Source organism: Hymenobacter latericoloratus, from assembly GCF_014199535.1.
GTDB classification, from domain to species: Bacteria; Bacteroidota; Bacteroidia; order Cytophagales; family Hymenobacteraceae; genus Hymenobacter; species Hymenobacter latericoloratus.
Map to the genome: position 1 here is coordinate 227,840 of NZ_JACHNV010000001.1, position 54,700 is coordinate 282,539.

Sequence of the window (54,700 nt, forward strand, 5' to 3'; positions counted from 1 at the left end):
CTGCTCGGGCTTCACGCGCATGCGCTGCTGCAGAATGTCGCGCTTGATGACGGCCTCCGCTACCACGCGCTTGCCCCGGGTGCGCATTACGTTTACCTGGGAGGCTTTTTTGTCGGTGGCGAAGTTGGATTCGAGGTAGAAGTGCCGGATGGGGGCGCCCGGGTAGTGTTCCAGAATCCAGGAGCAGGCGGCGAAGGTAGCCCGGCCCACCATGTTCTGGCCCGCCGCGTCGCCGGTGCTGTAGTTGAAGCGCAGGTAGGCAAACTTGCCCGCCAGGTAGGTATCGATGTACTGGAGCTTGGCGATGCGCGAGGTACTTTCCGCCTCCGGCCGAATCTGGTCTATTGCTTCTTCAACCCAGCGGCCAAAGTCGCGGGCCCCGCGGGCATCATCAAACACAAACACCGGGGCCCGCTGCATGGCGTCGCCGATGACGGTGCACTTGACGCCTCCGCACAGGTTCAGGAGTTGAATGCCCCGGTTGTAGCTAGCCACCAGCGTGCCTTCGGTGGTAGCCAGCGGAATCAGAAACTGGCCCTGGGCATGCTCGCCGTTTACGTGCAGGGGGCCGGCCAGCCCCACCGGAATCTGGGCTACCCCCGTAAAATGCTCGCAGTTGCCTTGCAGCGTGTGGGCATCAAAGGAATAGTGCTTCAGGTGCTCGAACTGCTCGCCCGTAAACTCCTCGGCAAACTGCTGCCGGGCCCGGATGGCGGCCTCGGAGTAGTCGTCGGTTTCGGAGCGCGGAATGCGGGTGCGGCTTTCGGGGCGGGCGGCAATGGCGTCTTCCACTTCCACCGTCAGCTCCCCGAACGGCTCCGCCGCGAAGCGCACCCGAATGGTGTGCAGGCCTTCCGGCAGGGGCTTGGCGGCCAGGTGAAAGGTAGCCGACTGGCCCACCGGCAGGGTAAAGCCCGCTCGCTCGGCGTTGAATACGGAGGCCGGGCGGACGTCGCCGTTGCCCAGGTCCAGGGCAATCTGCTCGGTGCCGATGCGCACGTCGTCCAGCTCCACGTACTCTATTCGTGTGATGCGCACGGTATCCAGGCGGTTCTTGATGCTGAAGGCTACCCCTTCGGGCGTATTGCGCAGGCTGCCGCGGGTGTAGAGCAGCTTGAGCATCATGGCGCTGGGCGTGAAAATCATGGGCGGAAGGGTTAGTGAGCGGAAGGGGGGTAGGGTGTGTACGGACCGACAAAGAAAACAGTACGCTTCCGGACCCCAGCAGACTTATTTCAGGGAGAAAAAATCGGCGAAAAGTATTCGTGTGCCCCCTACCGCGTTGGGTACAGCCGGCGCTACCTGGGCAGTGGCGGGTAGGCTGACGTGGTTCAAAGCCGCAAGAGAAGCTACAAGTATCAGTCTGTTCATCTTAGTTTGCGCTTGTGCGACGGAGCTTGAGTTTCTGTTCCCTCGAACGTAATTGGAACTGTATAGCCTACCGCTACCGGGCGGTTGTTTTGCCTGCCCGGCGTGAATTTGCCGTCGAGAAGCTGCACTACGCGCACCGCCTCTGCATCCAGGGCCGGGTGTAAGCTCTTCACTACTGTAACGTCACGAATGGCACCGACATCTGTAATCTGAAAGCGAATGAATATGCGCCCGTTTAATGTCTTTGGGGCAGTGTCAGGCCAGTGTATATTCTCGCCGATGAACCGCAGCAGTGCTTCCTGACCGCCCTTAAAAACCGGCATCTGCTCCGCTACCATTCCAAATGGCTGCTGCACATATGGTTTAGAGCGGGCCGTATCATACACCACCTGCGCCACCGCCTCCCGCCCCGATAGCCCTACCCCGCACACCAGCACCAAGGCCACCAAAAACCGCCGGAGCTTGGGGCGCAGCGGAGGGGTAGGGGTCAGCTGCCCGGCCCGGAACCGCCCGCAGACGCGGCCATCCGGAGAAGCCCGGAAAGCGGCATCCACATCGGCCTGGGAAGAGGTGGTGAAGTCGATAACCGTGCGGTTGCACTGGGCGCAGTGGTGGCCCTGGGCCACAGGCGTCATCTGCTGCCAATCCTCGTGGCAGGCGTTCAGGCGGACGTTGAGGATGGGGAGCGGCAGCATAGGTATAGGAATAACGGGTAAGGCGCCTGCCGGAATATACGCCACTCGCCCGGCAACTCACCGGTTCACCATCTCACCGTTCCTCCCAGAACTCCTGGCCGTTGGCGTTGAGGTAACCGGGCTGGCCGTCGGGGGCCAGTACGCGGGCCACGTCGCCGAAGAAGGGCTCGGCCTGAGGGTAGCGGATTTCCGTGAGCGTGTTGCCGTCCTCGTCGAGGTAGCCGAAGCGCTGGCCCAGCTGCACCACCGGAAACTGCAGGTTGCCCGTGAGCCGGATGGCATCGTAGCGCAGGGGCTGCACCAGCTTGCCGCTGCTGTTTACTACCCCCCACTTGGCGCCCAACCGCACGAACAACAGTCCATTGTAGTTCTCCCGGATTTCGTCGTAGATGGGCGGCACTACGCCGGAGCCTACCGTGAAGCGGAAGCCTACCTTCCCTTCCTTGCGCACCAGGTCGCCGTGCTCCAGGGGCTCCTCTTCCGGCTCGGCCGCGGGCGCGTCGGGCAGGCGCTGGCCGGTGGGGCTAATGTCGAAGGTTTCGCCCTGAAGCTCTACGGTGGCGCGGCCCAGCCGGAACGTACTGGCCCGCGTGAACTGCACGGGCGTAACGGGGTTGCCCCCACTGTCAATATAGCCGTAAAGCTGTCCCTGGCGCACCCAGGCAATTTCCTCCACAAACGGGCCGGCCTCGTCGTAGCGCAGGGGTAGCACTAAGCGGCGGGCCTGGTCGGCGTAGCCCCACTTGCCGCCCTGGCGGAAAGGCACAAGGCGCGAGGCTGCCGTTTGGGCCCATAGGGGCGCACTGGCAGCCAGCACCAGCAAAAGCAGCAGCAACAGAGGGCGTTTCATGCGGGTCGGGGTCGGGAGGGCACCGGCTATTGCAGCTAAGGTACGCACCCGGTGCAAACCAAATACGCGCTGGGCGGTTGGTTCACTCGTTCTTCACCCCAAGAATTCCATTTTCACCGTTCTGCTTCACAGGATTTTTGGTACGGAACGCGCTTTTTCTGTGGTGAAAACGGCAGCATCGTATCTTTGCGTCCCCTCACTAGGCTGTTCGCTTGACCGCCTTTGCTTATGTCATCACAACAAACCTATCCGCGTTTTACCTTAGGAGAAAGCCTGACTGCCGAACAGTTGACCTTCTTTCAGGAACACGGATTCCTGCACTTCCGCGCCTTCATCTCCCCCGAAACCGTGCAAAGCCTGCTGCAGGCCTCCCAGGAGGTGCAGCGGCAGTGGCTGGCCGATGACGTGAAGAAGGTGAACGGCGTCCCGATCAAGTACGGCAAAGACGTGGATGGCTCGCCCATTGTGCAGCGCTTTGCCTTTGCCTCGCACCACAGCCCCGTCCTGCACGAGTTTCTGCAGGACCCGCGCTTTACGGCTCTGTTTCCGCTGCTGGAAGCGCCCGGCGGCCGCGTGGGCGAAAACGAGAAGGATGGCCTGGTCATCAACCACTACGTGAACGTAGCAGGCTCGGAGTTCTCGCAGATGGGCTGGCACACCGACTCGCTGCGCGACGTATTCTACGGCAAAAAAATTGGGCCCATGCTGAACGTGGGCGTCCACCTGGATGGTACGCCCGCCACCAACGGCGGGCTGCGCCTGATTCCGGGCACCCACCGCCAGGGCCTGCGCGACATTCTCTTCCGTAAGAAATACTACAAAGACGTGGGCCCCGACCCCAGCGAAGTAGCCGTGGAAACCGAGTCCGGCGACCTGACCGTGCACGACGGCCGCATGTGGCACCGCGTGGCGCAGTCGCCGCTGGTGGGCGAGGCCTCGCGCCGCCGGGTAATGTACGTACCCATCATTGCCGGTAAGTATGAGCCCAAGCACGAAAACAGCCCCACGCCTTTCTATCTACGGTTTCTCCACTTGGTGAAATAGGGTGAAGAGGTGATGAAGTGATGAGGTAATGAGGTGAGGTGTGACAGGTGACAAGTAAAGGGTAAGGGGTAAAAGATACGGTAGCTCCTCACCTATATCGGTTTACCTTCTCACCATTCGCTTCATCACCATTTACCCTTTACCTCATCACTTTTCACTTCATCACCTCACCCCCCTTCACCCCATCACCTCAAAATCTTGAAAACTGCCCTGATTACCGGCGCTTCCCGTGGTATTGGCCGGGCCATGGCCCTGGACCTGGCCCGCCGCGGCTACGACGTACTGCTGGTGGCTCGCTCCGCCAGTCAGCTGGAACAGGTGGCTACGGAAATTCGGGCGCTGGGGCGGCAGGCGCAGCACCTCGCCCTGGATTTGGCCGGGCCGGGCGCGGCCCGGCAGGTGGCAGCCTGGGTGGCGGCGCAAACCACGGAGCTGGCCGTGCTGGTGAATAATGCCGGTTACGGTCTGTGGGGGCGCTTTGAGGAATTGCCGCTGACGGAGCAGCAGAACATGCTGCAGCTGAACATGCACCTGCCCGTGGAGCTGACCCACGCCCTGCTGCCTACCCTGCGCTGCCAGCCCAAAGCCTACATCCTGAACGTGGCCAGCACGGCCGCCTACCAGGCCGTGCCCACGCTCACGCTTTACGCCGCCAGCAAGGCCTTCCTCATCAGCTTCTCGCGGGGCCTGCGCTACGAGCTGCGCGGCACCAGCGTATCCGTCACCTGCCTCAGCCCCGGCGCCACCACCACCGACTTTGCCGACCGCGCCGGCATGAACTCCGAGCTGCAGGCCGTGGCCAACAAAGTATCCATGACGCCCGCCCAGGTGGCGGAGTTTGGCATTGCCGCTATGCTCTCCGGTGAGGCCGAAGCAATACCGGGGGCGTTAAACAAAGTATCGGCGGCGCTTACCGCCCTGGTGCCCAAGGGAATTACCGAGCGCATTGCGGCCGGCATCTACGAGAAGCACCTGAAGTAAATTCGCTTCGGAGTTTTAGTTGAGTGAGGGGTAGGAAGCGGAGGCTTTTACTTCCTACCCCTTTTAATTGTTCGGAGGGGTAGGGATGAACCGCCCGGCCAGCCAGAAACTCAGCCCCGCGAACAGGGGTGCCGCCAGCACATCGTAGCTGTAGTGGGCGCGCTGCATCATCACCAGCAGGCCAATAGCCAGGGTGGCAGCCAGCAGCACGCGGCGCCGCCAACCTGCGGGCACAGCCAAAGCCAGCAGCAGCAGCGTGGCGGTGTGGCCCGAGAAAAACAGGTCTTTGGTAATAGGCGCGGGAGCCGCATAGAACAGCTGCTCCACCAGCGGGTCGCGGAGAATAATGAGGCCGATGGGCGGCTCCAGGGGCAGAAGGGCTAATGTGGTGCAGCGCAGCAGGTGCAGCAGCAGATAAGCCGTCAGGGCCCGCAGCAGGGGGTAGGGCCGGGGTAGCAGCGTGACTACCCCCAGCCCGATGCCCAGGTAGATAACCGCAAAGGTCAGCCCCGATACGTCGCGGGCCGGCAGCAGCGCCAGCAGCGGGTCAGGAAGGAGGCGGCCGTGGCGGGCCTGCACCCAGGCAAAAAAGCGCGGCAGCACGGCGGCTAACGTCAGGAGCAGGGCCAGCACTACCCCCAGCCGCGCCCGGAAAGCCGGTTGCCGCCAGGCCTCGCGCCAGGTAATGACAGGTGTGGACATTCAGTAAAAGGAAATGTAGCGCGAAGCTCCCGCTTCGTGTAGCGCAGCACGTCGTTGGTGGCAGCGGCGCGCCTCGTTCGTTGCGCCCGCAAAGATAGGTGCCCGGCGCGGCGCGTTTTTCGGTGCTGGGCTTTCGGTTGACGGGAGTTTGCGCGTACCTTTTCCGCTCATTGCCCCGCATCCTCCTGACTTGCCTGTTTAATGAAGATTTTCAACGCCGCCCTCCTCGCCTCCTGCCTGCTAGCTGCCGCGCCCGCGCTGGCTCAGAACACTGCCCTCCACGACCGAATTGCCAAGCTTGCTGCCCAGCAGGAAAGCAAGGTTATTGCCTGGCGGCGCGACATTCATGAGCACCCCGAGCTGGGTAACCAGGAAACCCGCACCGCCGCCCTCATTGCCGAGCAGCTGAAAAAGATGGGGATTGAGGTGCAAACGGGGGTAGCACGCACCGGCGTGGTAGGCCTGCTGAAGGGCGGCAAGCCCGGCCCCGTGGTGGCCCTGCGCGCCGACATGGACGCCCTGCCCGTCACGGAAAGCAACAGCCTGCCCTTCGCCTCCAAAGCCCGCACCACCTACAACGGGCAGGAAGTAGGCGTGATGCATGCCTGCGGCCACGACACCCACGTAGCCATGCTGCTGGGCGCCGCCGAAGTGCTCAGCCAGATGAAGAAAGACCTGAGCGGCACCGTGAAATTCGTGTTTCAGCCGGCCGAAGAAGGCTCCTCGCCGGGTGTAGTGGGCGGGGCCCGGCTTATGGTGCAGGAAGGCGTGCTCACCAACCCCAAGGTCGATGCCATTTTCGGGGTGCACATTCAGGCCCAGACCGAGGTCGGCAAGCTCTCCTACCGGCCCGGCGGCGAAATGGCCTCGTCGGATGTGTTTACCATTAAAGTGAAGGGCAAATCGGCCCACGGCGCCTACCCCTGGCTGGCCGTTGACCCCGTGGTTACCTCCGCCCAGATTATCATGGGCCTGCAAACCATCGTCAGCCGCCAGCTCCAGCTCACCGAAGACGCGGCCGTGCTGACCGTGGGCATGGTGCACGGCGGGGTGCGCAACAACATCATTCCGGAGCAGGTGGAGCTGACGGGTACCATCCGCAGCCTCAGCAAGGAAATGCAGCAGCAGATTTGGGCCGCCGTGCGCCGCACCGCCACCAACATTGCCGAAAGCGCCGGAGCTACGGCCGAGGTCGAAATCGTGAACTACGCCCCCGTTACTTACAACGACCCGCGCCTCACCCAGCAGATGGTGCCCAGCCTGAATAGCGCCGCCGGGGCCGCCAACGTGAGCGTGCAAAAAGCCGTGACCGGGGCCGAGGACTTTGCCTACTACCAGGAAAAAATACCCGGCCTGTTCGTGTTCGTGGGTGGCATGCCCAAAGGGAAAAACCCCGCCGAAACAGCTCCCCACCACACCGCCGGCTTTTTCGTGGATGAAAGCGGCCTGACCCTGGGCGTGAAAACCCTGGCCACTCTGGCCCTCGATTACCTGGCCGCGGGCGGCAAGAAGTAAACGGTTATTCTACCTACCATCTCATTCCGAGGCAGGAGGAATCTGGGTCAAGTTGTTGGCCGGTAAATCCAGATTCTTCCTGCGTCGGAATGACACTGGGCGTGGGCAGCGGAAAAGCGGTTTTGCCCTCTCCGGCTACTGAGCGCAACCTGCACGGCCCTTTGCCGTCTAGTAGCCCATTTGGGCTGCCTACTGGCGCCCGCCTCCGCGAAATCCGAAAAATCTGCTTAATCCGTGATGAATATTGCCCTGGTTACCTGTGAAAGCCTCGCTCAGTACGCCGCTCCCAATGTGGAGGACGAGGATAGCCTGCTCACCCGCTATCTGCGCGAGCAGGGCCACACCGTGGAGCCCCGCGTCTGGACCAACCCGGCCGTGGACTGGCTGCGCTACGATGTGGTGGTGGTGAAGTCGCCCTGGGATTATTTCGACCGGGTGGGGGAGTTCTATGAGTGGCTTGACCGCCTGGAAAGCCTGGGGGTGAAGCTGCTGAACCCGGCCGCTACCGTGCGCTGGAACGCCGACAAAAAGTATCTGCTCGATATGGAGCAGGCCGGTGTGCGCATTGTGCCTACTCACTGGCTGAGCCGCGGCCAGGCCGTCGAAACCGAGGCGTTGTTTGAAGCCCTCGGCCACGATACGCTGGTGGTAAAGCCGGCCGTGAGCGGCGGGGCCAAAAACACCTTTGTGCTCACCCGGCAGGAGTCCTCTATCCGGCAGCCCCAGCTGCAGGAGCTGCTGCGCGACGAAGACTTTCTGGTGCAGCCCTTCCAGCCCCAGATTCAGGAGGAAGGCGAATGGTCGCTTATCTACTTCGGCGGCGAGTTCAGCCACTGCGTGCTCAAAACGCCCAAGTCCGGCGATTTTCGGGTGCAGCACTACCTCGGCGGTGGCATTGAGTCCCGCGAGGCACCCGCCCACCTGCGCCGGGCCGCCGACGCCATTGTGCGGGAGTTTGCCGCCGGCTGCCTCTACGCCCGCGTGGATGGCTTGGACCAGAACGGCGAGTTTCTGCTGATGGAGCTGGAGCTCATCGAACCCTTCCTGTACCTGGCTTCCTCCGAGGGTTCCCTGCCGCGCTACGAGCAGGCGCTGCAGCAACTTGTCTAAATCGCGGATTGACGCGGGTTAGCTGGATTGCACGGATTTTGGTGACGCATCCTGCTACCCCTAACTGGCTTGTAAGCCTGCAAAAAGAGCCTACCGTACTGGTAGGCTCTTTTTGTTTGGCTGCTAATCATTTAAGTCGCTACTGATCCGAGCCGTTGCCGCTAAGCCGCCACCAAAATCCGCGCAATCCATTCAATCCGCGTCAATCCGCGATTCAGAAGCTATTCACCGAGAAGCCCCCATCTACGCTCAGGGTCTGGCCGGTGATGTAGCTGGCAGCGGGCAGGCACAGGAACGCTACGGCGGCGGCTACCTCCTCCGGCTCCCCAACGCGGCGCATGGGCGTGCGGCTCAGTACCTCGCTGAGGTAGGCTTCGTTGCTGAGCACGCCGGCGGCCAGTGGGGTTTGGATGTACCACGGAGCCACGCAGTTCACCCGAATGCCCAGGCCGGCCCACTCCACGGCCAGATTGCGGGTGAGCTGCACCAGGGCCGCTTTCGTCATGCCGTACACGGCTCCCGTGCGCACGTGCGCCAGTCCGGCCACCGACGAAATATTGACGATGCTCCCCCCGCCGGCGGCCACCAGCCGGGGCTGCAGGCCGCGGCTCAGCTCCCAGGCCGAGTCGAGGTTGGTGGCCAGAATGTGCCGGTACTCCTGCTCGGAGTACTCCAGAGTAGGCTTCCGGATGTTGGTGCCTACGTTATTAACCAAAATATGCAGCCGGGGCCACCGCTCCGCCACCTGGGCCAGTAATTGCGCCCGGCCAGCCGCCGTACTCATATCCGCCGGCAAGGCGTGGGCGGGCAGGCTCTGCTGCTGCCACTGGGCCACTTGCTGCTCCAGCTCGGGAGCGGTACGGGCTACGGCTATTACGGTGGCTCCCAGGGCCAGCAGCTCAGCGGCCACCGCCGCCCCTATGCCCTTAGAAGCACCCGTAACCAGGGCCGTCTGGCCGGTTAGGCTCCAGCGCGTGGCCGGCATTCGTGAAGTATGCATACAGCAGGTCTTGGAATGATTAAAATCTTATGCCCGATTCTGGTTTGGTGAAACTCTGTTGCGCTGACAGCAAGCGCAAAGTCAGACTGAGCTTGGCAGTGGAAGGGTTGTAGAAGCTGAACAGGATTATTGTGTAATTGATAGGATTTTGTGGAGTTGAACATAACTATTTGCAAAAGAATGGCATGGTTATTAAAAAATAGTTAATTTGCTAAGCAGCCTTTTGCTGATTTTCAAAGCAAAAGGATGTGTTGCTCTCGTTCAATCTCCTGTTTTTCCACAACCAACTTACACCGTATGATCAACAAATACGCTGCGGCAACTTTCCTGCTGCTGGGTGGGCTTTCGTCCACCGCTCTGGCTCAGGACTATTCCCGGGTGCAGAGCCGGGCACTAAACGACAACGGCACGCCCTACCTGGTGCAGTTTCGGGCGGGTATGGCCTACAAGCTAAGTGAGGCCGGCAAGGTGCTCCGCGAGCAGCTGCAACTATCCGCCGACGACCAGCTGCTGCCTGCCAAAACCAGCACCGATGACCTGAGCTTCGTGCACGAGAAGTACCAGCAGTACTACAAAGGCATTAAGGTGGAGCACGCTTCCTATACGGTGCACGCCCGCCAGGGCAGCGTCACCAGCATCAGTGGCCAGTTTGAGCGGCTGCGAGCCCTCAACATCACTCCCTCGCTTGATGCCAGTGCTGCCTTGCAGCGGGCCCTGGCCTTTGTGGGGGCCAAAAAGTACATGTGGGAAGACGCCCGCGAAGAAGCCGGCCTGAAGGCCACGGAGAACAACCCGGCCGCTACCTACAAGCCCCAGGGCGAGTTGGTGATTGTGCGCAACCTGCGCTCCAGCAACCCCCTGAAAGCGGGTAAGCCTACCCTGGCCTGGAAGTTCAATGTGTACGCACAACAGCCCCTGAGCCGCGCCTACATCTACGTTGATGCCGCCTCCGGGGAAGTGGTACTGCAGGATGCCATCATTAAGCACGCGGCCGCTACCGCTACCTTTGCTACGGCCTACAGCGGCACCCGCACCCTGGCCAACGAGTCGACGACCACGGGCCAGTACCGCCTGCGCGAGTACACCCGCGGCCTGGGCATTGAAACCTATAATGCCAGGAAGGGCAGCAGCTACACCGCCGCCGTTGATTTCACCGACGCCGATAATAGCTGGACTGAGTACAATAACGCCAATTTCGACAATGTAGCCGGCGACGCCCACTTCGGGGCCCAGGCCACCTACGACTACTGGAAGCTGGTGCACAACCGTAACTCCTTCGATAACGCGGGAGCCAAAATCAAAAGCTACGTGCACTTCGACGATACGCCCGGCGACGGCGTAGGCTTCGAAAACGCGTACTGGAACGGCTCGGTCATGACTTACGGCGACGGCGCCACCCGCTTCCGCCCCCTGACGGCCCTCGACGTGTGCGCCCACGAAGTAGGCCACGCCGTGTGCGAGAAAACGGCTAACCTGACGTATCAGAACGAATCGGGGGCGCTCAATGAAGGCTTCTCCGACATCTGGGGCGCCGCTATTGAGCAGTACACCACCGCCAAACTGGGCCTGACCAAATCAACCTGGCTCATTGGCGAGGACATTGACAAAGTGCGCCCTGCCCTGCGCTCCATGAGCGACCCGAACTCCCAGGGCCAGCCCGATACCTACAAAGGCACCTACTGGAAGGCTACTACCACCAACCCCACCTCCGCCAACGACTACGGCGGGGTGCACACCAACTCGGGCGTGCTCAACCACTGGTTCTATATTCTGACGGTGGGCAAGAGCGGCACCAACGACATCGGCAGCGCGTACTCGGTAACTGGTATCGGCATGGAGGCCGCCGCCAAAATTGCCTACCGCGCCGAAAGCGTGTACCTGACTTCCTCGGCTACCTACGCCACGGCCCGCACCGCTACCATTCAGTCGGCTACTGACCTGTACGGCGCCGGCTCGGCTCAGGTAACAGCGGTTACCAATGCCTGGTACGCCGTGGGGGTAGGCGCTGCCTCCGGTGGGGGCGGCACCACGCCTCCGCCCACTACCGTAACCTACTGCGCTTCTAAAGGCAGCAGCGTAGCCTACGAGTGGATTGACTACGTGAAGCTGGGCACCATTGCCCGCACCTCGGCCGCCGATGGCGGCTACTACAACGGCACGGCCACTTCTACCTCGCTGGCCACCGGCTCGTCGCAAAGCATCAGCTTCTCGGCCGGCTTTGCTTCCACGGCGTACACCGAGTACTGGAAAGTGTACATCGACTACAACCAGAACGGCGTATTCACCGATGCCGGCGAGCTGGTAGTGTCGGGCTCCTCAGCCAGCGCGGGTACGCTGACGGGCACGTTCACGGTGCCGGCCACCGCTAAATCGGGCGCTACCCGCCTGCGCGTTATCATGAGCGACGCCTCGGCCACTACCAGCTGCAACAGCTACAGCTACGGCGAAACCGAGGACTACACCGTCAACATCACGGGCGGCACGCTGGCCTCCACGGAGGTGGCTTCGCTCACGGGCGGCAGCACTACCCCCGCCGCCACGCTCAGCACGGCTATTGAGCGGGCCGTAACCCTGTTCCCAAACCCCGCCGCCGATGAGCTGAACGTGGTACTGGCCAGCAAGGCGCCGGTAATTTCGGCAGTGGTAACGGACCTGCGTGGGGCCCGCGTAGCCGCGGCCCGCTTCGAAAACGGCAAGCTCAACGTGAGCGGCCTGGCCAAAGGCACCTACCTGCTTTCTATCAGCGACGGGCAGAAAACCTTCCACGAGCGTTTCGTGAAAGAGTAGGGCGTGCGTGTCTTAGCATCCTCCTGAAAGGGCCCGCCAACCGGCGGGCCCTTTTTCGTGGGTTCTGCCTACCCCGGCCGGCACAAAAAAACCCGGCCGGAGCCGGGCTGCTTTTCAGAACGGAGTTGCCTGCCAAATCAGCGGCGCCACGGAGCGTACTCCAGTTTCAGCTCCACCTGCCCAAACCCGTCGTTGAGGTCGGAGCTGGAGCGGCCACTGGCGGGGCTGATGTCATCGAGCTGGTCGGTGGTCGTGAAGGAGTAGGCCCCTTCCAGGGAGGCGTTTAGCTTAGGCGTCAGGCGGAACGTCAGGCCTACCCCCACGGGGGCTATCAGAGCCAGGGCGGGGTAGTCGTTGCGCTCCGAAGGCAGAAATACAGTATTGTCGTCGGGGCGGAGGGTGCCGTTGTAGGCCTTGGGGCTGTAGAGCAAAAAGCCCACCCCGGCTTTCAGGTAAGGTTTCACGAGGGCCGCAGGCCGGCGCGGATCGGCGAAGGCGCCCTCGTCACGCAGGGGCTCAAACCGCAGCAGCACTACGCCGGAAGCTGCCCGGGTCCGGAAGGCCAAGTTCCGCTCGGGCAGCTGGTCTTTGGCCCCGAGCTGCACGAAGGAGGCCTCGCCACCCACCAACCAGTGCGGGCGCACCTTATACAGCAGACCTGCGCTAAAGCTGGGGCCTACCAATTGCTCTCCCAATCCACTGGTCAGGTCGCCGCTGTACAGCCCTACCCCCCCGCCCAGCGTAAACCGGACGGGGCCCCGGTAGTAAGGGCGGGCATTGCCGTCGTAGTGTCGGCGGCGCCGCTCGGGGCCGCCATCCTGGGCAGCGGCGGACTGGATAGTGGTGGCCACAGCGGCCAGCAGCAGGGCAGGAAACAGGGGACGAATGTTCACGCGGCAGGCAATAGGGTGGGTGAGCCCCCGGCATACGCGCGCCGGCAGGTAGTCGTTGCCTAACGCGCGGCCCGCCCGGTTTATTTGAACTTGCCCTGCGGATCGGGCAGGCGGGCCAGCAGGTCGGAAACCAGGCTAAAGTCGATGGCGCTCATATCGGTGCTCTGGGCCTTATGAATGGTGCCCCAGGCCTGCTCGTATTTCTCCTGGTAGTAGTAGCCCCGTCCCAGCTGCTGCCAGGCTACGGCGTTGGTACCATCCTGAGTGGTGGCTTTTTCCAGCAGCTCGATGCCCGTGGTCAGGTCTTTTTTCTTTTTGCCCTGCTCGTAGCGGATGAGGTAGCTGGTGCCCAGGTCGCTGAGCAGGTAGGAGTTGGTAGGAGCCAGGGCCATGCCCTGGGTGAGCAGGCTGATAGCCTCGTCGGGGGTAGGGTTGCGGCTGGCCACAATGCCCAGCCCCCGATAGGCATCCGGGTTTTTGGGGTCGAGCACCCACGCCAGATTAAAGCGGTAAGCAGCCGTATCGGGCTGGCTTTCCGACAGGTACTCGTAGCCTTTGGTGCTGAAGAAACGGCTGGCTTCGGTGCGCGAGGCAAAGCTGCCTGCTAAGCTGGTCAGATAAGGAGCCCCCAGCAGCTGCTCGGCCTGCGCCGGGGTGAGCCCCCCAAACAGTGGCTGAAGGCGCCGGGCGGCCACCGTCATTTCTGTGGGGGCGGAAGCGGCGGCTTTGCCTTTGCGCTGGGCCTGCGCGGGGGCGGCACTCCAGAGAAGCAGCGCGGTTGCTGCCAGTACAAACGTAGATTTCATAAAGGTCTAAACCGTAACGGCCCACGGAAAAGAGGCCGGGAATAAATCAAAGATAAAACACACCGGGCAACCTCCGTGCGGGTTGTGCGTTGGCGGGGGCGGGCCACCCTCCGAAATCCGGCGGCCACCCGGGCTCGTAGCTTTCCGGCCCGCATTCCTGCCCCTATGCACACCTTGTTTTTCCGGGCTCTGCCCGCGGCTCTGGCCCTTCTCCTACTGCTGGTAGGGGCTGCCGAGTACGCCGAGGCGCGCCCCAGCCGCCGCACCGCCGATATTGCCTACGTCCCGGCCACCGACTCTGCCTACCACCCAGAGCGGCACCGCCTGGATGTGTACGCACCCAAAGCCGCCGGCTCCCGGCCGTACCCCGTGGTCGTATTCATCCATGGCGGCAACTGGAACAGCGGCAGCAAAAACCTTTACTCTTTCATCGGGCGGCGCCTAGCCAAGCAGGGTGTGGTGGCAGTGGTGATAAACTACCGGCTGGCCCCGCAGGTACAGGTGCCCCAAATGGCCGACGACTGCGCCCGGGCTGTTATCTGGACGGCCACCCACATCCGGGAGTACGGCGGCGACCCGGACCGTATTTTCGTGATGGGCCACTCGGCCGGGGCGGGGCTGGCCGCCCTGCTCACCGCCGATAACCGCCTGTTTCAGCGCCGGGGTCTGGTGCCGAACCCCATCCGGGGTGCCATTCTGAATGACCCCGCCGGGCTGGACATGTACGACTATCTGCAAAAAAAGCAGTACACCGGCGACGCCCAGTATCTCACATCCTTCGGGCGCCAGCCGGCGGGCTGGCGTGAGGTATCGGCCCTGTACCACATTACCACCACCACACCGCCCTACCTGCTGTTTGTGGGCGGCGAAACGTATCCGTCCATCAGCAGCAGCAGCGCCCGGTTTCGGCAAAAGCTTATTGAGCTGGGCCACAAGCCGTTTTATCAGGTGCTGCCGGGCAAAAAGCACATCCCCATGGTGCTGCAGCTGTACTGGGCACGCAACGTAATATACCGGGAGCTGCTGCAGTTTGTGGAGGCTGGTTCGCCGGCCGTCAGACCGTAAGCCCCCTACCCGAACAGGCTAGTCTGAACCGTTGGCCGCTCAAACTCCAGCAGCCACCGCTTGCGGTCCAGGCCCCCGGCGTAGCCCGTTAGCTGCCCGCTGGCGCCGATAATACGGTGGCAGGGCCAGATAATGGTGAGTGGATTTTGCCCATTGGCTGCTCCTACCGCCCGCACGGCCGCCGGGTTGCCCAGTTGCCGGGCCAGGTCGAGGTAGGAAGCCGTGCGCCCGTACCCTACTCCGGGCAGCGTGGCCCACACGCGCCGCTGAAACTCCGTGCCGGCCGCTACCGCCACCGCCAGCTCAAACTCCCGCAGCTCCCGCCCGAAGTAGGCCCGCAGCTGCCGGTACGCATCCCGCAGGCAGTCCGGAACCTGGGCCGCCGGGGTTTCCAGGGCCGGGCGCGGGGCCTCAACAGCTGGTTTTACGAACTGCGCGGCACTCACTCCCATATCGGAACCTTGCAATTCCAGCAGGCCCAGCGGCGTCGATAAGTAAGCGGTGGCGTTGGTCATGGGGCAAAAGTAAAAACTCAAAAATACACAGTTACTTCGCGGTACCTACGCCGCAAAGACCGATATTTGCGGGACTGTTCGGAAACGAAAAGTACAGACTGGCAATGAGATGGGGGGATATCGTCGGAAAAGACATATCTTGTTGAAATAGGACAAACCCGGAAACGTCTAAAAAGCCTGGTTTTGCTGATGTCGTTCTTCGGCCGTGCTGCTTTCCCCTGATTTGTTCATTCAAAGCCTCTTATTTGTGCGATATCTACTCGTTTGTTCCGTTGCTTTGCTGGGCCTCGCCAGCGGGGCGCCCGCCAGCGCGGCGCGCCGGCCTGTTCCGCCGGTCCGGAGCGAAGCCGCCCGGCCGGTGCAGGGCCTGGGCACCGGCCTGACGGCCTTTTACTTCACCAACGGCAGCCTGGCCGGCGCCCCGGCCCTGCAGCGGCTCGATCAGGTAATTGATTTCCAGTGGGGTGCCGGCGCACCGGCCGCCGGCCTGCCGGCCGATAACTTTTCGGTGCGTTGGGAAGGGCTGCTGGCGGCCCCTGCCACGGGCCGCTACCGCTTTGTGGCCTCTACCTCCGACGAGGTACGGCTGTGGGTGAACGGCAAGAAGGTGCTGGACACCTGGGACGGCAAGAAAAACAACACCCTCGACCCAAACGTAAGCCTGGCCGCCGGCGAGAAAACCACCATTCGGCTGGAGTACAACGATGGCGGCGGCGAAGCCGGAATTCAGCTGCAGTGGGTGCCCCCGGGGCAGGCGGCGCAGGTTATTCCCATGGGCAACCTCTACCCCCTGGGCTCGCCCACTACCCCTGATCCGGCCGGGTCGCGGCCCGCACCCGTAGCTAAGGCCGTGGCTCCCAAGCCCGCCGCGCCGAAAGCGGCGGCCGCCACGCCGGCCGCCGCCAAACCGGCCGCTCCCAAAGCAGTAGCCAAAACGGCCCCCGTCAAAGCCGCCAAACCCGCTCCGGCCCCCGTTGCCGCCGCCAAGCCCAAAACCGACGAGAAAGCCGCCGCCAAAGCCGCCGCGGCCAAAGCCAAGGCCGCGGCGGCTACCCCACCCGCTCCGCTCGCCCCCGGCGTGTACACCCTGAATGTACGCGCAACCGGCGCTGCCCTGGAAGTGCCCGATGAAGGCCGCTACGCCAGCCGGATACTGACGCCCGCGGCGAAGGCCAAGGCTCCGCAGTGGAAAATCGAGCCCGCCGGCGAAGGGTTCTACCGCATTTCAGTGCAGGGCAGCAGCAAGGTGCTGGAGGTGCTGGGCAGCTCTACCTCCAACGGCGCCCCCATGAGCCTCTGGACCTACTACAGCGGCAACAACCAAATCTGGCGGATTGAGGAAGTCGGCGACGGCTACTACAAGCTGATTGCCAAGCACAGCCGCAAGGCCCTTTCCGTAAAAGACTCGACGGACGCTGCCGAGGGCGGCAGCGTGGAGCAGCGGCGCTACTCGGGCAAGGAAAGCCAGCAGTGGAAACTGACGGCCGTAGCACCCGCCGAGGCCCCGCCCGTGGCCGCGGCCCTGAGCCTGCCCGGCGTGGGCGACAACCAGATGAGCGTGTATCCGAACCCCTCCAACGGGGTGGTGCAGATGTCGTATCAGCTGCGCGAAGAGAAGCCCCTGGGCTGGGTGCTCTACAACCAGCGCGGTATTGCCGTGCGCGTATCCGACTACCGCAAGCAGGCAGCCGGCGCCCACCACCAGTCCCTCGACTTCACTGACCTGCCCGCCGGCGACTACAACCTGAACCTGACCGTAGGTATTGTGACCACCAAGCTGCCCCTCATGATCCGGCGCTCTTCAGCCGAAGCTTCCCCGGCCCAGGCGGCTAAGTAACCGGCAGCCCTGGCGGCTTCTGGTATTCCGAAAGTTGATCCGGCCCGCTGCTTACCCCGTTGCAGGAGGTAGGCGGCGGGCCGGATTGCGTATTGGCTTAGGCAAAAAGTAGCCGGAGGCTACCCCTTAAACTCCGATAAAGCTTCCCAAAGCCGCTCAAACTCGGCGGCGTAACGCCCCACTATGGCCGGGTCGGGCGTGATAAGCAGGTTTTCCAGGTTGTACTGGGCGGCCGAGCGGGTCCAGTTGTAGCTGCCCGTCAGTACCTGCTGCCCATCGGCAATGGCAAACTTGTGGTGCATGTGGTTGGTGGTGCAGTCAGTGCGCACCGGAACGCCGGCAAAGTGCAGCTCCCGCACATCGGAGCCCCGGTCCAGTACCTTGTCGTTGTCGGTGAGCAGGCGCAGGCGCACCCCCTGCTGGTGGGCCACCAGCAGGGCCGCCGAGAGCCGGTCGTCGGCTACGGTAAACACGCACACATCCAGCGTATGGCGGGCGCTCTTGATAAAGCTCCGAATGGCCGCCACGCATTCCTCGCCGGGGCTGAAATACACCTGGGCCGCCGCTGCCGGTGGGGCAAGGGCCTGCGCTCCAGCCTCCGGCAGCAGAATACTGGCCGCTTCCAGCCACTCCACCACGGCTTTATCCTTGAACGTGTTGAACCGCTCCTTGGCCAGACTAAATACCTGGTGGCGCAGCTCGGTAACATCGCCGCCCCGCGCGGCAAAGGCCGTTAGCTGGTCGCGCAGCTGATGGGCTTCCGCTGGGGAGAGGGTTACGTCGGCGAAGGCCTGGCGGAACTGCTGGAGCAGGTTTGCGGCCGGGGAGGGGGTAGGGGGCATAGGCATCAGGAAACAGAAAGCAGCTCGGCCGGCTGGGGCAGGGCTTGGGCTACGAGGCGCTGGGCCTGGAGCAGGGATTCGGCCGAAGGCTCGTGCAACACGCGCGTCAGGCCAGGGGCGGGCTGGGTCAGGTCGGCATCCCAGAGGCCGGCGCGGTGCCAGGGCGTGAGGTGGTCCCAGTCGGGCCGGTCGATAATAGGGTAGAGGCACACGCCCAGCAGGGGCACGCCGGCTTTCAGGGCCCGTTGCGCTTCGTGCGCTATCATGCGGAGCCACTGGGGCCGGTCGTGGCCGGGGTGGCTGGTTTCGGTGAGCACCACGGGGCGGCCGTAGCGGCGGTAGGCCTGCTTCAGCAGCTGGCTCAGGGGGCGGAAGCGCGGGTCGTGGTGCTCGTTGGCCCAGGGCAGGGTATGGTGCGGGTCCAGTTGCCACTGGTTATCGTAGTAAAAGTTGAAGCCCAGCAAATCCAGGTACTCCGGGCGGCCGCCCAGCTCCGGGCATAGGCGGCCGGCCAGCATATCCACGCTCTGAAACTGGTTGTTATGAAACTCGCGGGCCCGGCGCACTTCGCCGGCGCTGGCCCCGGGGCGCGGCACAATATTAACCAGCGGCTCGGTGGTCAGGATGCGGATGCCGGGGTCGGCCTCGCGCAGGGCGGCTACCCCTTCAATATAGGCCCGCATCAGGCCGCGCTTCACTTCCCAGCCCTGGCCCACGCAGTAGGGCGAGGTGCCGCGCACATCGCCGCCCAGCCAGCTCATGAAGCTGACTTCGTTAATGGGTGTCACGATGAGCACGTCATTGGGGCGCTGACTGCGGTAAAACTCCACGAAAGCCCGGCAGAGGTGGGCGAAACGGCGCGCAAACATGGGGTGCAGGGGCGTCAGGTCGTCGGGGTAGCCGAAGTGGCACAAATCCCAGATTTGCTGCATGTTGTGGCGCTGTCCGGCCTCCAGCAGCACCTGCACGGTGCTCCAGTCGTAGTGGTAGGGCGTGCGCTCCACCTGGCTCCACCGGATGCCCTCGCGCACGGTGCTCATATTGAAGGATTGCACCGCCTGGTAATCGTCGTCGAGCAGTTGGAGGTGGCCCGTGAGGGTCAGAAAATCCACCCGGTTACCGAAGGCGTTCTGCTGATCGGTGCACTCAAAGCCAGCCATCCAGAACGATTGAAACGGAGAAGTAGCGAAGAAATTTTTCGTCATAGCGTAGGGAGAAGAAGGGAAATGCCGGGGCTGGCGCGGCAGCTGCCACTTAAATCTGGGGCGAGGTAGTGTTGAGCTCGGCGGGTTGGCGCTGCTTACCCGCAAGACCTTTGGCCTCAATAAAGATGCGCTTAAACTCCGGATACTGAGCCCGAATGGCGTCCTGCAGCTCATCTACGGCTTTCTCCACCTCGCCGGCCGATAAGTGGTCATGAAACTCCACGTCCAGGGCCAGCACCACATCGTGGGGGCCCATGTACATGGTGAGGGGGCGGCGCACCCGCTCCACCCCGCGCTGCTGCCGGGCCAGGGCTTCCAGGGCATCAAGGGTTTCGGGCTCTACCCCCTCGCCCACCAGCAGGCCTTTGGTTTTGTAAATCAGGAAGATGGCCACCGATACCAGCAGCAAGCCGATTAAGATGGACGCCCCGCCATCGAAGTACGGGTTGTTGAGCATGTGCCCGAAGTACACCCCGGCCAGGGCAATGACGAGGCCCACCAGGGCGGCCAGGTCTTCCATCATAATGGCGAAAACCGAAGGGTCTTTGCTGCGGCGGAGGGTAGCCCAGAAGCCCGCCTCGCCGCGGGTTTTGTTGAACTCCCGGAAAGCCAGAAAAAAGGAAGTGCCCTCGAACAGCATTGACAGGCCCAGCACCCAGTAGTTCCAGGTAGCGTCGGTGATGGGGGCTGGGTTTCGCAGGTGCTCTACCCCCTCGTAGAACGACATGCCGCCGCCCACCGAAAACACCAGGATGGCCACAATCAGCGACCAGAAATACAGCTCTTTGCTGCGCCCGAAGGGGTAGCGGGCATCGGCGGGCTTTTCGGCCTGGTGCACGCCAAACAAAATCAGCAGCCCGTTGCCGCTGTCCACCAGGGAGTGAATGCCCTCCGAGAGCATGGCCGAGCTACCCGTGAAGAAAGCTGCCACAAACTTGCTGATGGCAATGGCGACGTTGGCCCCGATAGCGCCGTAGATGGCAATTTTAGAAGAACTTCCGGCCATACAGTTCAACGGTTAAACCCTGGTGGTACGCACCGGGGTATATCCGGGTTGGAATGGCCGGCTGAACAATCTGCCCTGAATGGGCTTTTACGCCTCTATGACTGCTACCCCTACCGCTCCCCTCAAGCGCCGCCTGGGCCTGGTGCAAGCCACGGCCCTCAACATGATTGACATGGTGGGCATCGGACCCTTCGTGACGCTGCCGCTGGTGATGGGGTTTATGGGGCCGAACTTTCTGCTGGCCTGGGTGGTAGGGGCGGCCCTGAGCCTAGTCGATGGCCTGATCTGGAGCGAGCTGGGCGCCGCCTACCCCGAGGCCGGCGGCTCGTACCGCTTCCTGAAGCTGGCCTACGGGGAGCAGAAGTGGGGCCGGCTGATGTCGTTTCTGTACGTGTGGCAAACGCTGGTGCAGGCCCCGCTGGTGGTGGCTTCCGGGGCCATTGGTTTCGCGCAGTATTTCGGTTACCTCGTGCCCCTTACGGAGTGGTGGCAGCCCAAGCTGGTATCGGGCGCGGTGGTGTTGCTGCTGCTGGCCCTGCTCTACCGCAAAATCGAGGACATTGGGCGGCTGGGCGTGCTGCTGTGGCTAGGCGTACTGGGCCTGATGGGTTGGCTGATTGTGGGCGGTGTGACCCACGCCACGCACCCCGTGGCCTGGCTGCCGGCCGGGGGGGTAGGGGCCTTGCCCGGCGTGCTGCTGTCGGCCGCTATGGGGCAAGCCACCGTCAAGACCATTTATAGCTACCTGGGCTATTACAACGTGTGCCACCTGGGCGGCGAGGTGCAGGCGCCCCACAAAATCATTCCGCGCAGCATTTTCCTGAGCATTCTGGGCATCATGGCTCTGTATCTGCTGCTGAACTGGAGCGTGGGCTCCGTCATCCCCTGGGCCGAAGCCAGCCACTCCGAGTTCATCGTCAGCACCTTCGTGGAGCGGATTTACGGGGCGGCAGCGGCTAAGGCAGCCACGGCGCTGGTGCTGTGGGTGGCCTTTGCTTCCCTGTTTGCCGTGCTGCTGGGCTACTCGCGCATCCCGTACGCCGCCGCCGCCGACGGCGAGTTTCTGCCCGTGTTTGCCCGCACCCACCCCACCAAGCACTTCCCGCACGTATCGTTGCTGCTGCTGGGGGGGGTAGGGTTTGTGTTCAGCTTGCTGTTTAAGCTGGGCGAAGTCATCAGCGCCATTCTGGCCATGCGCATTCTGGTGCAGTTCGTGGGGCAGGCCGTGGGGCTGGTGCTGCTGCGCCGCCGCCGCGGCACCCAGGGGCTGCCGTTCCGGATGCCGCTCTACCCCCTGCCCGTGGTAGTAGCCGTGGCCGTGTGGCTCTGGGTGTTCTTCAGCATTCAGGATGGGGTCAGGCTCAGCTTCTCCGAAACCGTCACGCTGTTCCTGCCCTTCCAGGTAGGGGCTTTGCTAATGATGGCGGTAGGGGTAGGCGTGTTTCTACTCTGGAGCCGCCGGCTAAAGCGCTGGCCGTTTGAGAAGTAAAATTACCCCAGCCATTTCTCGTAGCAGAAAAACCGTAGCCCCGGCCGGAACGCCAGCGTAATTTCGCCGGCGTAGCGGTAGCCCAGTTTCGGGAATAGCCGCTGGGTAGCCTGGTTTTCGGAGTTGGTATCTACGCGCAGCACCCGCAGGCCCTGCTGCCGCGCCAGCAGTTCGGCCTGTGCCAGTAGGGCCGCGGCTAGCCCGTGGCCCTGGGCAGCCGGGTCCACGGCCAGGCGGTGGGTAACCAGCGCGGGCTCCGCGAAATCCCAGTCGGCCTGGGCGTACTCGGCGTCCTGGTCGTTGTGGGTGAGGGCCGCCACGGCGGCTACCGCGCCATTCAGCTCGGCCACCCAAAGGTGACCTTTGGCAACGTCCTGCTCAAAGACTTCCGCGTTGGGGTAGTCGGCGCTCCACTGCTGGTTGCCGCTGGCCTGCATCAGGGGCACTACCCGCCGGATGAGGGCAAGAATGGCAGGAATATCGGCAAGGGTAGCGGGGCGTAGCACAGGAGACATAAAAGGCAGATGCGTTGAGGCGAGAAATTCCACAAAAAAAGCGGAATGAGCCGAGGCCCATTCCGCTTTTCTGCTCTGACCCGGCAATTAGCCCCGGCGCAGGACTTCGGCAGCTTCCTTGGCGAAGTAGGTCAGGATGGCGTCGGCGCCGGCCCGCTTGATGCTGGTTAGCACTTCCATCATGGTTTTCTCGCCATCGAGCCAGCCCTGCTGAGCGGCGGCCTTCACCATGGCGTACTCACCCGATACGTTGTAGGCTGTTACGGGCAGCTGGGTGTTGTTGCGCACTTCCCGAATCACGTCGAGGTAGCTCAGGGCGGGCTTAATCATCACCATGTCGGCGCCTTCCTGCTCATCGAGAGCCAGTTCAATCAGGGCTTCGCGGCGGTTGGCCGGGTTCATCTGGTAGGTTTTCTTGTCGCCTTTCTTGGGGGCCGAGTCCAGGGCGTCGCGGAAGGGGCCGTAGAAGGCCGAAGCGTACTTGGCCGTGTAGCTCATGATGCTCACGCCCGCAAAGCCGTTGCGGTCCAGCACCTCCCGAATCCAGGCCACGCGGCCATCCATCATATCCGAGGGGCCGATGATGTCGGCGCCGGCCCGGGCCTGGGCCAGGGCCATCTGGCCCAGCACTTCCAGGGAAGCATCGTTGAGAATCTCGCCCGAATCAGGGTCCACAATGCCGTCGTGCCCGTCGGAGGAGTAGGGGTCCATGGCTACGTCGGTCATCAATACCACCTCCGGAAACTGCCGCTTGATGTCGGCCACCGTCTTGAGGTAGAGGCCTTCCATGTTCGCCGACTCGCGCGCCAGCCGGTCTTTCAGCACCTCATTCACCTGCGGAAACGGCGCGAAGCTCTTGATGCCCAGCTCCACGCAGCGCCCGATTTCATCCATCACCCGGTCGGCCGAAAACCGGTGAATACCCGGCATCGACTTAATCTCAATCTGTTGGTTCTGGCCTTCGGTAATGAAAAGCGGGTAGATAAAATCGTGGGTAGTCAGGCGGGTTTCCTGCACCATGTCGCGGATAACCTGGGATTTACGGTTGCGGCGCGGGCGGTGCGTGGGCAGAAGTGGCATGGGCTGCTTTCAGTTGGTAAGACGGGGTAGAACAACGGCCGCAAAGGTAAGGTTGCGGCCGGGAGTATATTCTGGCTGGGTGCGGGCCGCCCGGCAGCCTTGCCCGCGGCTGGTTAGGTCCGACAATACCACTTCTTGGCTTCGACTTATCAAGCTGAGCCTTATCCTATTTAGGGTGCCAGTCGTAGACTAGGGTAACTTACCGGCACCCACCGTTTCGGCTAAGCCTCCACCTACCTTACCCCAACCACCATGGACAATAAGAAAACTGAATCCTCGCCCAATAGCGCCGAAACCGGCAAGCACGCCCCCGGCGTAAGCGGCCAGCCCTCGGGCCCGCACGAAGGCCCCGTGGCCGGTGGCGCCGATAACACCCGCGGCGAAAATGTGCCCAGCCGGGAAGGCCACAGTGGCGGCGCCAAAAAAGGCAAGTTCGACCCGGAAACCCACAGCCCCCAGGGCTCCCACGCCGCTCCCTCCGACGAGCGCGGCGCCGACAGCTCCGACAAGGAGTTCCGCAACAACCAGCCCAACGACAGCACTTCCCAGGCCGGCGGCTCTAATTCCTAAGTCCACTGGTCATCAGAAAATAACCCAAAGGCCCCGCACTGCCACTGAGCAATGCGGGGCCTTTGGGTTTCGGCACGAGCCAAGTCTTTGTTTGATGCTGACACGGAAGGTAATAGTAAAATACTGCCTTCCATAGCAGTAAAGTCGAACTGTAGAATGCGCTGTTTGCCAGTGTGAGCGGGTGCTACGGAGTGCATTACATATTAAAAAACTCCTGAAATATCTCGAGCCAGGCGTGCCGCCCACCCATGCCCAGCACCAGAAAGTAATAGCCCAGAACCACGATGGCTGCCCCCACTCCCAGCCCCAGCCAGCCACCCAGTAGCAATCCGGTTGCTACCCCCGCCGCCACTAGCAACCCGCCCAGCACCAGGTGAAACGTATCCCGCTTGAAGACCTGCCGGGGCGTGCGCCGCGCCGTGGCCTCTTGTTGCCGATGAGCTTGCAACGGGCCTCGGCGAGTGGAAGCAACCCGTCGGGGTTGCTGGCCGGAAATAACTCGTTGCGGCTTCTTACCCAGAGCTGGGTTTACCCTTACAGAAGAGGTAGGCTGGGGCACGTGCTCAGGAGCAAGTGCAGGGGTAGGAGCCGGTTGGGTAGGTGAAGCAGCCACTACAACCGGAGCCGACGACTGCGCCGGCATGAATTGAAAGGCTATTTTTTCGCTTCGGCAGCCACAAAGCAGCAGCCCACTCACCGCCCAGGTGCGGCTCCATCGGAATAGTTGCATGCCCCAAAGTACGCTAAACCGAAGGCAGCGCGGGCACGCAATGCTCGGTGCAGGTAGGAAACCGCTACAATACCACCGCCGCAGCTGCTTCCGGGAAGGAGCGGCTGCGGCGGCGCGGTGTGTGAAAATCAGGGAGCGAAAAAGCGGAGTAAAGACTAGCGCTGGCGGAACGCGGCAGCTTCGGCGGCCGTCATCTGCACGCGGGTCGCCTGCGGGCCCTGCGAGTCGTGGAGGAGCAGCACCGTGGTGGCCGTATCGGCGGCAAACGACATTACCGGCCCTGCGTTCTGGGGCTGGAAAGCCGAGCGGCTGGTTTGGCAGCTAGCCATTGCGGATACGACACCACAGATCAGAAGCAAACGAAGAGCACGCATAACAACTAGATTTAGAAGTAGTAATGGGTCAAAACTACTACCCCCAGCGTGCCCTTAAACGTCCGCTCGACCAACCTCTACCCCTGCGCTGCCAGCTTACCGGTTTCGTCGGTGGGAGGTTCCGCAGCTGGGCAAGCGTAGTCGTCTGAACGACCAGCGGGCGGCCCTTACCGAACCGCCCGCTGATGGCAAAAGCAGGAAAAGTCGGCCTAAAATTCCCGGATTACCTGTTCAATAATGTCGCAGACTTCGTGAATCTGCTCCTCGGTGATGACCAGCGGCGGCGCGAACCGGATGATGTCGCCGTGGGTGGGCTTGGCCAGCACGCCGCGCTCCATCAGGCTTACGCACACATCCCAGGCCGTGCGGCCATCGGGGCGGGGCTTGATGACCACGGCGTTGAGCAGGCCCTTGCCGCGCACCAGCTCCACTACCTCGGGGCGCTGCTGTTGCACCCGGCGCATCCGCTCCCGGAATACCTCGCCCAGAATACGGGCATTATCGGTCAGCTTCTCGTCCAGCAGCACGTCCAGGGCGGCCCGCAGCACCACCGAGGCCAGCGGGTTGCCCCCGAAGGTGGAGCCGTGCTGCCCCGGCTGAATAGTAAGCATAATCTCGTTGCGGGCCAGCACCGCCGACACGGGCATTACCCCGCCGCTCAGGGCCTTACCCAAAATCAGAATGTCGGCGTGCACTGCCTCGTAGCACACAGCCAGCAGCTCGCCGGTGCGGCCCAGGCCCGTCTGGATTTCATCGGCAATGAACAGCACATTGTGAGCCTTGCAGATGGCCGCCGCCTTCGCCAGGTAGCCTTCCGAAGGCACCATCACGCCGGCCTCGCCCTGAATGGGCTCTACCAGAAACCCGCAGACGTGCGGATCTTTCACGGCCTCTTCCAGCGCCGCTAGGTCGTCGTAGGGCACTACCTGGTAGCCCGGCACGTAAGGCCCGAAGCCGCCCGTCGAGTCGGGGTCGGTGCTGAAGGAGATGATGCCGGTGGTACGGCCGTGGAAGTTGTGCTCAGCCACCACAATGCGGGCCTGATTCGGGGCAATACCTTTCTCCTGGTAGCCCCACTTGCGGGCCAGCTTGAGGGCGGTTTCCACGGCTTCGGCCCCGGAGTTCATCAGCAGAGCTTTGTCGTAGTTGAACAACTCACAGAGCTGCTTTTCGGCCAGGCCCAGCTGGTCGTTGAAGAAAGCCCGGCTCGTGAGGGTCAGCTTCTGGGCCTGCTCCGTCAGGGCTCCAATAATGCGCGGGTGGCAGTGGCCCTGGTTAACGGCCGAGTAAGCCGAAAGAAAATCGTAGTAGTGCTTACCTTCCACATCCCAGAGGTGCACCCCCTCGCCTCGGCTAAGCACCACGGGCAGCGGGTGGTAGTTGTGGGCACCGTACTGGTCTTCCAGGGCCATCAGCTCGTGGCTGCGGGTAGGATGAGTCAGGGTATCGGAGGTAGGCTGGGTGGGAGCGTGCATAAGAAACAGATGCTTGGCGTTGGGGGTGGAATTCAACTTGTTCAAAATTACGGAAAAAGACCGCAGCCAGCGGAAAAGGGAGTAGCTCGGCTATAACCATCTGACGCAGAGCGAGTAAGCAAGCAGGTCTGCTTTGTAAGTTGCTGAACCTCAACCATATGTATTGTATGGCAGCGCTCAGGGCTGGCTCCGAAGCAGCATGTTTCCTATGGCTGCTTCTTTTTTTCGCCGTCACCCCGGCCAGACCGTTGCGCTGGCTTTTCTGCTGCTCTTCCTGATAGGTGGCGGCTGGACCTACTTTTCAACCGATAAGGGCAAAGAACTGTTGCCAACACTGGAAAATACTTCCCTGGCCGTAAACAACATTACGGCCTCCCGCCTGCAGGCCCAGATGAAAACCGATCTGCGCAACCACATGCCCGTGACCCTGAAAGTGGACAGCCTAAGCTACCAGACCCGGGTAGATGGCAAGCTGCTGGCCGAGGGTAGCAAAGACAAGCCGCTGGTGCTAAAAGGCAACGATGTAAACCACCTGCAGATTCCGATGGCAGTGGACCTGAGCGACGCAAAGAAAACCCTGAAAAACAGCCAGCAGGACTGCGTGGATGTGCAGATGGCCCTGACGCTCTACACGCGCCTACCCGTGGCCGGGGCGCAGAAAATTCCGGTGGAGCTGACCAAGCGCGTGTATATCCCGAAGCTGCCTAAAATTGAAGTGGCCGACGTGGGCATCAAGGACCTGGGCCTGAAAAACGGAGAAGCCGTGGTGAGCCTGCGGGTGACCAACTACAACCCTTTCCCCGTGACAGTACGGCGCGTTTCATACAACTTCAGCATCAGCGACGATATGCAGGTGCAGGGCGTAGAGGAAAAGGACGTGTCCTTTCGCAAGAAAGGCACGGAGCTGATGCCCATCCGCGTCCGGTTCGAGCCCAAAGGCCTACCCAAGGTAGCCTTCAAAACCCTGTTCAAAGCCAAAAAAACCGACTACAAGCTGAACGGATCTGCCGTAGTAGCCGCCGGCCAGCACAACCCGAAAGACATGACGATGCGCTTTAACAGCGCGGGTACCCTGCAGGACCTCAAGGATATTCCGAAGGAAGGAGACTAAGCCTCTGGCGGGGCGTGCTGGTTAGTCCTGCAGCGCTGCCAGCCGCTCCTCCAGGTCCAGAAACTTGCCCAGAAAATTGCCTTCTTCAGTTCCATTCGGGCGCAGCACAATCCAGTCCAGCACCGCCGCCTCGTCGAGGTGCACGGGTGCGTTGGGGGTAGGCAAGCCGTTGGGTCCCAGGCGCATAATCCGGCCGCTGATGTGGCTGCCTTGCCAGGTATCCACTGCCACCACCACCGGTTCGGGCGTCGCTGCTTCGTTAAGCACACGGGCCGTCAGATAAAAGCTGATGCCAGTCGGCAAGCCCCGCTGGTAGCGCTGGCGCGCCTGGGGTAGGGTGCGGCGGGCTTCTTTCAGCGGCAGCTCCGGCAAAGGATCCGGGGCCTGGGCTAACTGTTGCACTAACAGTGCAATACCAGGCGCTGCGGGTTGTTGCGCCCGTGCTGCCCCGGTGAGCAGGACAGCCAGCAGAAGGGGTAGGAAAGGGCGCATAAGAGGAGAACTAAAGCCCGAAAAGTACGGCAATACAGCTATATACCAGGAAGAGCCCACACAGGTTTTGGGGGGGCCTTCCCCAAGCTTTCGTATCTTGGCACCTCATCCGTTTCCGTTTTCTGTGGCTCGTATTGCTCCTCAGCCGCTTCAGCCCGGCGACTACTACTTAACCCCGGAGGGCTACATGGTTTTCACGGAACAGTACCATTTGCGCCGGGGCACGTGCTGCGGCAGCGGTTGCCGACACTGCCCCTGGCGGGCCGGGCGCGATAAAAAGAAGTCCCGTTCTGGCCCGGAAATGGGCTAACCCGCTATTTTTCAAGCCTTGGGTTTGCTTCTGTCAAAATACTTCGGATATTTGCGTCCCTTTTTCTAGCATTGAAACCTCTAAGCTCCTGATATCATGGCCCGAGTTTGTGATCTGACCGGCAAGCGTACCCGCGTAGGCAACAACGTTTCGCACGCCAACAACAAGACCAAGCGCAAGTTCTACCCGAACCTGCAGAAGAAGCGTTTCTACATCCCTGAGCAGGACGCCTGGGTTACGCTGAAAGTTGCCGCCAGCACCATCCGCACTATCAACAAGAACGGCATTATGTCGGTTCTGAAGAAGGCCAAAGAGCAGGGCTTTATCGTTTACTAGCTTTCAGCTAGGTAGCAAGCCTTTTGCCAGAGCGCGAAGCTTCCGCCACGCGCAGAGTTTCAGTTCTTTCTGTACCAGAAAGCTGAGTTCTGCGGGTAGCGGAAGCTTCGCGCTGTTTTTAAGCTCGAGCAAGTGCCGTAGCGCGCCGCGGGAGCCTGGCGAGAGTTGGCAGCGCCCTATCCCGCTGCAACGTCGAAAGCCGGAAACAGTCTTTCTTGCGCTATGCCTTACTCCCTGCCTTCGCTCAGAAAATCAAGTGGTCTGCTGCTCCTGCTGGGCGGCCTCCTGGCCGCGCCTGCCGCCCAGGCCCAGCGGTCCGCCGGCCCCGACCGTCCCACGGATTTGCTGTCGGCATCTTTTCACAAGCAGCGGCGGGAGTTAGTCCGGCAGGCCCTGCCCGCCGGTTCGGTAGCGGTATTATTTGCCGCGCCGGTGCGCAACCGCGCCAACGACGTAGATTTTATCTACCACCAAAGCCCCGACTTTTACTACCTAACCGGCTACACCGAGCCGGAAGCCGTGCTGGTGCTGTTCAAGGAGCCCCAAACCATCAAGGGGCAAAGTGGAGTTACGGAAGCCCTGTTTGTGCAGCCCCGCAACGCCCGCGCCGAGCAGTGGACCGGTCGCCGACTGGGCACCGAAGGAGCGAAACAGCAGTTACAGCTGCAGTTTGTGGCCGACAACAAGGAGTTTGCCGACGCTGGCATTCCGTGGGCGAGTTTCTCGCAGATAGCCTTCCAGACCCTACCCACCGACGCGCGCGACAACCCCGACGACCCAGCCGACCTGTACAATCTGGTAGCCGCGTTCCGGCAGCAGGCCGCCGTTCCTTCTAATTTTAACCCGGCGGTTGCGGAGGCTCAGCAGCTCATTCAGCAGCATGGCCTCACCGGGGCAGACCGCCTGCAGCCCTACCTCCTGCGGCTTAGCCAAACCCAGCCTGCCATAGCGCAGGATGCGTACGTGCAAGCTTATCTGGGAGCAAAAACCGAGGCTGAACGGCAGCAAGTCGTAGCCAATAAGCCCGTTAGCCGCCACAATACGCAGGTTTTGGAGGCGGCTCTGGCTCAGCTACGCGAAGTAAAAACGCCCGAGGAAATAGCCTTGCTGCGCCGCGCCGTGCGCATTAGTGCCGTTGGGCAGCAGGAAGTTATGAAAGCCACCCGGCCCGACATGGGCGAAATGGAGCTGCAGGGCCTGCACGAGTACGTGTATAAAAAGTACGGCGCCGAGTTTGAGGGCTACCCCAGCATTGTAGGGGCCGGCAGCAACGCCTGCATTCTGCACTACACCGAAAACGACAAAACGCAGGTAAAAAACGACTTGCTACTCATGGACTGCGGGGCCGAGTACCACGGCTATTCCGCCGACGTAACCCGTACCATCCCCCCATCGGGTAAGTTCAGTCCGGCCCAGCGCCAGATTTATGAGCTGGTGCTGGCCGCCCAGGAAGCCGGCTTTGCCGCCTGCAAACCCGGCAACGAGTTTCAGGCGCCCCACAAAGCCGCCCAGAAGGTAATCACCGATGGCCTGCTGAAGCTGGGCATCATCAAGAAGCCCGAAGAGGTGCGCACCTACTTTCCCCACGGCACCAGCCACTACCTTGGCCTCGATGTGCACGACCCCGGCACGTACGGCCCTTTGCAAGCGGGAGCTGTAATTACCGTAGAGCCCGGCATTTACATTCCGGAGGGCAGCCCCTGCGACAAAAAGTGGTGGAATATTGGCGTGCGTATCGAAGACGACATTCTGATTACCCAGCAAGGCTACGAAAACCTCTCGCGGGAGGCGCCGCGCACGGTGGCCGAAGTGGAAAGCATGATGGCGAAGCCCAGCGCCCTCGACGATTTCAAGCTGCCCGAATTGAAGTGATTTGTGGTAAAATGATGAGGTGATGAGGTAAAGGGTGACAGGAAGAAATCCAGTCATCCTGAGCGCAGCGAAGGACCTTATCACGGTAAAACGAGTCGTTATTACGATGGTTGTTCTGGCGTGATAGGGTCCTTCGCTGCGCTCAGCATGACCGTTGTCACCACAACGTCATTCCGAGCTTGTCGAGGAATGCCGTTGTGGCGATTTACCTGTCACCCTTTACCTTATCACCTCACCAAAAATCACCTCATCACCGCCACACACTATCAACTAATTAGCTGTATTCTGTTTGACATTATCGAAAACCCTTGTACCTTTGCAGTCCTTAATCCCAAAACCCCGTCGAGATGGCTAAAAAAGGCAACCGGGTGCAGGTAATCCTTGAATGCACTGAGCATAAGAACTCGGGGCAGCCGGGCACCTCGCGCTACATCACCACCAAGAACCGCAAGAATACTCCTGAGCGCATCGAGCTGAAAAAGTTCAACCCCGTGCTCAAGAAGATGACCGTTCACAAGGAAATCAAGTAACCTGAGCAATGGCTAAGAAAGTAGTAGCAACCCTGAAAACCGCCACCGGCAAGGACTGGGCTAAGGTCATTCGTGCGGTGAAATCGGAAAAGACCGGCGCTTACACCTTCAAAGAAGAGATGGTGCCCGTTGACAAAGTGCAGGAGTACATCGCCACCGGCGTTAAGTAATTCCTGGCCTTCGTGGCATCCTGAATACGTGAAGAAGTCCCGCCACCGTGGGACTTTTTTGCGTTGTAGCACGAAGCTCCAGCTTCGTGCTTCGTTGGGCACCTCAGCGTAAGCCAAGGAGCTCAACCTCAGCAACGATGCGCGAAGCTGGAGCTTCGCGCTACATCCTGACCGCATGGGACTTTTCGATTTTTTCAAGAAGGATAAGGAAAGCAAGGAGCAGCAGCAGGCGCTTGATGAGGGCTTGCAGAAAACCAAAACCAGCTTCTTCGACCAGCTCAGCAAGGCTGTAGTAGGCAAAAGCACCGTGGACGAGGCCGTGCTCGACGACCTGGAAACGCTGCTGGTGCACGCCGACGTGGGCATTGATACCACCGTGAAGGTCATTGACCGGATTGAGAAGCGCGTGGCCCGCGACAAGTACGTGAGCACCTCGGAGCTGGACCGCATCCTGCGCGAAGAAATTGCCGACCTGCTGGACCGCAACAGCGGCGCTACCGGCTCCCGCGCCATCCTCGACCGCCCCGACAATACCGGGCAGCCCTTCGTGATTATGGTAGTGGGCGTGAACGGGGTAGGCAAAACCACTACCATCGGGAAGCTGGCCCACCGCTTTCACTCGGCCGGTAAGAAGGTGGTGCTGGGCGCGGCCGATACGTTCCGGGCCGCGGCTGTCGATCAGCTTATCATCTGGGGGGAGCGGGTAGGCGTGCCGGTGATTTCGCACGGCATGAACACCGACCCCGCCTCCGTGGCCTACGACGCCGTGAAAAAAGGCGTGGACATGCAGGCCGACGTGGTGATTATTGACACGGCGGGCCGCCTGCACAACAAGGTGAATCTGATGAACGAGCTCAGCAAGATCAAGCGGGTGATGCAGAAGGTTATTCCGGATGCACCCCACGAGGTATTGCTGGTATTGGACGGTAGCACCGGCCAGAATGCCTTCCTGCAGGCCAAGGAGTTTACCAAGGCCACCGAGGTATCGGCGTTGGCCATCACCAAGCTCGACGGTACGGCGAAGGGTGGGGTGGTTATCGGTATTTCAGATCAGCTGCAGGTGCCGGTGCGCTACATCGGGGTAGGGGAGAAGATGACGGATTTGCAGCTCTTCGACCGGCACACCTTCGTAAATTCTCTGTTCAAAAAATAAGCTGGCAGGGCCCTGGCCGCCGGCTGTAAAGCCCGCCGAAGCGTATGCTTCGGCGGGCTTTTTTGTTGCTGACGTGATGAGTGCCGCCCGGTCTTCAGTAAAAATCAGCATCTTGGCTATATAAGCTGCTGCCTATGCTTGCGCCCTTACCCGATGTTGCCGGTGCACCTGCTACCCTGGCGCCCTTGCCCGCGCGCCTTGATGCGTTTCTGAGCCAGAAGCTTCGGTTTTGGTCGTTGGTGGCCATGCTGCTGCTGGTGTATGTGCACGCCTACAACCTGCACCCGCGCTACCTGCAGCCCTGGACGCCCGTGGATGAGCCCCTGGCCGCTGGCACCTAGCTGCAGTACTTTCTGGCCAACGGGCTGCTGCGGTTTCGCATTCCCATTCTGTTTGCTATTTCGGGCTACCTGTTCGCTCACCACGAGGGTAGGGAGCCCCACGGCGTGCGGGTGAAACGGCGGGTGCGCACCCTGCTGGTGCCTTACCTGCTGTGGAGCGCGCTGGGACTCATGCTGACTTGGGCTTTGGAACAGTTCCCGGCTACCCGCCAGCTGGTACTCTCGGCCGCGCTCAGCCCATTCGGCCCCGATAGTCCGCTGGTCAGCAACTACTCGCCGGGGCAGGTGATTCTATGTTGGCTTCTGATTCCACTGCCGTTTCAGCTGTGGTTTATCCGGAGCCTGTTCTTTTACAACCTGGGGTACCCGTGGCTGCGCAAAGCTCTTGACCGGGCACCGCTGGTGTACTTTGCCATCACCGGAGCCCTGTGGATGCTGGGCCTGGGGCTGCCCATGATAGAGGGAACCGGCCTGTGCTTTTTCGGGCTGGGCGTGTGGCTTCGTCGGCGCGACATGGAGGTGCAGGTGCCGCCCCGGTGGTTTAACGGGTGGCTGTTTGCGGTAGTGTGGCTGCTGATTGTCACGGTGAAAACCTGGCTGGCCTTTCACCTGGAGCGGCCTTCGTTCAGCGTGATGTCGCTGCTGCACCGGGCCTCCGAGCTGCTTGGCATGCTGGTCATGTGGTACGGCGCCGACGGGCTGGTGCGGGTGGCCATGCGGCAGCGGTGGTTTGTCTGGCTGACGAGCTTCTCCTTTATCATCTATGCCCTGCATGTGCCTTTGCTGAGCTACGCCACCGAGGCCGCTCTGTACTTCTGGCCGGAGCAGCAGCTGGTGGTGTTCGTGGGGCTGCCGCTGGCAATAGTGGCCTTTTCCGTGGGGGTAGGGGCTTTACTGCGCCGGGTGGCGCCGTCGGTGTATGAGCTGCTGACGGGGGGTAGGGGCTTGTAGCGGGTTAATATATGTAGAAAGGTTGTTGTAGATTTGGGTTACTAACTTTTCTTATGCCCTATTTATAATGATAGGGCAATATTCAATTTGGGTTAGGTATGCGATAATCTTTGTCGCTGCTATAACAGGGTGTATTCCTTACACTAACAGGACAAGCTATAATGCTTTCAATGTTGTACCTATTTCAACAACTGTTGCCGATTCAATTACTCCTATTGTGGCTTTCAGCTTAAATAGGCAACTAACGTCAAAAGTTTACCCTTTCGTAGGCTATCTGGGTGAGAAAGGAGATTTTTCCTTGGGTGTGCAGCTCTATGGCAACGCCGCGAGCCGGTACCGCGAATTAGTGTTGAAGAGTATCCGAGTAGAGTCGGGCGGCAAGGTGCATTTCCACATTACCGATTCCAGCTTTGTCAAATTGCAGGGTTCCAGAGCAACAGATAATATGCGATACTATAAATCGGATTACACTATTGCCTTAGATGATACGGTTAAGAAAGCCACTATAAAAGCAGATTACGACTTGATTACCCACGGAAACAGGCGAGAGCAGTATAGTCTCATTAGCCGCTGGTACATGGATAGAAAGAGAGGTCTGGACGGCTACTAAAACTGGCTTTGTTTTCAGAACAGGTAGCAAGAGTCATCTGGCAAATGGAACATTCGGAGTAGGAAAAGGCGTTGCCGAGTTCGTACCTTTGCGGTCCTCAATTCGCCGCGGGCCGCAAGCGGGCAACTTTCTCACTGCTAAGAAATTGTCCGGCCGCCTGCTTACTACCCCAGCATGAAAGTCAGAAGCCAACAGGCCAATAAAGTCAACGTCATTACCCTGGGCTGCTCCAAAAACCTCGTTGATTCGGAGGTGATGATGGGCCAGCTCCGGGCCAACGATTTCCAGGTAACCCACGAAGCCGACACGAGCGACGCCAACATCGTTATCATCAACACCTGCGGCTTCATTGACAACGCCAAGCAGGAAAGCATCGACACCATTCTGCGCTACGCCGACGAGAAGGAAGCTGGCCGCCTCGAAAAGCTCTACGTGACGGGCTGCCTTTCCCAGCGCTACAAGGACGACCTGGAGCAGGAAATTCCGCAGGTAGATGCCTACTTCGGCACCTTGGAGCTGCCCCAGCTGATGAAGAAGCTGGAGGCCGACTACAAACACGAGCTGGTGGGCGAGCGGCTGCTGACCACCCCCGCCCACTACGCCTACTTCAAGATTGCCGAAGGCTGCAACCGCCCCTGCTCGTTCTGCGCCATTCCGCTGATGCGCGGCAAGCACCAAGACCGCCCCATCGAGGACCTGGTGAAGGAAGCTAAGCGCCTGGCCTCCATGGGCACCAAGGAGCTGATTCTGATTGCCCAGGACCTGACCTACTACGGCCTGCAGCACTATGGCGAGCGGAAGCTGGCCGACCTGATGCGCCACCTCTCCGACGTGAACGGCATCGACTGGATTCGGCTACAGTACGCCTACCCCTCGCAGTTCCCCATGGATGCCCTGGACGTGATGAACGAGCGGGAAAACATCTGCAAGTACCTGGATATGCCTCTGCAGCATATTTCCGATAACATGCTGAAAACCATGCGCCGGGGTATCAGCAAGCGCCGTACCGTAGAGCTGGTGGACACCATCCGGCAGCGCGTGCCCGACATTGCCTTGCGCACGACCCTCATTGCCGGTCACCCCGGCGAAACCCAGCAGGATTTCGAGGAGCTGTACCGCTTCGTGGAGGACACCCGCTTCGACCGCCTGGGCATCTTCACCTATTCGCATGAGGACAATACCCACTCCTTCACCCTGGAAGACAACGTGCCCGCCGACGTAAAGCAGGACCGCGCCGACCAGATCATGGAGCTGCAGCAGGGCATTTCGATGGAGTTGAATGAGGAGCGCGTGGGCCAGACCTACAAGGTACTCTTCGACCGCAAGGAAAGCGGCTACTTCGTGGGCCGCACCCAGTACGACTCGCCCGAAGTGGACAACGAAGTGCTGGTGCCCGCCACCAAAGACACCTACGTGCGCCTCGGCGACTTCGCCCAGGTGCAGATAACCGAGGCTTCCGACTTCGACCTCTACGGCAAGCTGATTTAACGCTCCGGAAAATTGACTTTGAGAAACCCTACCCTGGCCTGCCGGGGTAGGGTTTTTAGTGGCCAGTACCGCGAAACGGATTTTCGCGGTACTACTCGCGCCCGGAAACGTATTCGGGGTCTATCGTACCTTGCGCTACCTACCAGTTGCCTTATGAAAGCCCGTATCCAGCACCAGCAAGTTGAGTATCAGATTGAGGGTGAAACCCAGCCGGCCGAAGCGCGGGTGCTGCTGGCTTCCGATCAGGACCTGACCGCCGGACAGCCCTGGAGCGCGGCAGGCTACACGGTAGCCAGCTTCCTGAGCCCCCAGGAAAATGCGGCGCTGCGCGAAGGGTTGGCGGAAAAAGTGAGGGTAGCACTGCGGGCGGCCGGCGCAGCGGTAGCCGCCGACTGGCCTGTGGAACAGTACCACCAGATAGTCGGCGACAACCAGGGCCTGCACCTGGCCGTGGTAAACCAAACCAAGGAGTACCCATTGGAAGCGTTGCCGGTGCCGGTGGCCTTGGTGGAGCAGCGCGTGAGCGAGCTGTGCGGCCGCGCCGTGCGGGTGCACAACCCCCACAACGGGCAGCGGGCGTTTCATCTGCGCCTGGCCCGCCCCGGCCGCACCGACAACAACCCCCTGCACCGCGACGTGTGGCTGGACCGCCTGCGCGATGGTATCAACATCTACTTTCCAGTGGCCGGCAGCACCCCCGATTCGTCGCTGACCCTGGTGCCGGGCAGCCACTGGTGGCCCGAGGACCGCACCGAGCGCACGGCCGGTGGCGCTACCTACAACGGCACCACTTACAGCGTGCCCGCCCTGAAGGGCAGCCTGGAGCCGCTGGAGCTGGTGCGCCCCCACCCCGGCCCCGAGCAGGTGCTGCTGTTTTCGCCCTACCTGCTGCACGGTGGCGCCCTGAATTTAAATTCTGATGCTACCCGGATTTCGCTGGAAATGCGCTTTTGGGCAGTTTAGGAGTGGATAAGGGGTAGGGAGAAGACCGGAAAAATAATCCATCCGGGAAAATGCCAGTTACTTTGTGGACGCTGGCCGGTTATAGCCGAATATTCTTCTCTCCGTATGTCCGTCACGACTCTACGCTACGCCGATACCGGCGCGTTTTCTTCCCTGCTGACCGATTATCTGGCCCGGCACAATGCCCTGACTGCCTTTTATCACCGCTTCCCTACCCTCGACGCCTTCGCCGAGCAGATAGAAGAAAAGCGCGCTTCTTATACTTCCGAAGCCCGGCAGCGGCTGGTAGCGGCCCTGCGCGAGCAATACGCCACGCTGCCCACCGTGCACCCGGCCGTGGAGGCCAACCTGGCCTTGCTGGAAAAGGATACCACCTTCACCATCACCACCGGCCACCAGCTCAACCTGCTCACCGGGCCGCTATATTTCATCTATAAGATTGTGTCGGCGGTGAAGCTGAGCCGGCAGCTTAAGGAAAAGTACCCTCAGTACGACTTCGTGCCGGTGTACTGGATGGCTACCGAAGACCACGATTTCGCGGAAATCAACCACTTCAACCTGTTCGGGAAGAAGTACGAATGGAACGCCGCTGAAACCGGCGGGCCGGTGGGCCGCCTGAAGCTCGGTGGCCTGAAGGAAACCCTGCTCGACCAGCTGCCCGCCGACGTGCCTGCCTTGTTCCGCGAGGCCTATGAGCAAGCCGACACCCTGGCTGCCGCTACCCGCCGCCTCACCCACGACCTGTTCGGGGAGCTGGGGTTAGTGAGTCTGGATGCCGATGCCCCCGCCCTCAAGCAGGCCCTGGTGCCGGTGCTTACAACAGAAATCCGGGAGCAGGCCTCCAACCGGGCGGTGCAGCAGGCCAACGCCCAGCTGGAAGCCGCCGGCTACAAGCCCCAGGTGTATTCGCGCCCGCTCAACCTGTTCTTCCTGACTGATTCCGGCAAGCGGGAGCGGCTGGAGTACGATGCCGCCCAGGACTGCGCCCAGATTACGGTGCGCAACACCGGCCGCTGCCACTCCCAGCAGGAGCTGCTGGAACTCGCCCAAGCCCACCCCGAGCAATTCAGCCCCAACGTGGTGCTGCGCCCGCTCTACCAGGAAATATTGCTGCCCAACCTCTGCTACATTGGTGGCGGAGCCGAGGTAGCCTACTGGTTTCAGCTGAAAGGCGTGTTCGAGGAAAACAACGTACCCTTCCCGATTTTGCTACCCCGCAACTCGGCTCAATACGTGGGCAAAGCCAACGCCGGCAAGCTGCGCAAGCTGGGCCTGACTACTACCGACATCTTCCGGCCCCTGCCCGAGTTGAAAAAGCAGGTAGGTGCCACGCTGGGACAGGAAGAAGTGAGCCTGCGGGAGCAGCAGCAGCAGCTGGCCGCCGCCTTCCAGGCTGTTGCCGACCTGGCCCAGCGCCTCGACCCCACCCTGGTAAAAACCGTGGCGGCCGAGCAGCAGAAGATGACGGGCATTGTGCAGGGCCTGGAAAAGCGCCTGAGCAAAGCCGCCGAAGCCAAGCACGAAACGGCTTACTCCCAACTCACGGCCCTCAAAGACAAGCTCATGCCCGGCGGCCACCTGCAGGAGCGCACCGATAACGTGCTCAGCATTCTCATCAACAACCCCCAGTTCATTCAGCAGCTCCTCGATGCCTTCGACCCGCTGGCCCTGGAGTTTACGGTGTTGGAAGAGGAGTAACTCACCTGGTCCCTGAAGGCCGTTTAACACTTATTCTTAGTCAATGTTTTCTTTCTTGTCTTCGTTGTTTTCTGATAAGAACAATGAGCGTGACTTGTCCTTTGGGTTGAACGCGCGGTATTCTATTCCGGCCTTAATTCAGCAGCAGCAATGGCAGCAAGTTGAAACTATTGCCCACGGATTAACCAGCGACGAACTGTCTCGACTGGTAGATGGAATATGCTTGACAGACCGGTACAACAAGAACATCCAACTCTTCATACGTTCCGCTGATACCGACTTTTCGCATCTGGTGGCCGGTGCGTGGTATTTATATCAGGCATGGCAGGCCCGGACTGGCAAGTGGGCGGAAGACCTATCGAAATCAGAGGTAGAGGGCTTCTTTCACTATCTACAGCTGGCACGTTTGCAACTAGGAGGTAGCTTTGAGCAGGATGCCTACCGTTGCGAGGCTCGGGCTCGGCTGGTGCGCACAGAAATGGGACTAAGTGAGCCTGATAAAGCCATAAAGGCATTTCAGCAGAGCATAGCGCTAGATGACAGCAAATTTTGGGCTTATCACCATGTGTTTAAGCTGGTGTCACCTAAATGGTTAGGCGATAAGAATGAGCTTGTTGCCTATATCGAGTCGGTGGAAAAGGAAGACATTCAGTATGCTTTATGGCTTATGTACCTAGTGGAGATGTACAGCGACATAGAGGAGGAAGAGAATGCTCCGAAACGCTGGTACACTGAGCATAGCCCATTAATTCAGAAGATATTAACTCAGCCGAAGTTGCCAGTTGATAGTTCGCTGGTCTCTGTTTATGCCAATAATAACCTCGCTTATCTATATCATCTGCTGGGAGAGAAAGAAGAGCGTAATACAATTCTGAACCAGCTTGTTGACCGGTTTCCCCCTTACCCGTGGGCATATTTCGGCATTGAGTCAGGAAGTGATGCAGAAATGAGGAAGTTTCGCCAATCGGCTGCATACCGGCAGCCATGACCAAAGCGGAACTCCGCCAACAAGCCCTGGCTCGCCGCCGAGCCTTATCGGATGAGGAAGTTGCCCGCCGGAGCGCGGCGCTGTGGGAGCAGCTGCAGCAGGCGTTTCCGTGGCGGGAGTGGCGGTGGCTGCATTTGTTTCTGCCCATTGCGCGCCAGCAGGAGCCCGATACCTGGCCCCTGATCCGGCAGTTGTGGGCCGAGCGGCCGGCGCTGCAGCTGGCCGTGCCCGTGGTGCAGCCCGACGGCCGGACCTTGCGCCACTTCCACCTCACCTCGGAAGCCCAGCTGGAGAATAACCGCTGGGGCATTCCGGAGCCCATAGGAGCCGTCGAAGCCCTACCCCCCCGGCTCGACGCCATTCTGATTCCCTTGCTGGCCTTCGATGAGCGGGGCCACCGCGTAGGCTATGGCAAGGGTTTCTACGACCAGTTTCTGCCCCAATGTCGCCCCGACGCCCTGCGGATTGGCGTGAGCCTGGAGCCGCCAGTACCCCGTATTGAGGACGCCTGGGCGGGCGACGTGCCCTTGCACGCCTGCCTCACCCCGGAGCGGGTGTGGTGGTTTGAACAGAGGTAGGCGAAGTTGCTAGCGGGCACGGGGGGCGCGGAGCCGCCAACACGTAATGCCGGCCCAAATCACCACCACGAACAGGAAGGCTGATACTGTCCAGATGAGTTTCAATAGGCCACTCACGGCCGCGCCTAAGGGAAAAACAGCTTCCTCTGTTCCGGAGAGAGTGGAATAGGCATAGCCCAATCTTACGCACCAGCACAACAACAAGGGGCTGCCGAGGCCGCAGGCCAGGGCCACCGTTGCGTTGCTCGCTGCCCACCGGCGTCCGGCATCCAGCAGCAGAACCAAAAACAGGATGAGCAGGAAGGAGATAAGCTGCCCCAAATAGCTACCAACGACGAAGTAGGTGTTGTGCAGCTGGATATCGAGGGTGGGCTTCCAGATAAAAGCCGTTCCCATGAGCAACGACCACAACGCAAGCCAGACCACCAACGCCACCGTAAAGCAACACCAGAACCGACGCATATACAGTTTAACCTTTACAGGACGAGAAAAAGCGAGGAAGCGTAGTTTGCGCGGAGAAACGGATTGCTATTGGGCCAGCAATATATAGTAACTGCACAGCGTTGCCCGGGTGCAATAATATCAAACCAGCCGCACCCTTGTGATGACCCATCTGCAGCCGCTACCCCTGAACGGACGCTCACGCCGCATCTTTCGGCGCATCACCCCGCCGGATATGACGCCCATGGCCGGGGTAGGCTTTCTCTTGGTTTCCTTTTTCATGTTGACTTCCTCACTTACCCAGCTAACTGCTATGGAGGTAGCTATGCCCTTGAGGCCAGTGTGTTGCGAGTCTTGTGATACCTACTGGGCCCATGCCGCCGTTATGACGGTGCTGCTGGGCCCACGCAACCAAGTTTATTACTACCCGGGACTGGATGCGCAGGCCAGCCGCAAAACCGATTACAGCGCCACGGGGCTGCGGCAGGCGCTTTTATCTGCCCAGCGCGAGTATGGCCCGCTGACGGTGCTGGTAAAGCCAAGCAGCCAGGCTACCTATCAAAACGTGGTAGACGCCCTGGATGAAATGAGCATCACCGCAACCAAAAGCTACCTTCTGACGACGGATCTAAATCGTTTTGATGAAAAGCTGTTGACCGGTCGGCGCTTATAAGCAGTTCTTGCTGTCAAGCAAAAGCAAGAGGGCCATATCAGGTTGCTGATATGGCCCTCTCGCTTTTATTTTTTGGTGGAGGCAGCGGGAGCCGGCTGAGCGGACTCGGGGCGGACTGCCGATGATTTTTTACGAGCAGAAGCGGGCTGGGCCCGGCGCTGAGCGGCCAGTACCTGCGCCAAGTTGGATAAACTGGGTTTCATGAAATAGAAAAGGAAAGGAATTGAACATCACGCAATAGGATAGGTAGGGTAGGCAAGAACGTGAGGCCAAGATATATACTTCACGTCATATGTAGTACACCAAGTGGGTTATTTATCGGCCGGCTCCACGCCGGTGATGCGGGCTTGGCCCCAGGGGGCAATGCTTACCTGCACCCGCAGGCTCTGGCGGCGCTCCAGTTGGCGACCTTGGCCTTCGGGCACGTAGTAGCGCTCCAGGCCATAGCGCAGGCGGAGCCCGCGCCGCCACACATCTTGCACGGAGCCGCGCAATACTGCCTGCTGCCCAGTGGCGGCCGGTTTTTCGGGGAAGGCCGCCACGGCCTCGTAGGTACCATCGGGTTGGGGCTCCAGCAGCACGTAGGCGGGCTGGTGGCGGCGGGGCATAGCGGAGCCGCGCCACAACCCTCCCGGCAGCTCACTGACCTGGTAGCGCAGGTTCACGTAGTCGCCGTAGAGCAGGTCGCGCGGGTCAACGGGGCGGGTGTGCAGCGTAACGGTGCGGCCCAGGGCGGCTGTGGCGTAGCCGGCGGCGGCCACGCCCAGCACAAACAGCACCTGCGCCAGCACTAGCCACTGCACCCACCGCCGGCGGGTCGGCTCGGGCAGGTCGTTGGGCAGCACCGGGATGCTACCCCCGGCCGGGCCCGCAACCGGCGGCAGAGAATCAGCAGGAAGCGTACTCATGGCTTGGGAGGGGTTGACGAGGAGAACGTGTGCGCCGCCCGGCGCCGGAGCCACCAGCTCAGGCCCAGCAGCAGCAAGCCGCCCAGCAGGAAAAACAACGACTTATCCAGGAAGCCCCAGGTCAGCTTGAAATAGGCTACGGCGGTGGTGATGATGAACAGTACGGTGCCCAGCGTCACGCGGTCGGGGTTCTGCTCCTGGTGGGCCCGCAGCAGCACGGCGCCGGAGTAAGCGTACAGCACCACCAGCGTGGCAATGGCCAGGGGTAGCCCGCCCGTAAAGTAAAAGCCCGGCAGTAGCAGCAGCCAATCGGTGAGGCTGCCCAGCCGGCCGCGCTGCCGCTTCCCAGCTACCGAAACTATCAGCACGGCAACCAGGGCAGCCAGGTAAGGCAGCAGCGGCGCCCGCAGCTGCCCGGCATACAAATCCGATTCGCCAAACAAGGCCAGCCCCAGCGTGAACAGGAAAGCCGTCACCAGCGGCGGACCCTGCAGTGCCCGGCCCGCCGGGCGGTCGGGCTGCCAGTCGCCGAAGGCATACACCAGCATGGCCGGAATAAAGAACCAGGTGATTTTAACGTGCAAGTGGTTGATGAGCAAGGCCGCCTGCCAGAGCAAGCCCGTAGCCAGCACCCCGCCCAGCAGGGCATCGGGGCGGCGCCACCAGTAGTACCCCAGCCCTAGGGCCGTACCAATGGCCGTGAGGTAGCTGAACGCGCCCAGCTGCCCGGTGTTGTAGCCCTGCACGATGCCGCTGATAACGGCCGTCATCAGAAACAGCAGGCGGCTGCGGTACAGCCACGTCAGGGCCATGCCGGCCACGGCCCAGGCCAGCAGCCCGGTGAGGTCGTAGCCGATGAGCTGGTAGAGCTGGCTGGTCAGCACAATGCTGGCCCCGAACAAGATCAGCCCCAGGGCAATCAGACCCATACCTAAGTTAAGGTTGCCGCGACGCCGGAAATACTCGCCGCCGGCGTAGGCCCCGCACAAAGAGCCCAGCAGCAAGGCCAGGCGCACCACCTCGGGCAAGCCCTGCCAGTTGGCCGCTACCACGCTCAGGGCGCTCAGGCCGACCAGCAAGGAGCCCAGCAGCGGCAGCAGCCCAATGGCAGTGGCATCAGTAGGATAAAGGGCCAGCAGCTGCTCGCGCTGCGTCTCCGTGATAATCTCCTTCTGCACCCACTCCCGCCCGTCGGTTTCCAGTAGCTTACGACTCATAATACCGGCAACTTACGCAGGATGCAGGAAGTGGGCAGGTGCTTGGTTATTTTTCCAGATACTTCCGCCGGCTGGGCCAAGCTTTCCGCTCCCGACGACGCTGCTCGGCGCGGTGGTCAGCGTGACCCCCGTAGCAAATTCGCTTGTCGGTATCGAAGCGCATAACACCTTCCGCCAGGCGTGCCCCCTGCCGGACCATCAGGCCGTTGAAGGGGCAGGTGTCGTAGCCGCAGTTGTGCTTGGTGTACGTACCGAAATTGCGGTGCCGGATGCGCTTTTCGGTCAGGATGCGCTGCTGCGTCCGGCGGATTGCAGCCCACGCCGCCCGCTCATCGGCTACGGTCAGCGCTTGCCCCAGGGTGCTGAGACGGAGGTAGGTGTCCGGGTCTTTCAGCTGTAGAAACTCGTAGAATTTCGGAAATACCGCTGCCGCCGCATTCCGCAGGCGCAGTTGCTGCTCCAGGCTCAGCTTCTCGTTTTCCAGTAAACTGCGGAACAGCCCCAGCGAGTTAAAATCGGTGTAGCGCCGGTAGTGAACGAGCAAGTGGTGATAATCCGCTTCCGTAAGTTGATTCAAGCGACGATTAAGCTTCATAGCGGATATACGTAGTTACCCCTGCTTCCGCGCCCGGGTCATCTCGCGCTTGCCGGGTGGGCCCGGAATCTTTTCCACCAGCCAGCCGGCGGCCCTCAGGCTGCGCTTGAACGAGCCCTTGGCGCAGTAGCTGACCAGCACGCCTCCGGGCGCGGCGGCCTGGTAAAGCTGGGCGAACACCTCGTCGGTCCACATATCGGGCTGCTTTTCCGGGGCAAAGGCATCGAAGTAGATAACCTGGTAGGTGTCCTGGGAGAGCGGGGTAGCCTGCAGCTCCCCGGCGCGCTTCAGCAGCACGAAGTTGGACGTAAGCGGCACCGGGCGGTTCCAGGCGGCGGCGTGCAGCTGGTGCTGGTAGTCCTGCAGCTCGGGGCCAGACAAGTAGGTGTCGGGGTGCAGCTGGCCAACTACCTCCCAGGGCAGCGGAAACTTTTCAATGGTATCGTAGAAAATCTGCTGGCCGGCGGTAAGGCTGCGCTCCAGGGTCAGCAGGGCATTCAGGCCCGTACCGAACCCTACCTCCAGCACCCACACCACCGGGTTTTCCGTGGTCAGGGCCGGCTCCAGACCGGCGGTCAGGTACACGTGCCGGGCCTCCTGCAGGGCACCGTGGGTGCTATGGTAGTGCTCATTCAGCTCGGGCACGTACAGGGTACTGGAGCCGTCGGCGGTGGCGCGAACTTCGACGCGGGGAACAGGCATGAGGAAAATCGAAAGGAAATGAAAACCGGCCGCGGCGTCGGGCCGGCCGGGGCATAGTCTGGCTAATATAGTGCGTTTGAGGTTTCGGCGGCCGGGTAGGGGGTAGCCCCGGCCCCGGCCGGGCTGCGCACAACTAGCCGGCCCCTACCCCACACCAGTCTGCAAAAGCGCCGTATGTAGTGTTGCGTTTCTCTTTCTGACCAGCTTATGGCCCGCGTTAAAGTTCAGCTACCCGAAACCTACCTGCTTGCCGTTGAAATTCCGGTACGCATCACCGACCTCAATTACGGGGCCCACCTCGGCAACGACGCCCTGCTCAGCATCCTGCACGAGGCCCGGGTGCAGTTCCTGCGCCACCTGGGGCAGGCTGAATACGACCCCGCAACCGGCCTGGGCCACATCATGGCCGACGTAGCCATTGAGTACAAGGGCGAAGGGTTTTACGGCGACGTGCTGCATATTCAGATGGCTGCCACCGACCTGGGCAAGTACGGCTTCGACCTGGTGTACTGGGTGAAAAACCAGGCCGGCCGCGAAATTGCCCGCGCCAAAACCGGCATGCTCGGCTTCAATTACACCACCCGCCAACTCCTCCCGCTCCCGGAGGAGTATGCGGCTCGTCTGCGGGGTCCGGAAGCAAGGCCGTTGTAGCCCCTGGCTGGCGTTTCGCGTATGGGTCAGCTCACCATCCCCGCTTCAAGACGCATGCGCCTCCTGGTTTCCGCTGCTGCCGTTAGTTGGCTGATAGCCTGTCAGTCCCCATCCGCCCCGCCCGAGCAAGCCTCCGCCCCGGCGGCGGCGCTGCCTATCCCCGCGGTGCCGGCCGGGCCGCGGTTGCTGCACGAGGCGGCGGCGCGCCGGCCCTTTTCCTCCCGCACTGCCCCCGACCAGTTCCGGCTGCAGCTGCGCGGCGACTCCGTGCTGACCGGCACTCTGCACCTGAGCATTGTGTCGGCGGCCGGGGACACGCTGCTTTCCGAACGGTTTCCGGCCCAGGCCCTGCTCGACTACGGGCTGCTCCAGTACGGCGAGCACCCCACCCGCGCCCAGCGCGAAGCCTACGTGCGGGAGCGAATGGACCAGTTCTTCGGCCCCGGGCAGTTCCGCAGCCCCGCCATTAAGCCCACCGAGCAGTACGTGGCCCGCCAGTCGGAGCGGGGCGTGTGGGAGGAGGTGCGCCAGACAGGTTTGCCCGGCTTCTTTTACCATCTCTACGAGGAGGACGGCCGCAGCCTGGCCTACTTGCCCCGCCGGCGTAAGGCCGTGGTGTTCCGTACCTGCTGCTGAGCGAAGGCGCGGGCCGGGGTAGTGGCCGGCTTGGGCTTCGCTCTCAGGCGGTTGGCTCCCGATAACTTCGCGCGGTTTTCCGGAACCCAAGCGCCGTGCGTGTTGTATCTTTGCCGCTATGATGATTGACCTGCCCGTAGTTTCCAAGCGCGACATCCGCAAACTCACCCCCGACGAGCTCAAGGCCTTTATGGTGGAGCACGGCGAGAAGCCGTTCCGGGCCAAGCAGGTACTGGAGTGGCTGTGGAAAAATACGGCCTCGTCGTTTGAGGAGATGAACAACATTTCCCTGGCCACGCGCGAGCTGCTGGCCCGGCACTTCGTCATCAACGGCGTGCAGGTGCAGAACTCCCAGCTCTCCAACGACGGTACCATCAAATCGGCTTTCCGCCTGCATGATGGCAACATTGTGGAGGGCGTGCTCATTCCGCACGACACGCGCATGACGGCCTGCATCAGCTCGCAGGTAGGCTGCTCGCTCACGTGCAAGTTCTGCGCTACCGGCTACATGGAGCGCAAGCGCAACCTCGACGCGGCCGAAATCTACGACCAGGTGGTGCGCATCCGGGAGCAGTGCGAGAAGCAGTACGGCACCCCGCTCACCAACATCGTGTACATGGGCATGGGCGAGCCGCTGCTCAACTACGCCAACGTGGTGAAAAGCATTGAGCGCATCACCGCCCCCGACGGCCTGAACATGGCCCCGCGCCGCATCACCGTCAGCACCGCCGGCATTGCCAAGATGATCAAGAAGCTGGCCGACGACGACGTGAAGGCCAACCTGGCCCTCTCGCTGCACGCGCCCAACGACACGAAGCGCAACGAAATTATGCCCATCAACGAAGCCAACTCGCTGGCTTCCCTGAAGGACGCGCTGAAGTATTACCACCAGAAAACCGGTCGCAAAGTAACCTACGAGTACATCGTATTCGAGAGCTTCAACGACACGCTGCAGGACGCCGAGGAGCTGTACCAGATTTCGAAGTGGATTCCCTGCAAGGTGAATCTGATCGAGTATAACCCCATCGAAAACGCCGACTACGTAAACACCGCCGACGATAAGCTGATGGCTTTCCACAAGTATCTGGCCGACCGGGGGGTGCAAACCAACGTGCGCCGCTCGCGCGGCAAGGACATTGACGCCGCCTGCGGACAGCTGGCCGTGAAGGAAAAGGCCGAGGTAGCGTAAGCGCCCGCTACCCCTGCAAAACCCACGAGGCCCTTGGTACCAGGTACCAAGGGCCTCGTGGGTTTTGCAGGGGTAGCAGATTTATTTTTTCGGGGCAAACTCGGTGAACAGCACAACGGCCTCCGGACAATCGGGAGCCATCAGGGCCGAAAGCTTCATGCCAATGGATTTCATGCGTTCCGCATCCAGGAATACATCGGCGCCATAATACTTTGTCAGCTCCTGCGCTGAGGCTTTGAGATTTTTCTGGAAAGCCTGGGTAAGCGCCTCCCGCCGCTTCTCGGTCGGGAGCTTTTTCAGCTCCGCAACGCGGGGCTGCAAGTCGCGGCACATGGCCGTTGCAACGGGCTTGAGCACCTTGGCTTCTTCGGGGCTGATCGGTTGCTGCTTGCTTAACTGCTCGCCACCCAGGCGCAGCAGCAGCGGGTGGCTCACGGGACAGTCGCGCAGCATAACCGCGCCCACCTTCCGGCCTAGCTGCTCTCCGTACGCACGCGAATTAGGGCCTGCCGCTGTAATCTGAGCTATAATTTCCTCATCGCCCAGCGCCACCTTGGTGAAAAGCCGCACAAAGAGCTGCTTGGCTTGATCAGAGGACAAGGTTTGCAACGACTTTTTCTGGTCTTCCAGCTTCAGGTCCTCGCAGATCTGGGTCGCCACGCGTTGGGCCAGGCGCCGATCCTGGGCGGTGTCGGCGGCGGTTTGCGCTGCCACCCGGCCCGCGGTGATGTACAAGCTCAGAAGCAATACAGCACGAAGAATAGTAGTTTTCATGCAGTAAAGATACTGGCCGGCTCAACAGTAACCCAACGTTTGGGCTGTTGCTGAATGCGCCAGTACTGCCGGCTGGGGCCTACTTTTTCCAGCGGCCCTCGGCGCGGGGCCGCCCGGTGCTGATTTCCTCCTTGGTTTCGCCCTCGGGCACTTCGCGGGTTTCAATGCGCACGGCATGGGCCTTGGGCTGGACCTTTTGCCCGAAAGCATCGGCAAACTCCTGGGTAAACTCAGCCCCGAAAAAGATGATGAGGGAGGAATAGTTTACCCACAGCAGCAGCACAATGGCCGAGCCCGCCGCGCCAAACGCCGAGCCGGGGTCAGACTGCGCAATGTAGAAGGCAATCAGGTACTTGCCCACCAAAAACAGTAGGGCCGTAATGACGGCGCCAATGCCCACGTCGCGCCACCGGATGATGGCGTCGGGCAGGAAGCGGTAAATCAGGCCAAAGAGCAAGGAGGTGATAAAGAGAGAAAGGGCGAAATCAATCAGGTGAATAAAGATGACGGCCACTTCCGGAAACCAGGCTTGCAGCTGGTCGGTAAACACGCTGAGCATGGCGCTAATCACGAAGGAAATCAGCAGCAGCAGGGCCACGCTCAGAATCAGGCCGAAGGACAGAAGCCGGTCGCGGACGAACTGCCAGACACCGTTGCGCGGCTTCACCTTCAGGTTCCAGATGTCGTTGATACTTTCCTGCAGGGTCACGAAGAAGGTAGTAGCCGCAAACACCAGCGTGCCGATACCGATGATGGAAGCCACGCCGCTTTTCTGCTGCTTGGTAAACTCGGCAATGGAATCCTGCAGAAACTTAGCCGAATCGGCCCCCAAAAATCCGCGCATCTGCCCGTAAATCTGGCCCGTTACGGCCTCGGCCCCGTAGATGGAGCTGGCCACCGTAATGACGATGAGCAGCAAAGGCGGCAAGGAGAAAACAGTGTAGTACGACAACGCCGCCGCGTGCCGGAACGAGTTGTTGACCATGAACTCACTGGCGGTGGTCTTGAGGATGTTGAAAATGTCGGAAAGACGGTAGTGCGTGGCCATAAGGCGAGGGTTTCGGAGGGGAAAGCTGGAGGTAGTACGCGCCGGAGCGAAGCGGCGTTCTGGTTGCCAGGCAATTCCAGCCGATTCGCGGGCGGCGCAGGCTGCCTTGCTGCGCTTGGGGGTAGTTGTGTTTCAGGCAGTAAGGTGCCGCCGCTACCCCTTGGTAAGAACCCAGGTGAGCAGCTCAATGGGGGCTTCGCGCAGCGCTGCCGCCAGCTCCGCATCGTCCGTGAACTGCAGCTGGTGCAGTACCGTAGCCTCCACACTCACGATGAATTGCTTGTCGCGGAAGGGCCAGGGCTGCACGCGCACCGGCCCTTCCGGCTCCGGGCGCAGCACCTGGTAGCCTTGCCCATCGGGGCCCTGGTAGATTTCCAGAGCCCGCCCCATTTCCGGCAGCTCGTGGCGGCACAGAATCAGGCTGAGCCGGTCGCACCAGTGCAGCAAGGTATAGGCCCGCTGCGCATCAGCTTTCTTGATTTGTAGCTCCCGCAACCAGCGTTTCTGGCTGGCCTGCTGCTCATCCAGAAAGGCGTCGGTTTCTGCTTTCTGTCCGCGTAGGCTCTCGTACAGGGTGCTCAGGTGCAGGCTGGTGAGGAGGCTGCGCCAACGCCCCTGGAAGCGAGCCGCTTTCATGACGCCAGTAGCCTGCTCCAGCGAAAACTCCTTCATGGTGAAGTTGGCCGGCGCCCCGGCCGGGGTCAAGCCGTAGTGTCCGTCCCAGCTCTGCTGCTCGTCGTCGTGCTGGGCGGCGGCGGCCAGCAGGCCTACCCATTGGTCGCAGGGTAGGAAGGCGGGCCACTGGTGCAGCAGCTGGGCCGCCAGCAGGGCGTGGGCTTGCTGATAGATAATCTGCCAGCCGGTGGGGACGTGGTTTACAATCATATAAACAGTCAGTATCGGGGTTCCCGCAGAGGAACGCAGAGCAAACGCAGAGGTTCGCGGAGAGCAGGGGGTAGCAAGCAAAACGCCCTACCGGGAGGGGTAGGGCGCGTGCGAGGGGTAGTCGAAAAAGGTGAAACCTACTTCAGCACCAGGGCTTCCTTCAGGTGCAGGAGCATGTCGTCGGTCATGCGGTGCAGATCGAACTGGGGCTGCCAGCCCCAGTCCTGGCGGGCCTGGGTGTCGTCGATGCTGGCGGGCCAGGAGTCAGCTATTTGCTGGCGGGCATCGGGCTGGTAGCTCACCTCAAACTCGGGGTAGTGGCGCTGGATGCTGGCCGTAATTTCGCTGGGGCAGAAGCTCATGGCACCCAGGTTGTAGGAGCTGCGCACTTTAATGGCCTTGGCAGGAGCGTGCATCAGGTCGAGGGTAGCCTTCAGCGCGTCGGGCATGTACATCATGGGCAGGTAGGTTTCCTCGGAGAGGAAGCACTCGTAGCCCTGGCCCGCTACGGCTTTGTGGTAGATGTCCACAGCGTAATCGGTGGTGCCGCCGCCGGGCAGGCTCTTGTAGCCAATGAGGCCGGGGTAGCGCAAGCTGCGCACATCCAGCCCGTGCTTGCGGAAATACCACTCGCACCACTGCTCGCCGGCCAGCTTGCTGATGCCATACACCGTGTTGGGGTTCATGACGGTGAGCTGGGGCGTGTTCTGGCGAGGCGTATCGGGCCCGAATACGGCAATAGAGCTGGGCCAGTACACCTGCTTCACGCCCAAATCCACGGCCGCATCCAGCACATGAAACAGGCCATCCATATTCAGCTGCCAGCCAAACTTGGGGTTCTTTTCAGCCGTAGCCGACAGCAGGGCCGCCAAATGGTACACCTGCTTGGGCTTGTACTGCCGAATAACTTCTTCCAAACGGTTTTTATCCAGCACATCCAGCAGCTCAAATGGTCCGGCCTGCGCGGTTTCTTCGTCCTTGGGCGCGCGCACATCGGCGGCCACCACGTTGGAAGCACCATAGATCTGGCGCAGCTCGTGGGTAAGCTCTAGGCCGAGCTGTCCGCCGGCGCCAATAACAAGGATGGTGTCGCCGCTGGGGGTAGCGGCCGAGGTGCTGGAGGTGTCCATTCGGGGGTGGTTGAAGGGTAGGGGGTGGATGGGGCTGCAAAGATAACTGAGCCGAATGGTTCTGGCAGGATGGCGCCGCGAGGAAAGTAGCCCAGACAACCCGCTGGCCACTTTCAGTATCTTCTGACCAATTATTCTTCTGCTTATGTGTCGCTGCCTTCTACTTTCTACTCTGCTCTATCTGTTCATGCTCTCCTCAGCCCGGGCCCAGCCGGCTACCCCCATCGTGTACCGTAACCTGGTGATGGAAGGTGGCGGCATCCGGGGCATTGCCTATGGCGGGGCACTGCAGGAGCTGGAGGAGCGCGGGGTGTTAGCCGGGCTGCGCCGGGTAGGCGGCACCTCGGCCGGGGCTATTCAGGCGGCGCTGCTGGCGGTAGGCTATTCAGCGCAGGAAATACAGGGGGTAGTGAACAACACGCCAGTGCAACGCCTCAACGATGGGCGGCTGATGTTTTTCGGAGGCAGCACCCGCCTCATTAAGCAGTACGGCTGGTACCGCGGCGACGAGTTTTCGCGCTACCTGAGCGAGCTAGTCGCCCGCAAAACCCAGCGCCCCGACCTCACCTTGGGCCAGTTGCACGCCCTAGCTCAGGAGGAGCCTACCCGTTACCGCGACCTGTACACCACCGGCACCAACCTCACCACCCAGCGCATGCAGGTGTTCAGCTACGAAAGCCACCCCGACATGCGCGTGGCCGACGCCGTGCGCATTAGCATGAGCATTCCGCTCTACTTCCGGGCCGTGCTGCTCGATGAGCAGGGTCACGTAGTACGCCGCCCCACCAAAGGCCAGGAGGTGGAGGTGCTGGTAGATGGGGGCTTGCTGGCGAATTACCCGATTAATTTATTTGACCACCCGCGCTACCTGGCAGTTGGTGCCGCACCGGCCGCTGCCCTGCCTACCCCCACTACGTTCGTAAACCCCGAAACCCTGGGCCTGCGCCTCGACCGGGCCGAGCAGATTGCTTATGATACCCAGCCCGGCGGCCGGCAGCAACTAGCTCCCTACCCCATCCAAGACTTCGGATCCTACGTGGGGGCGCTCTACACGCTGGCCTTGGAAAACCTCAACCCCACGCAGCCGGAGGACTGGCCCCGCACCATCAGCATCAATACCCTCGGCTTCAACCCGAAAATCAAGCGCATGTCGGAGGCGCAGAAGCGGCAGTTGATGGAAAGTGGGAGAGTAGGCGCGCAGGCGTTTTTCGAGCGGAAGAAGTGAGCCCCGCTTGGAAGTGGACGGGCGCAGAGCAACTTTTTTTCTAAAAGTCGTATGTTTGTATGCGTCTGACAGACATACGATTTGCCAGACAAACAAACGGCGGCCAGGGCCGAAGCCCCAACCGCCGCCATCCTACGGATGTCCGAGCCAGTGGCTTACCACGGCCCGGATTGCTCCTGCTACGGCTGCTTTGCACAACTCCAGCAAAACGCGGAACCCACCGGCTTGGCCGGCACGTTTCTTTTTCGCACGCTTACCCATCTTCGTTCGGGAGTTAGGGTGCTTTACTCACCCACTTCCTGAAGCCCCGACAGTTCGCACCTGCCGGGGCTTCGTCTTTTCACAAACGACGCGTTGGCGGGGTGACAACCGTGCGAATAAGGTAAAGGTAAAAGATGTTCGGTGCCGAAAGCGGCATGCAGTGGAGCCGTGCGCGCCGGCGTGTTACCTTTGTTTACCCCACTCATCAGTTCACTGTCTCACTAGTTCACCTCATGTACACCACCCTCCAGCCGGACCTCGAAAAGCAGCTTCAGGAAATTAAGGATGCGGGCCTCTACAAAAAGGAGCGCGTAATTACCTCGCCCCAGGGCGCCGAAATTGAAACCACCGAGGCCGGTGAAGTGCTAAACTTCTGCGCCAACAACTACCTGGGGTTGTCGTCGCACCCGGAGGTAGTGCGGGCCGCCAAGGAAGCCATTGACACCCACGGCTACGGCATGTCGTCGGTGCGCTTTATCTGCGGCACCCAGGACATTCATAAGCAGCTGGAGCAGAAGCTGGCCGAGTTTCTGGGCACCGAGGATACCATTCTGTACGCGGCAGCTTTTGATGCCAACGGCGGCGTGTTCGAGCCCCTGTTCAACGAGCAGGACGCCATTATCTCCGACGCTCTGAATCACGCTTCCATTATTGATGGCGTGCGCCTGTGCAAGGCCCAGCGTTACCGCTACGCCCACAACGACATGCAAGACCTGGAAAAGCAGCTCCAGGACGCCGTAGCCAAAGGCACCCGCCACCGCATCATCGTGACGGATGGCTCGTTCTCTATGGACGGTACCATCGCCCAGCTTGACAAAATCTGCGACCTGGCCGACAAGTACCAGGCACTGGTAATGATTGACGAGTGCCACAGCATGGGTTTCCTCGGCAAAACCGGCCGCGGCACCCACGAGTACCGCAACGCCATGGGCCGCGTGGATATCATTACCGGCACGCTCGGCAAAGCCCTCGGTGGGGCTATGGGTGGCTTTACCTCGGGCCGCAAAGAAATTATTGACATGCTGCGTCAGCGCAGTCGTCCCTACCTGTTCAGCAACACCCTGGCCCCAGCTATTGTGGGTGCCTCGCTGCGGGTGCTGGAGCTGCTCACGGAAAGCACCGAGCTGCGCGACCGGCTGGAAGAAAACACCAAATACTTCCGCGCCAAGATGACGGAAGCCGGCTTCGACATCAAGCCCGGCGAGCACCCCATCGTGCCCGTAATGCTCTACGATGCCAAGCTCAGCCAGGAGTTTGCCGCCAAAATGCTCGAAAAAGGCATCTACGTAGTGGGTTTCTACTACCCCGTAGTGCCCCAGGGCCAGGCCCGCATCCGGGTGCAGCTCTCCGCCGCCCACACCCGCGAGCATCTGGATAAGGCCATCAACGCCTTTATTGAGGTAGGCCGCGAGCTGGGCACCATCAAGGAGCCCTCGGCCCAGCAGCCAGAGGCAGGTCAGGTAGTGCAGAACACGCCCTGAGCTACCGCCGCTAAGTAGAAAATTCGAAGGCCCGCCGAAGTTTCGGCGGGCCTTTTTATTGCAAGTAAAACCACTGGTGCAGAACAGACTCTGCGCTAGTCGACCTTCTTAAATGCATGGGAGTTATAGGGCAAGAAAAAGAACAGTTTGCTCTGCAGAAGACTATGAAGTTGAGTTATATATATAAAATTATATGTTTATATAAACAACTCACTCTGATGAATACTACGCTCAGGCTTTTGCCGAACAGGTACATTCGATTAGGCGGTATAGCCTACCTGATCATCATTATTGCCGGGGTGCTTGGGGAAACATTCGTGCGAGGCACATTGGTGGTGCCCGGTGATGCAGCCGCCACGGCCCAGCGCATCACCGAGTCGCCGCAGCTATGGCGGGCAGGCATTGGCGGCGACCTGCTGATGCACCTGCTGGATGTGCCGGTAATGTTCGTGCTGTATATCCTCCTGAAGCCGGTAAACCGTGGGGTAGCCTTAATGAGCCTGCTGTCAAACGTGGTGCAGACAGCCGTACTAGCCCTGAACAAGCTCAACTTGCTGCTGCCGCTGTTTCTGCTGAACAAAGCCGTTTACCTCAACGCTCTGGACTTAGCTGAGCGGCAAGCGCTGGCGTATGTATTCGTTCGGGCACACAATTACGGCTTCGGCATTGGGCTGCTGTTTTTTGGCGTTACCTGCCTGGGTTGGGGGTATCTGATTCGGCGCTCTGGCTACCTGCCCCGGGTGCTGGGTACGCTGATGCAGGTAGCGGGCCTTTGCTACCTCGTCAACAGCTTTGCCTTAATCATTGCCCCACCCGTAGCCGACTTGCTCACCCCG

Annotated in this window: 57 protein-coding genes (2 of these 57 cut by a window edge); 30 read left to right on the plus strand and 27 right to left on the minus strand. The window is 61.1% G+C overall.

The window, feature by feature from the left end; all coding sequences use genetic code 11:
• The 3 genes from GGU46_RS01000 to GGU46_RS01010 all read right to left on the minus strand — a co-directional run.
• Positions 1–1,146 carry the 5' portion of a hydroxymethylglutaryl-CoA reductase gene (locus GGU46_RS01000; RefSeq protein ID WP_215906236.1) on the minus strand. The gene continues 411 nt to the left of window position 1, outside the view, so only the first 1,146 of its 1,557 coding nucleotides appear in the window; its start codon is at positions 1,144–1,146; its stop codon lies beyond the left edge, outside the window.
• 221 nt (positions 1,147–1,367) lie between these two features.
• Positions 1,368–2,066: an energy transducer TonB gene (locus GGU46_RS01005; protein ID WP_183401739.1), complete on the minus strand. Its 699-nt coding sequence runs from the start codon at positions 2,064–2,066 to the stop codon at positions 1,368–1,370.
• Between the two features lie 73 nt (positions 2,067–2,139).
• Positions 2,140–2,916 (minus strand): WG repeat-containing protein, encoded by a 777-nt coding sequence (locus tag GGU46_RS01010; RefSeq protein ID WP_183401740.1) that lies wholly within the window; start codon positions 2,914–2,916, stop codon positions 2,140–2,142.
• 228 nt (positions 2,917–3,144) lie between these two features.
• Between GGU46_RS01010 and GGU46_RS01015 the strand changes: the two genes are divergently transcribed.
• A complete protein-coding gene (locus tag GGU46_RS01015) occupies positions 3,145–3,960 on the plus strand; it encodes a phytanoyl-CoA dioxygenase family protein (RefSeq protein ID WP_183401741.1) in 816 nt (271 codons plus the stop codon).
• Positions 3,961–4,158: 198 nt separating this feature from the next.
• Positions 4,159–4,941: an SDR family NAD(P)-dependent oxidoreductase gene (locus GGU46_RS01020; protein ID WP_183401742.1), complete on the plus strand. Its 783-nt coding sequence runs from the start codon at positions 4,159–4,161 to the stop codon at positions 4,939–4,941.
• 63 nt (positions 4,942–5,004) lie between these two features.
• Here GGU46_RS01020 and GGU46_RS01025 read toward each other — a convergent pair whose 3' ends face one another.
• A complete protein-coding gene (locus GGU46_RS01025; protein WP_183401743.1) occupies positions 5,005–5,643 on the minus strand; it encodes a phosphatase PAP2-related protein in 639 nt (212 codons plus the stop codon).
• Positions 5,644–5,844: 201 nt separating this feature from the next.
• On the opposite strand from GGU46_RS01025, the gene GGU46_RS01030 reads away from it, so the two are divergent.
• Positions 5,845–7,158 carry an amidohydrolase gene (locus GGU46_RS01030; protein WP_183401744.1) on the plus strand — a complete coding sequence of 438 codons (1,314 nt, stop codon included), beginning with the start codon at positions 5,845–5,847 and terminating at the stop codon, positions 7,156–7,158.
• Positions 7,159–7,395: 237 nt separating this feature from the next.
• A complete protein-coding gene (locus GGU46_RS01035; RefSeq protein WP_183401745.1) occupies positions 7,396–8,268 on the plus strand; it encodes an ATP-grasp domain-containing protein in 873 nt (290 codons plus the stop codon).
• Positions 8,269–8,482: 214 nt separating this feature from the next.
• Here GGU46_RS01035 and GGU46_RS01040 read toward each other — a convergent pair whose 3' ends face one another.
• Positions 8,483–9,268 carry an SDR family oxidoreductase gene (locus GGU46_RS01040; protein ID WP_246398705.1) on the minus strand — a complete coding sequence of 262 codons (786 nt, stop codon included), beginning with the start codon at positions 9,266–9,268 and terminating at the stop codon, positions 8,483–8,485.
• Between the two features lie 297 nt (positions 9,269–9,565).
• Here GGU46_RS01040 and GGU46_RS01045 point away from each other — a divergent pair, with 297 nt between their 5' ends.
• Entirely contained in the window at positions 9,566–12,055 is a 2,490-nt protein-coding gene (locus GGU46_RS01045) for a M4 family metallopeptidase (RefSeq protein WP_183401746.1), read from the plus strand.
• Positions 12,056–12,192: 137 nt separating this feature from the next.
• Here the strand turns inward: GGU46_RS01045 and GGU46_RS01050 are convergent, their stop codons facing one another.
• The gene (locus tag GGU46_RS01050) at positions 12,193–12,948 is read right to left on the minus strand and encodes a hypothetical protein (protein ID WP_183401747.1); all 756 of its coding nucleotides are present in this window, start codon (positions 12,946–12,948) and stop codon (positions 12,193–12,195) included.
• Positions 12,949–13,028: 80 nt separating this feature from the next.
• The gene (locus GGU46_RS01055; RefSeq protein ID WP_183401748.1) at positions 13,029–13,754 is read right to left on the minus strand and encodes a tetratricopeptide repeat protein; all 726 of its coding nucleotides are present in this window, start codon (positions 13,752–13,754) and stop codon (positions 13,029–13,031) included.
• 165 nt (positions 13,755–13,919) lie between these two features.
• Between GGU46_RS01055 and GGU46_RS01060 the strand changes: the two genes are divergently transcribed.
• Positions 13,920–14,819: an alpha/beta hydrolase gene (locus GGU46_RS01060; RefSeq protein WP_183401749.1), complete on the plus strand. Its 900-nt coding sequence runs from the start codon at positions 13,920–13,922 to the stop codon at positions 14,817–14,819.
• A 5-nt stretch (positions 14,820–14,824) separates the two neighbouring features.
• Here the strand turns inward: GGU46_RS01060 and GGU46_RS01065 are convergent, their stop codons facing one another.
• Entirely contained in the window at positions 14,825–15,334 is a 510-nt protein-coding gene (locus tag GGU46_RS01065; RefSeq protein ID WP_183401750.1) for a methylated-DNA--[protein]-cysteine S-methyltransferase, read from the minus strand.
• Between the two features lie 277 nt (positions 15,335–15,611).
• Here GGU46_RS01065 and GGU46_RS01070 point away from each other — a divergent pair, with 277 nt between their 5' ends.
• On the plus strand, positions 15,612–17,171 hold the full coding sequence (locus GGU46_RS01070; protein WP_183401751.1) for a PA14 domain-containing protein: 1,560 nt from the start codon (positions 15,612–15,614) through the stop codon (positions 17,169–17,171).
• Positions 17,172–17,290: 119 nt separating this feature from the next.
• Here GGU46_RS01070 and GGU46_RS01075 read toward each other — a convergent pair whose 3' ends face one another.
• Genes GGU46_RS01075 through GGU46_RS01085 form a run of 3 tightly spaced genes read right to left on the minus strand, consistent with a single transcriptional unit; the run spans position 17,291 to position 20,224 of the window.
• On the minus strand, positions 17,291–18,013 hold the full coding sequence (locus tag GGU46_RS01075) for a phospholipase D-like domain-containing protein (protein WP_183401752.1): 723 nt from the start codon (positions 18,011–18,013) through the stop codon (positions 17,291–17,293).
• Positions 18,014–18,018: 5 nt separating this feature from the next.
• Entirely contained in the window at positions 18,019–19,218 is a 1,200-nt protein-coding gene (locus GGU46_RS01080) for a glycoside hydrolase family 1 protein (protein ID WP_183401753.1), read from the minus strand.
• Between the two features lie 49 nt (positions 19,219–19,267).
• On the minus strand, positions 19,268–20,224 hold the full coding sequence (locus tag GGU46_RS01085) for a cation diffusion facilitator family transporter (RefSeq protein WP_183401754.1): 957 nt from the start codon (positions 20,222–20,224) through the stop codon (positions 19,268–19,270).
• Between the two features lie 97 nt (positions 20,225–20,321).
• Between GGU46_RS01085 and GGU46_RS01090 the strand changes: the two genes are divergently transcribed.
• Entirely contained in the window at positions 20,322–21,713 is a 1,392-nt protein-coding gene (locus GGU46_RS01090; RefSeq protein ID WP_246398704.1) for an APC family permease, read from the plus strand.
• Positions 21,714–21,715: 2 nt separating this feature from the next.
• Here GGU46_RS01090 and GGU46_RS01095 read toward each other — a convergent pair whose 3' ends face one another.
• Positions 21,716–22,228: a GNAT family N-acetyltransferase gene (locus GGU46_RS01095; RefSeq protein ID WP_183401756.1), complete on the minus strand. Its 513-nt coding sequence runs from the start codon at positions 22,226–22,228 to the stop codon at positions 21,716–21,718.
• An 87-nt stretch (positions 22,229–22,315) separates the two neighbouring features.
• Positions 22,316–23,308 (minus strand): porphobilinogen synthase, encoded by a 993-nt coding sequence (gene hemB / locus GGU46_RS01100; protein WP_183401757.1) that lies wholly within the window; start codon positions 23,306–23,308, stop codon positions 22,316–22,318.
• A gap of 252 nt (positions 23,309–23,560) precedes the next feature.
• Here hemB and GGU46_RS01105 point away from each other — a divergent pair, with 252 nt between their 5' ends.
• Positions 23,561–23,878 carry a hypothetical protein gene (locus GGU46_RS01105; RefSeq protein WP_238387975.1) on the plus strand — a complete coding sequence of 106 codons (318 nt, stop codon included), beginning with the start codon at positions 23,561–23,563 and terminating at the stop codon, positions 23,876–23,878.
• A gap of 196 nt (positions 23,879–24,074) precedes the next feature.
• Here GGU46_RS01105 and GGU46_RS01110 read toward each other — a convergent pair whose 3' ends face one another.
• The 3 genes from GGU46_RS01110 to rocD all read right to left on the minus strand — a co-directional run bounded on the left by GGU46_RS01110 (position 24,075) and on the right by rocD (position 26,394).
• Positions 24,075–24,326 (minus strand): hypothetical protein, encoded by a 252-nt coding sequence (locus GGU46_RS01110; RefSeq protein ID WP_183401758.1) that lies wholly within the window; start codon positions 24,324–24,326, stop codon positions 24,075–24,077.
• A gap of 437 nt (positions 24,327–24,763) precedes the next feature.
• A complete protein-coding gene (locus GGU46_RS01115) occupies positions 24,764–24,937 on the minus strand; it encodes a hypothetical protein (protein WP_183401759.1) in 174 nt (57 codons plus the stop codon).
• Positions 24,938–25,191: 254 nt separating this feature from the next.
• Positions 25,192–26,394, minus strand: a complete 1,203-nt coding sequence (gene rocD / locus GGU46_RS01120) for an ornithine--oxo-acid transaminase (protein WP_246398784.1) — start codon at positions 26,392–26,394, stop codon at positions 25,192–25,194.
• 271 nt (positions 26,395–26,665) lie between these two features.
• Between rocD and GGU46_RS01125 the strand changes: the two genes are divergently transcribed.
• Positions 26,666–27,568, plus strand: a complete 903-nt coding sequence (locus GGU46_RS01125) for an LEA type 2 family protein (RefSeq protein ID WP_183401760.1) — start codon at positions 26,666–26,668, stop codon at positions 27,566–27,568.
• A 21-nt stretch (positions 27,569–27,589) separates the two neighbouring features.
• On the opposite strand, the gene GGU46_RS01130 is transcribed toward GGU46_RS01125, so the two are convergent.
• The gene (locus GGU46_RS01130) at positions 27,590–28,060 is read right to left on the minus strand and encodes a hypothetical protein (RefSeq protein ID WP_183401761.1); all 471 of its coding nucleotides are present in this window, start codon (positions 28,058–28,060) and stop codon (positions 27,590–27,592) included.
• A gap of 124 nt (positions 28,061–28,184) precedes the next feature.
• Between GGU46_RS01130 and GGU46_RS01135 the strand changes: the two genes are divergently transcribed.
• From GGU46_RS01135 to GGU46_RS01195, 13 genes are all read left to right on the plus strand, one after another.
• Entirely contained in the window at positions 28,185–28,370 is a 186-nt protein-coding gene (locus tag GGU46_RS01135; RefSeq protein ID WP_394353387.1) for a DUF5522 domain-containing protein, read from the plus strand.
• A gap of 96 nt (positions 28,371–28,466) precedes the next feature.
• Positions 28,467–28,706: a 50S ribosomal protein L28 gene (gene rpmB / locus GGU46_RS01140; RefSeq protein WP_110976335.1), complete on the plus strand. Its 240-nt coding sequence runs from the start codon at positions 28,467–28,469 to the stop codon at positions 28,704–28,706.
• A gap of 222 nt (positions 28,707–28,928) precedes the next feature.
• Positions 28,929–30,578 (plus strand): aminopeptidase P family protein, encoded by a 1,650-nt coding sequence (locus tag GGU46_RS01145; protein ID WP_183401762.1) that lies wholly within the window; start codon positions 28,929–28,931, stop codon positions 30,576–30,578.
• A 347-nt stretch (positions 30,579–30,925) separates the two neighbouring features.
• Positions 30,926–31,108, plus strand: a complete 183-nt coding sequence (rpmG, locus tag GGU46_RS01150) for a 50S ribosomal protein L33 (protein WP_045689232.1) — start codon at positions 30,926–30,928, stop codon at positions 31,106–31,108.
• 8 nt (positions 31,109–31,116) lie between these two features.
• On the plus strand, positions 31,117–31,278 hold the full coding sequence (locus GGU46_RS01155) for a DUF4295 domain-containing protein (RefSeq protein WP_072144823.1): 162 nt from the start codon (positions 31,117–31,119) through the stop codon (positions 31,276–31,278).
• A gap of 175 nt (positions 31,279–31,453) precedes the next feature.
• A complete protein-coding gene (gene ftsY, locus GGU46_RS01160) occupies positions 31,454–32,431 on the plus strand; it encodes a signal recognition particle-docking protein FtsY (protein ID WP_183401763.1) in 978 nt (325 codons plus the stop codon).
• 134 nt (positions 32,432–32,565) lie between these two features.
• Positions 32,566–32,772 carry a hypothetical protein gene (locus GGU46_RS01165; protein WP_183401764.1) on the plus strand — a complete coding sequence of 69 codons (207 nt, stop codon included), beginning with the start codon at positions 32,566–32,568 and terminating at the stop codon, positions 32,770–32,772.
• Between the two features lie 27 nt (positions 32,773–32,799).
• Positions 32,800–33,723, plus strand: a complete 924-nt coding sequence (locus GGU46_RS01170; RefSeq protein WP_262890924.1) for an acyltransferase family protein — start codon at positions 32,800–32,802, stop codon at positions 33,721–33,723.
• Between the two features lie 784 nt (positions 33,724–34,507).
• Positions 34,508–35,821, plus strand: coding sequence for a 30S ribosomal protein S12 methylthiotransferase RimO (gene rimO, locus GGU46_RS01175; RefSeq protein WP_183401765.1), 1,314 nt, complete (start codon positions 34,508–34,510; stop codon positions 35,819–35,821).
• A 153-nt stretch (positions 35,822–35,974) separates the two neighbouring features.
• The gene (locus tag GGU46_RS01180; protein ID WP_183401766.1) at positions 35,975–36,784 is read left to right on the plus strand and encodes a phytanoyl-CoA dioxygenase family protein; all 810 of its coding nucleotides are present in this window, start codon (positions 35,975–35,977) and stop codon (positions 36,782–36,784) included.
• 105 nt (positions 36,785–36,889) lie between these two features.
• On the plus strand, positions 36,890–38,482 hold the full coding sequence (gene bshC, locus GGU46_RS01185) for a bacillithiol biosynthesis cysteine-adding enzyme BshC (RefSeq protein WP_183401767.1): 1,593 nt from the start codon (positions 36,890–36,892) through the stop codon (positions 38,480–38,482).
• Between the two features lie 43 nt (positions 38,483–38,525).
• Positions 38,526–39,470, plus strand: coding sequence for a tetratricopeptide repeat protein (locus GGU46_RS01190; RefSeq protein ID WP_183401768.1), 945 nt, complete (start codon positions 38,526–38,528; stop codon positions 39,468–39,470).
• Positions 39,467–40,048 (plus strand): 5-formyltetrahydrofolate cyclo-ligase, encoded by a 582-nt coding sequence (locus tag GGU46_RS01195; protein ID WP_183401769.1) that lies wholly within the window; start codon positions 39,467–39,469, stop codon positions 40,046–40,048. Before GGU46_RS01190 ends, GGU46_RS01195 begins: the two co-directional genes overlap by 4 nt.
• Before the next feature lie 9 nt (positions 40,049–40,057).
• On the opposite strand, the gene GGU46_RS01200 is transcribed toward GGU46_RS01195, so the two are convergent.
• A complete protein-coding gene (locus GGU46_RS01200) occupies positions 40,058–40,510 on the minus strand; it encodes a hypothetical protein (protein ID WP_183401770.1) in 453 nt (150 codons plus the stop codon).
• 142 nt (positions 40,511–40,652) lie between these two features.
• Between GGU46_RS01200 and GGU46_RS01205 the strand changes: the two genes are divergently transcribed.
• Complete coding sequence (locus tag GGU46_RS01205) at positions 40,653–41,162, plus strand: ExbD/TolR family protein (RefSeq protein ID WP_183401771.1); 510 nt, start codon at positions 40,653–40,655, stop codon at positions 41,160–41,162.
• Positions 41,163–41,227: 65 nt separating this feature from the next.
• On the opposite strand, the gene GGU46_RS01210 is transcribed toward GGU46_RS01205, so the two are convergent.
• The 5 genes from GGU46_RS01210 to mnmD form a co-directional block, all read right to left on the minus strand.
• Complete coding sequence (locus GGU46_RS01210) at positions 41,228–41,365, minus strand: hypothetical protein (RefSeq protein WP_183401772.1); 138 nt, start codon at positions 41,363–41,365, stop codon at positions 41,228–41,230.
• Positions 41,366–41,473: 108 nt separating this feature from the next.
• Positions 41,474–42,070, minus strand: a complete 597-nt coding sequence (locus GGU46_RS01215; protein ID WP_183401773.1) for a GDYXXLXY domain-containing protein — start codon at positions 42,068–42,070, stop codon at positions 41,474–41,476.
• A complete protein-coding gene (locus tag GGU46_RS01220; protein WP_183401774.1) occupies positions 42,067–43,287 on the minus strand; it encodes a DUF2157 domain-containing protein in 1,221 nt (406 codons plus the stop codon). Before GGU46_RS01220 ends, GGU46_RS01215 begins: the two co-directional genes overlap by 4 nt.
• Positions 43,288–43,333: 46 nt before the next feature.
• Positions 43,334–43,882 (minus strand): hypothetical protein, encoded by a 549-nt coding sequence (locus tag GGU46_RS01225; RefSeq protein WP_184093921.1) that lies wholly within the window; start codon positions 43,880–43,882, stop codon positions 43,334–43,336.
• Between the two features lie 15 nt (positions 43,883–43,897).
• A complete protein-coding gene (mnmD, locus tag GGU46_RS01230) occupies positions 43,898–44,584 on the minus strand; it encodes a tRNA (5-methylaminomethyl-2-thiouridine)(34)-methyltransferase MnmD (RefSeq protein WP_183401776.1) in 687 nt (228 codons plus the stop codon).
• A 207-nt stretch (positions 44,585–44,791) separates the two neighbouring features.
• Between mnmD and GGU46_RS01235 the strand changes: the two genes are divergently transcribed.
• The 3 genes from GGU46_RS01235 (at position 44,792) to rlmN (ending at position 47,060) form a co-directional block, all read left to right on the plus strand.
• Positions 44,792–45,235, plus strand: coding sequence for a thioesterase family protein (locus GGU46_RS01235; protein WP_183401777.1), 444 nt, complete (start codon positions 44,792–44,794; stop codon positions 45,233–45,235).
• A 54-nt stretch (positions 45,236–45,289) separates the two neighbouring features.
• A complete protein-coding gene (locus tag GGU46_RS01240) occupies positions 45,290–45,871 on the plus strand; it encodes a hypothetical protein (protein WP_183401778.1) in 582 nt (193 codons plus the stop codon).
• Between the two features lie 121 nt (positions 45,872–45,992).
• Complete coding sequence (gene rlmN, locus GGU46_RS01245; protein ID WP_394353389.1) at positions 45,993–47,060, plus strand: 23S rRNA (adenine(2503)-C(2))-methyltransferase RlmN; 1,068 nt, start codon at positions 45,993–45,995, stop codon at positions 47,058–47,060.
• Between the two features lie 81 nt (positions 47,061–47,141).
• Here the strand turns inward: rlmN and GGU46_RS01250 are convergent, their stop codons facing one another.
• From GGU46_RS01250 to GGU46_RS01265, 4 genes are all read right to left on the minus strand, one after another.
• Entirely contained in the window at positions 47,142–47,834 is a 693-nt protein-coding gene (locus GGU46_RS01250) for a hypothetical protein (RefSeq protein WP_183401780.1), read from the minus strand.
• Positions 47,835–47,913: 79 nt separating this feature from the next.
• The gene (locus GGU46_RS01255; protein WP_183401781.1) at positions 47,914–48,882 is read right to left on the minus strand and encodes a YihY/virulence factor BrkB family protein; all 969 of its coding nucleotides are present in this window, start codon (positions 48,880–48,882) and stop codon (positions 47,914–47,916) included.
• Between the two features lie 153 nt (positions 48,883–49,035).
• The gene (locus GGU46_RS01260; protein WP_183401782.1) at positions 49,036–49,767 is read right to left on the minus strand and encodes a DUF3891 family protein; all 732 of its coding nucleotides are present in this window, start codon (positions 49,765–49,767) and stop codon (positions 49,036–49,038) included.
• 137 nt (positions 49,768–49,904) lie between these two features.
• A complete protein-coding gene (locus tag GGU46_RS01265; protein WP_183401783.1) occupies positions 49,905–50,897 on the minus strand; it encodes an NAD-dependent epimerase/dehydratase family protein in 993 nt (330 codons plus the stop codon).
• A gap of 187 nt (positions 50,898–51,084) precedes the next feature.
• On the opposite strand from GGU46_RS01265, the gene GGU46_RS01270 reads away from it, so the two are divergent.
• The 3 genes from GGU46_RS01270 to GGU46_RS01280 form a co-directional block, all read left to right on the plus strand.
• Positions 51,085–52,122 carry a patatin-like phospholipase family protein gene (locus tag GGU46_RS01270; RefSeq protein ID WP_183401784.1) on the plus strand — a complete coding sequence of 346 codons (1,038 nt, stop codon included), beginning with the start codon at positions 51,085–51,087 and terminating at the stop codon, positions 52,120–52,122.
• A 494-nt stretch (positions 52,123–52,616) separates the two neighbouring features.
• Positions 52,617–53,864 carry a glycine C-acetyltransferase gene (gene kbl / locus GGU46_RS01275; protein ID WP_139925346.1) on the plus strand — a complete coding sequence of 416 codons (1,248 nt, stop codon included), beginning with the start codon at positions 52,617–52,619 and terminating at the stop codon, positions 53,862–53,864.
• A gap of 218 nt (positions 53,865–54,082) precedes the next feature.
• Positions 54,083–54,700 carry the 5' portion of a DUF4386 domain-containing protein gene (locus tag GGU46_RS01280; RefSeq protein WP_183401785.1) on the plus strand. Its footprint extends 114 nt past the window's final position, so 618 of the gene's 732 nt are visible here — the first part of the coding sequence; its start codon is at positions 54,083–54,085; the stop codon falls past the right edge of the window.

Coding starts and splice junctions, on each gene's coding strand:
- GGU46_RS01005 (WP_183401739.1), bottom strand. CDS start 2,066: ATGCTGCCGCTCCCCATCCTCAACGTCCGCCTGAACGCCTGCCACGAG.
- GGU46_RS01010 (WP_183401740.1), bottom strand. CDS start 2,916: ATGAAACGCCCTCTGTTGCTGCTGCTTTTGCTGGTGCTGGCTGCCAGT.
- GGU46_RS01015 (WP_183401741.1), top strand. CDS start 3,145: ATGTCATCACAACAAACCTATCCGCGTTTTACCTTAGGAGAAAGCCTG.
- GGU46_RS01025 (WP_183401743.1), bottom strand. CDS start 5,643: ATGTCCACACCTGTCATTACCTGGCGCGAGGCCTGGCGGCAACCGGCT.
- GGU46_RS01030 (WP_183401744.1), top strand. CDS start 5,845: ATGAAGATTTTCAACGCCGCCCTCCTCGCCTCCTGCCTGCTAGCTGCC.
- GGU46_RS01035 (WP_183401745.1), top strand. CDS start 7,396: ATGAATATTGCCCTGGTTACCTGTGAAAGCCTCGCTCAGTACGCCGCT.
- GGU46_RS01040 (WP_246398705.1), bottom strand. CDS start 9,268: ATGCATACTTCACGAATGCCGGCCACGCGCTGGAGCCTAACCGGCCAG.
- GGU46_RS01045 (WP_183401746.1), top strand. CDS start 9,566: ATGATCAACAAATACGCTGCGGCAACTTTCCTGCTGCTGGGTGGGCTT.
- GGU46_RS01055 (WP_183401748.1), bottom strand. CDS start 13,754: ATGAAATCTACGTTTGTACTGGCAGCAACCGCGCTGCTTCTCTGGAGT.
- GGU46_RS01060 (WP_183401749.1), top strand. CDS start 13,920: ATGCACACCTTGTTTTTCCGGGCTCTGCCCGCGGCTCTGGCCCTTCTC.
- GGU46_RS01065 (WP_183401750.1), bottom strand. CDS start 15,334: ATGACCAACGCCACCGCTTACTTATCGACGCCGCTGGGCCTGCTGGAA.
- GGU46_RS01075 (WP_183401752.1), bottom strand. CDS start 18,013: ATGCCCCCTACCCCCTCCCCGGCCGCAAACCTGCTCCAGCAGTTCCGC.
- GGU46_RS01080 (WP_183401753.1), bottom strand. CDS start 19,218: ATGACGAAAAATTTCTTCGCTACTTCTCCGTTTCAATCGTTCTGGATG.
- GGU46_RS01085 (WP_183401754.1), bottom strand. CDS start 20,224: ATGGCCGGAAGTTCTTCTAAAATTGCCATCTACGGCGCTATCGGGGCC.
- GGU46_RS01090 (WP_246398704.1), top strand. CDS start 20,322: ATGACTGCTACCCCTACCGCTCCCCTCAAGCGCCGCCTGGGCCTGGTG.
- GGU46_RS01095 (WP_183401756.1), bottom strand. CDS start 22,228: ATGTCTCCTGTGCTACGCCCCGCTACCCTTGCCGATATTCCTGCCATT.
- hemB (WP_183401757.1), bottom strand. CDS start 23,308: ATGCCACTTCTGCCCACGCACCGCCCGCGCCGCAACCGTAAATCCCAG.
- GGU46_RS01105 (WP_238387975.1), top strand. CDS start 23,561: ATGGACAATAAGAAAACTGAATCCTCGCCCAATAGCGCCGAAACCGGC.
- GGU46_RS01115 (WP_183401759.1), bottom strand. CDS start 24,937: ATGGCTAGCTGCCAAACCAGCCGCTCGGCTTTCCAGCCCCAGAACGCA.
- rocD (WP_246398784.1), bottom strand. CDS start 26,394: ATGGCCCTGGAAGACCAGTACGGTGCCCACAACTACCACCCGCTGCCC.
- GGU46_RS01125 (WP_183401760.1), top strand. CDS start 26,666: ATGGCTGCTTCTTTTTTTCGCCGTCACCCCGGCCAGACCGTTGCGCTG.
- GGU46_RS01130 (WP_183401761.1), bottom strand. CDS start 28,060: ATGCGCCCTTTCCTACCCCTTCTGCTGGCTGTCCTGCTCACCGGGGCA.
- rpmB (WP_110976335.1), top strand. CDS start 28,467: ATGGCCCGAGTTTGTGATCTGACCGGCAAGCGTACCCGCGTAGGCAAC.
- GGU46_RS01145 (WP_183401762.1), top strand. CDS start 28,929: ATGCCTTACTCCCTGCCTTCGCTCAGAAAATCAAGTGGTCTGCTGCTC.
- rpmG (WP_045689232.1), top strand. CDS start 30,926: ATGGCTAAAAAAGGCAACCGGGTGCAGGTAATCCTTGAATGCACTGAG.
- GGU46_RS01155 (WP_072144823.1), top strand. CDS start 31,117: ATGGCTAAGAAAGTAGTAGCAACCCTGAAAACCGCCACCGGCAAGGAC.
- ftsY (WP_183401763.1), top strand. CDS start 31,454: ATGGGACTTTTCGATTTTTTCAAGAAGGATAAGGAAAGCAAGGAGCAG.
- GGU46_RS01165 (WP_183401764.1), top strand. CDS start 32,566: ATGCTTGCGCCCTTACCCGATGTTGCCGGTGCACCTGCTACCCTGGCG.
- rimO (WP_183401765.1), top strand. CDS start 34,508: ATGAAAGTCAGAAGCCAACAGGCCAATAAAGTCAACGTCATTACCCTG.
- GGU46_RS01180 (WP_183401766.1), top strand. CDS start 35,975: ATGAAAGCCCGTATCCAGCACCAGCAAGTTGAGTATCAGATTGAGGGT.
- bshC (WP_183401767.1), top strand. CDS start 36,890: ATGTCCGTCACGACTCTACGCTACGCCGATACCGGCGCGTTTTCTTCC.
- GGU46_RS01190 (WP_183401768.1), top strand. CDS start 38,526: ATGTTTTCTTTCTTGTCTTCGTTGTTTTCTGATAAGAACAATGAGCGT.
- GGU46_RS01195 (WP_183401769.1), top strand. CDS start 39,467: ATGACCAAAGCGGAACTCCGCCAACAAGCCCTGGCTCGCCGCCGAGCC.
- GGU46_RS01200 (WP_183401770.1), bottom strand. CDS start 40,510: ATGCGTCGGTTCTGGTGTTGCTTTACGGTGGCGTTGGTGGTCTGGCTT.
- GGU46_RS01205 (WP_183401771.1), top strand. CDS start 40,653: ATGACCCATCTGCAGCCGCTACCCCTGAACGGACGCTCACGCCGCATC.
- GGU46_RS01210 (WP_183401772.1), bottom strand. CDS start 41,365: ATGAAACCCAGTTTATCCAACTTGGCGCAGGTACTGGCCGCTCAGCGC.
- GGU46_RS01215 (WP_183401773.1), bottom strand. CDS start 42,070: ATGAGTACGCTTCCTGCTGATTCTCTGCCGCCGGTTGCGGGCCCGGCC.
- GGU46_RS01220 (WP_183401774.1), bottom strand. CDS start 43,287: ATGAGTCGTAAGCTACTGGAAACCGACGGGCGGGAGTGGGTGCAGAAG.
- GGU46_RS01225 (WP_184093921.1), bottom strand. CDS start 43,882: ATGAAGCTTAATCGTCGCTTGAATCAACTTACGGAAGCGGATTATCAC.
- mnmD (WP_183401776.1), bottom strand. CDS start 44,584: ATGCCTGTTCCCCGCGTCGAAGTTCGCGCCACCGCCGACGGCTCCAGT.
- GGU46_RS01235 (WP_183401777.1), top strand. CDS start 44,792: ATGGCCCGCGTTAAAGTTCAGCTACCCGAAACCTACCTGCTTGCCGTT.
- GGU46_RS01240 (WP_183401778.1), top strand. CDS start 45,290: ATGCGCCTCCTGGTTTCCGCTGCTGCCGTTAGTTGGCTGATAGCCTGT.
- rlmN (WP_394353389.1), top strand. CDS start 45,993: ATGATTGACCTGCCCGTAGTTTCCAAGCGCGACATCCGCAAACTCACC.
- GGU46_RS01250 (WP_183401780.1), bottom strand. CDS start 47,834: ATGAAAACTACTATTCTTCGTGCTGTATTGCTTCTGAGCTTGTACATC.
- GGU46_RS01255 (WP_183401781.1), bottom strand. CDS start 48,882: ATGGCCACGCACTACCGTCTTTCCGACATTTTCAACATCCTCAAGACC.
- GGU46_RS01260 (WP_183401782.1), bottom strand. CDS start 49,767: ATGATTGTAAACCACGTCCCCACCGGCTGGCAGATTATCTATCAGCAA.
- GGU46_RS01265 (WP_183401783.1), bottom strand. CDS start 50,897: ATGGACACCTCCAGCACCTCGGCCGCTACCCCCAGCGGCGACACCATC.
- GGU46_RS01270 (WP_183401784.1), top strand. CDS start 51,085: ATGCTCTCCTCAGCCCGGGCCCAGCCGGCTACCCCCATCGTGTACCGT.
- kbl (WP_139925346.1), top strand. CDS start 52,617: ATGTACACCACCCTCCAGCCGGACCTCGAAAAGCAGCTTCAGGAAATT.